Here is a 57,671-nt window from a genome sequence, read left to right as displayed (position 1 = left end):
GCCGATACGATATTGGTATCCAGAAGATACAAGATCAGAAGCCATTTTCACGCAATGAACGCGCGGGCTTTCGCGATCGCTCTGGAATATCGGCGGCCTCGCCGGGAAAGGCGAGAAGCAGATCGGGGAAATCAGGTACTTTGGAGACCCTTTGCCATTCCTCGAAGGAAACCAGCACCGCTTCCTTCCGGCCATGGCGGGTAATAACGGTCGGCTCACCGGCCACCGCTTGATCGACCACGGCCGAAAGCCTCGCCTTCGCATCCTTGAGCTGGATTTCCTTCATGCCGCCTCTCCATATGACCACCGATAGACATATGTGATTTCACTGAATTGAGCCAAGTGGAGATCAATCTGTCGCGTTCGATTCACGAGGCTGCGGCCACTGGCTCGTCCTCGAGCAGCTTGCCGATGAGCCGCTGACAGCGCTCCGCCATGAAATCGATCATCAGGCGGACCTTCGGATCCTGGAAACGCTTGTGCGGATAGATGGCGGCGAGCTGAACCGGAGCTGGCGGACTTTCCTTCAGGATCTCCACCAATCGCCCTTCCCTCAGATAGGCTTTAACCTCGAACAGCGGTTTGTTGATGATGCCGCGGTCTTCCAGCGCCCATTGGGTCAGCACATCGCCATCATCGCTGTCATAAGGGCCTGCGACCTCGAACTTGCGGGTACCTTCCGCCGTCATCAGCGTCCAGTAATACTCCTTCGATCCCGGATAGCGCAGCAAGAGACAGTCATGCTTGTCGGCGATCAACGCATCCGCGCTCGCCGGCACGCCACGACTTGCAAGGTAGGCAGGTGATGCGCAAAGCACCCGCTCGCAATTGAGGATACCGCGCATGCGCAGGTTCGAATCCTCCAGCACGCCAAGCTTGAAGGCGACGTCGACGCCTTCGGCGAGGATGTCGACATTGTGGTCCGACAGGCGCAAGCGTACTTCGATATCCGGATATTTGTCATGAAACTCCGGAATGCCCGAGGCGATCAGCCTTCGGCCGATGCCGAGCGGCGCGGTGATCCTCAGCGATCCCTTCGGATTTCGCGAAAGATCGGCGATCGCCGCTTCCGCCTCATTGACCGCCTCGATGATCTTCACCGCTTTTTCGTAGAAAACGCGGCCATGTTCGGTCGGCGAGAGCTTACGCGTGGTGCGGTTGAAGAGGCGCACGCCAAGATGACGCTCGAGCTCCTTGATGCGGTTGCTCGCCACCGCAGGCGTGACGCGCTGGTCGCGGCCTGCTGCCGAGAGAGTACCGAGTTCGACCACACGAACGAAGACGCGGACATTATCAAGATAGGACATGGCTCCTTCTACCACATTGGCGCGCGGAACAAACCAGGGTTCATCTTATAGATTTTTTTGAAAGTGTTGGTGGATTCACCGGGATTTTCGAGAAAATCACCCGATGGCAAACAGTCCCGTGAAGATCAGGCCCATGAAGGCCGGGAGGAGTTCCCATGTATGAATATGCCATCGCCTGGGACTGGCTGACATTCGCCGTCCGCTGGCTGCACGTCATCACCGCCATCGCCTGGATTGGCTCGTCATTCTATTTCGTGGCACTCGACCTCGGCCTCAAGAAACATCCGGCCCTGCCGCCTGGCGCCTATGGCGAGGAGTGGCAGGTGCATGGCGGCGGCTTTTACCATATCCAGAAGTATCTGGTGGCGCCGGCCAACATGCCGGACCACCTCGTCTGGTTCAAATGGGAAAGCTACGTCACCTGGCTGTCGGGCTTCGGCATGCTCTGTCTCGTCTATTATGCCGGTGCCGATCTCTACATGATCGACCCGGCCGTGCTTGACGTCTCCAAGCCGGTGGCGATCGCCATTTCGCTCTGCTCGATCGCCGGTGGATGGCTCCTGTACGACCTGATCTGCAAGTCGCCCTTCGGCAACGATAATACCCGGCTGATGGTGGCGCTCTATTTCATCCTGGTGGCGGTGGCTTGGGGCTATACCCATCTCTTTACCGGCCGCGCCGCCTTCCTGCATCTCGGCGCCTTCACGGCGACGATCATGTCGGCCAATGTCTTCTTCATCATCATCCCGAACCAGAAGATCGTGGTTGCCGACCTGCTTGCCGGGCGTACGCCAGATGCGAAATACGGCAGGATCGCCAAGCAGCGGTCGACGCACAACAACTACCTGACGCTGCCGGTGCTGTTCCTGATGCTGTCGAACCACTATCCGCTGGCTTTCGGCACGCAGTTCAACTGGATCATCGCCTCACTCGTCTTCCTGATGGGCGTCACCATCCGCCACTGGTTCAATACCCGGCACGCCAATGCCGGCAACCCGACTTGGACCTGGCTGATCACCGTCATCCTGTTCATCATTATCATGTGGCTCTCCACGGTACCGAAAATGCTGACCGGCGAACCCACAACGAAGATCTCCGCCATCCAGCAGCCCTTCATCACGGCGCAGGATTTCCCAAAGGTCCGCGATACCGTGATGGGTCGCTGCTCCATGTGCCATGCGAAGGAGCCGAGCTGGGAGGGCATAGTGGCTCCGCCGAAGGGGGTGATGTTCGAGACCGATCGCGATATCGCCGCCCATGCGCGCGAGATCTACCTGCAGGCTGGCCGCAGCCACGCCATGCCGCCCGCCAATGCCTCTCACATAACCGACGAGGAGCGCCGCCTGCTCGTCTCCTGGTATGAAAGTGCCATCAATGGGGAGAAGACCCAATGAACGAAGTCCTAATCCGTGGTCGCGTGCTGACCTTCCTTGCCGAGCCGCAAGGCATAGATGACACCGCCTCCTATCGCTATATCGAGGACGGCGCCGTCTTCGTCCGCGACGGCAAGATCGTGGAAATCGGCACCTATGGCGACGTGAGAAAGCTGGCTGACGCCGGCATCAGGATCGCGGACCATCGCCCGAACCTCATCCTGCCGGGCTTCATCGACACGCACCTGCATTTCCCGCAGACGCAGGCGATCGCCTCCTATGGCGCGCAGCTGCTCGAATGGCTGAATACCTATATTTTCGTCGAGGAACAGAAGTTTGCACGCGCCGCCCATGCGGCCGAAGTGGCCGACCGCTTCATGGACGAACTCCTGTCGAACGGCACGACGACGGCGGTTGCCTATTGTTCGGTGCATCCGGAAAGCGTCGATGCCTATTTCGCGGCGGCGCAAGCGCGCGGCATGTGCATGATCGGCGGTAAGGTGATGATGGATCGCAACGCGCCGGAGGCGCTGCGCGATACGCCGCAGCGCGGCTATGACGAAACAAAGCGGCTGATTGCGAAGTGGCACGGCCGCGGACGCGTCCATTATGCCATCAGCCCTCGCTTTGCGATTACCTCGACGCCCGAGCAGATGGAAATGAGCAAGGCGCTCGTCGCCGAGCATCCGGACTGCTATGTCCAGACGCATCTCTCGGAAAATCGGGATGAGATCGCCTTTGCCACCTCTCTCTACCCCGAGGCCAAGGATTATACGGATATCTATGCTCGCTACGGTCTGCTCAACGACCGCATGCTGCTCGGCCATTGTATCCATATGAGCGAACGGGAAGTCGCGGTGCTTGCGGAGACCGGCGCGGTGGGTGTCTTCTGCCCCACTTCGAACCTCTTCCTCGGCTCGGGATTTTTCAACGCCGCACAGTTCGACAGGCTTGGCGCGCGCTGGTCGGTCGCAACAGATGTCGGCGCCGGGACCAGCTTCTCCATGCTGGAAACGATGGATGAAGCCTACAAGGTGTTGCATCTGCAGGGGCAGCGGCTGACGCCGTTCAACTCCTTCTATCGCATGACGCGCGGCAACGCCCTGGCGCTCGGTCTCGAAAAGCGGATCGGCTCGCTGCAGGCGGGCGCGGACGCCGATATCGTCGTGCTGGATTCCAGCGCCAAGTCGGCCATGGAATTCCGCATGCGCACGACAACCTCATTGGCGGAGGAGCTCTTTATCCTTCAGACCATGGGTGATGACCGTTGCGTTGCCGAAGTCTATGTCGCCGGCAAGGCGATGAAGACCAAGGGTAAGAAGACAGATACGACGCTACGCGAACAACTGCAGCTCGCCTGACCAAGTAAATGTGGCGGACCGGCAACGCCGTCGTCTCGGCAGAGACGGCGGCGAAGATGTTCAGGTCCACTTCGAGCGTCCACCCATTGCCTTCGTCAATTCTTCCGCTGCGGCCCGCACGACAGGGCCGAGCGCAGCAACCCTTTCATCCGGCAACCGCACAGCCGGGCCTGAAATCGAAATTCCGGCGATAGCCTCGCCATATTCATCGAAGATCGGCGCCGCCACGCATCGCATGCCGAGCGTATGTTCCTCATCGTCGATCGACCAGCCGCGCGAGCGGATCTCGTCCATATCCGCGAGCAGCATAGGCAGAGTGTCGCGGGTTTTGTCGGTGAAATGCTGCAACGGACGCTCCTGGAGCAAAGTTTTTATCTCGCTGTCCGCCCAGGTGGAGAGGATTGCCTTGCCTATGCCCGATGCATGGATCGGCCCGCGGCGGCCAGGGCGGAAGAAGGCGCGCATCGGCGCGTGGCTTTCCGCTTGCGAGATGAAGACGACGTCACCGTCCTCCTCGATGGCGATATTGGCGGTCTCGCCGGATGCCTCCATCAACTGCTTGAGGAAGGGCCGGCTGATCGTGCCGAGCTTGCGGAAGCGCAAGTAGGCGGTTCCGATCTCGAAGGCTTTCACCCCGATCGTCCAGGCGCCGGTCTCATCGTCATGCGCCACCATGCCGTGCTGAGCAAGAGACGTCAGTAGCCGGTGGACGGTGGACGGCGCCATAGCCGACCGGTCAGCGAGATCGGTCAAAACCGCGCCGTCGGCTTGCGCCACCAACTCCAAGAGTTTCAGACTGCGATCGAGCACTTGGACGGATGAAGCCGCCGCGTTCCCTGCCGGTTTCCGGCCCGGCCTGCCCCTCGTCTTTTCCCGATTTTCCGCCATGACGCTCACTCTAGACCAAACGCATGCCGCACAATTTGGCGCGACCCGCTTGGGCTTCATGACATATCCGCTTCGCCGCGATTGTTCCAGATTCGTTGAAAATGTTTATTTCCATATGATGGGATTAATTTCCATTTTTTGATTGCGCTTGTTCACCCATGCGGTACCTTCGATCCAGAAACGGAGGAAATCTCATGGCGAAGATGCGCGCAGTCGATGCCGCAGTGCTGGTTCTGGAAAAGGAAGGCGTCAATTGCGCCTTCGGCGTTCCCGGCGCTGCGATCAACCCCTTCTATTCCGCAATGAAGGCACGTGGTTCTATCCGCCATGTACTTGCCCGCCATGTCGAGGGCGCAAGCCATATGGCCGAGGGCTACACCCGCGCTCGCGCCGGCAATATCGGTGTCTGCATCGGAACGTCCGGACCTGCCGGCACCGACATGATCACCGGCCTTTATTCGGCTTCCGCCGATTCCATCCCGATCCTCTGCATTACCGGCCAGGCGCCGCGCGCCCGTCTGGACAAGGAGGATTTCCAGGCCGTCGATATCGCCAAGATCGCAGCCCCCGTAACCAAGTGGGCCGTGACCGTCATGGAACCGGCGCTGGTTCCTTACGTCTTCCAGAAGGCATTCCACACGATGCGCTCGGGTCGCCCTGGCCCTGTGCTCATCGATCTGCCCGTTGACGTCCAGCTCGCCGAGATCGAGTTCGATATCGACACCTATGCGCCGCTTGCCCCCTACAAGCCCTCGGCGACGCGGGCACAGGCGGAAAAGGCGCTTGCCATGCTGAACGCGGCCGAGCGGCCGCTGATCGTCGCAGGCGGCGGCATCATCAATGCCGATGCTTCCGACCTGCTCGTCGAATTCGCCGAAATCACAGGCGTCCCGGTCATCCCGACGCTGATGGGCTGGGGGACGATCCCGGACGATCATCCCCTGATGGCCGGCATGTGCGGGCTGCAGACCTCGCATCGCTACGGCAATGCGACGCTGCTTGCCTCCGATTTCGTCTTCGGCATCGGCAATCGCTGGGCGAACCGCCATACAGGAAATGTTTCGACCTATACGGAAGGGCGAACCTTCGTTCATGTCGATATCGAGCCGACTCAGATCGGCCGTGTCTTTCCTCCTGATTTCGGCATCGTCTCGGACGCGGGTGCCGCCCTGAAGCTCCTCCTCGACGTCGCGACCGAATGGAAGACCGAAGGCAAGCTGCGCGACTGGTCGGCCTGGGCCGAGGAGTGCCGCGAGCGCAAGCGGACCATGCTACGCAAGACGCATTTCGACCAGACGCCGCTGAAGCCACAGCGTGTCTACGAGGAGATGAACAAGGCTTTCGATCGCGATACATGCTATGTCTCGACCATCGGGCTTAGCCAGATCGCCGGCGCGCAGTTCCTACACGTGTACAAGCCGCGCAACTGGATCAATTGCGGCCAGGCCGGCCCGCTCGGCTGGACGCTGCCGGCAGCACTTGGCGTGCGGGCGGCAGATCCCGACCGCCCGATCGTCGCACTGTCGGGCGACTACGACTTCCAGTTCCTCATCGAGGAGCTGGCCGTCGGCGCGCAGCACAAGCTCCCTTACCTGCATGTGGTCGTGAACAATTCCTATCTTGGCCTCATCCGCCAGGCCCAGCGCGGCTTCAACATGGATTTCGAGGTCAGCCTCGCCTTCGAGAACATCAATGCCGCTGATAATGCCGAACCCGGCTATGGCGTCGACCATGTCGCCGTTGCCGAAGGCCTCGGCTGCAAGGCGATCCGCGTGCGCAGCCCGAACGAGTTCCAGGAAGCGTTCACGACAGCAAAGCAGCTGATGGCGGAGCATCAGGTTCCTGTCGTTATCGAGTTCATTCTGGAGCGCGTCACCAACATCGCCATGGGCGCCGACATCAATGCCGTAGTCGAATTCGAGGAGCTTGCCGAGCGCGGCGAGGACGCACCGACGGCGATCCTCGCATTGCTAGACTAAAGGAGGAACACAATGCCGAAATTCGCGGCCAATCTCACCATGCTCTTCACCGAGGCACCGTTTCTGGATCGTTTCGCGCTGGCCGCCAAGGCGGGCTTCGAGGGCGTCGAATATCTCTTTCCTTACGATTTTGCCAAGGAAGCGCTGCGCGCCGAACTCGATCGTCATGGCTTGGCGCAGGTGCTGCACAATCTGCCCGCCGGCAACTGGGCCGGCGGCGAGCGGGGGATCGCGATCCTGCCCGATCGTATCGACGAGTTCCGCCGCGGCGTTGCTTCCGCTATCGACTACGCGACGACGCTCGGCTGCAGCCAGATCAATTGCCTCTCTGGCATTACACCAGCCGGTGTGCCCGATGAGGTGCTGCGGACTACCTTCATCGTCAACCTCAAATATGCGGCGGAAGAGCTCGGCAAGCACGGGATCCGGCTACTGGTTGAGCCGATCAACCGGTTCGACATTCCCGGCTTCTATCTCAACGCGCCGGACCAGGCAGCCTCGATCATCGCCGAGGTCGGCAGCGACAACCTGTTCATTCAGTACGACCTCTATCATCAGCAGCGCACCGAGGGCGAATTGATCGGCACCTTTAGGAAGCATCAGGCACGGATTGCCCATGTGCAGCTCGCCGACAATCCGGGTCGCAATGAGCCGGGCACCGGCGAGATCGCCTACCCCTTTGTCTTCGAAGCGCTTGATGCGCTCGGCTATGACGGCTGGATCGGCTGCGAATACAAGCCGCGCAGCACGACCGCGGCGGGGCTCGGCTGGTTTGCCGCAGCAGGCCGCCACGCCGAAAGCGCAGCCATTCTCAATATCAGGAGCTAAACAGCATGGCACATATCGGATTTATCGGCCTCGGCATCATGGGTACTCCCATGGCGCGTCATCTGCAAAATGCCGGCCACATCGTCGTCACATCAAAGTTTGCCATTCCGCCGCGCCAGGAGCTGCTCGACAACGGTCTGCAATTCGTCGAAACGCCGAAGGAGCTTGCCGAAACCGTCGACACAATCATCCTGATGCTGCCGGATACACCTGAAGTGAAGGACGTGCTCTTCGGCGAGAACGGCGTTGCCTACGGACTGTCCAAGGGAAAGCTCGTCATCGACATGAGCTCGATCTCGCCGATCGAGACCAAGGAATTCGCCAGAAAGATTCGCGAGACCGGCGCCGAATATATCGACGCGCCCGTCTCCGGCGGCGAAGTCGGCGCCAAGAACGCCTCGCTTTCCATCATGGCCGGCGGTTCCGAAGCCAGTTTCGAGCGGGCGCTGCCCCTCTTCCAACTGATGGGCAAGAACATCACCCTCGTTGGCGATTGCGGCGATGGCCAGGTTACCAAGGTCGCCAACCAGATCATCGTCGCATTGACGATCGAGGCCGTGTCCGAGGCGCTTGTCTTCGCCTCCAAGGCCGGCGCCGATCCGGCTCGCGTGCGCTCGGCCCTGATGGGCGGTTTTGCCTCCTCGCGCATCCTCGAAGTGCATGGCGAGCGCATGATCAAGCGCACTTTCGAACCCGGATTCCGCATCTCGCTGCATCAGAAGGATTTGAACCTCGCCCTGCAGGGTGCCAAGGCGCTCGGCGTCTCACTGCCGAACACCGCGGCGACGCAGGAGCTTTTCAACCAATGCGTCGCCAATGGCGATAGCGGGCTCGACCATTCCGGTCTCGTCAAGGCGCTGGAGCGCATGGCGGACCATCCCGTCGCGTAACGTGTGAGAAATCCGATGCCTGATATCGCCGATCCCCGCGCCTTTCTGGAAAAGCTGTTCTATGCGGCGGTCGCAGCCGCCGATCCGGATAAGGCACTGGTTCCCCATCTGCCTGAAAAGCCGAAGGGCCGGACGGTGGTGGTCGGTGCCGGCAAGGGGGCGGCGCAGATGGCGCGTGCCTTCGAGCGTCTTTGGGACGCACCGCTCTCCGGTGTCGTCGTCACGCGTTATGGCTATGCCGTGCCGTGTGAGCGCATCGAGGTTCTCGAGGCCGCGCATCCCGTGCCGGACGAAAGCGGTCTGCATGCATCAGATCGGTTGATGGCAGCGGTAAATGGTCTTACGGAAGACGATCTGGTCGTCGCCCTGATCTGCGGAGGCGGCTCGGCACTGTTGCCCGCGCCGGCAGGCGATCTCACGCTTGCCGACGAGATCGCCGTCAATCGGGCCCTGCTTGCCTCCGGCGCACCGATCGGCGCCATGAATGCCGTTCGCAAGCAGGTCTCGCGCATCAAGGGAGGGAGGCTGGCGGCCCTTGCCCATCCGGCAAGGGTCATCTCCCTCGTCGTTTCCGATATCCCAGGCGACAACCCAGCCCTGGTCGCCTCCGGCCCGACCATCGCCGACGAGACGATCCGCGCAGATGCACTTGCGATCATAGAACATTACGGTTTCGACTTGCCCGACGCGGTGATGCGTCATCTCGCAGATAATAGCGATGAACCGCCCCTACCCTCCGACCCTCGTTTCGCTCGCAACGAGGTGAAGCTCGTTGCTTCGGCGGCCATCGCGCTGGATGCGGCCGCCGATGTCGCCCGCAAGGCCGGCGTCGAGACCATCGTGTTGTCCGATGCTATCGAGGGCGAGGCATCGGAGGTCGGTCGCCAACATGCGGCGATCGTCGCCAAGATCCTGCAGCGAGGTATGGCGTCGCAAGACCCCATGCTTCTTCTGTCTGGCGGGGAAACCACAGTAACGATCAAGGGCAAGGGCAAAGGTGGCCGCAACAGCGAGTTCCTCCTGTCCTTCGCCTGCGCCATTTCCGGCCAGAAGGGCATCTCAGCGCTCGCCGCCGACACGGACGGCATCGACGGCTCGGAGGACAATGCCGGCGCCTTCGCCGATGGCACCACCGTTGCCCGGCTTGACGATCGAAAGAGGGATGCGGCCGACTTCCTTCAGCGCAACGACAGCTGGTCGGCCTTCGCCGCTATCGACGACCTCTTTGTGAGCGGCCCGACTGGCACGAACGTCAACGACTTCCGCGCGATCCTGCTGCAATAGATCATCGCCGCCCGCCAATCGAGCGACTCGGAGTTATGCAGCCGGTGGCGTGACGCATTCTGTATTGAGCGGCGCAGTTGGAAAGCGTATGAGTTCAACAAAAAGCTGAACTATTTTTCTTGCTGGCAACGCCAACCGTTGCGGGCAAGCCGGGGACCGTATCTATCATGAATTTGTTGCACTTGCTCACTATCGAGGAGTAGCAAGGAGAAGTGCTGTCGCGCCAGTCACTTTTTGGTGTGGTCACCGCACGTCTTGGGGATGATTGATGGGGAGATGAAATCGCAACGTCCTTAAAGCCGCCGAAGCTGCCGAGAAAATCCATATCGGCATCCGTCGACTTCATAGCAAAAGTGCAGATCAGTAGCACGTAACCCGGATCTTACCGAGCTGAAAATAGATCAGCGAGTTCGGACAAATGCTACGCTAAATCTTGAGCTGTTAAGTTTGTTTCCATCGCCCTGTGGAACTTAACCGATCTTTAACAGCCAGTTGTGCAGGCTGGAGATAGAACGGGCAAGGCCCATACCCCGAAAGCATCGGACCCTCAATGCGTCTTCTCGCCTCAGTTATTTTTGCAGTCCTTGCTTTGTTCGTCGCGCCCGCCCTGGCGCAGGACGTGCCGTCGGTGACGATTACCGGTTCCTCGGGCTCGGTGACCTTCGATCGCAATCAGCTTGAGGCGATGGGCCTCGTGTCGATCAAGACTTCGACGCCCTGGAACGAAGGTGTCGTCAACTTCGAAGGCGTGCCAATGGCGCTGTTGCTTGAAAAGGCCAAGGCCCAAGGTGCGACGGCCACCGTCATCGCCCTCAATGATTATAGCGTCGATATCCCGACCAGCGATTTTACCAAGTTCGGCACGATCCTTGCCGTCAAGCGCAATGGCGCATATATGCCTATCGACGATCAGGGCCCGTTCTTTGTTATGTATCCATTCGACAGCAACCCCATCCTGCAGGGACAGCCCTATCACGGTCGTGCCGTCTGGCAGGTCAAGGCAATCTCCGTGAAATAGCCCCGGGGCCGCATGCGCTATCTCCGCACAGCGCTGATCATTGTGATCCTGGGTTTCATCACCTCGGCGATCTATATTTCCGCCTTGGTTTTCCAGCGCCAGACCGCCCTGCAAGATGTCGGCCTGGGCAACATCACCTGGACGATAGCCCAAGCTCCGAGTGAGTTCACCAGGCTCGAACAGCGCGTCAGTGCCATGGGCATGAACGATGGCCAGGTCGATGCACACGAAGTCAGGCTGCGCTTCGATATCGTCGTCAATCGCCTTAAGACCCTGCGATCCAACGGGGTCGAGAAGTTCGTACAATCCAACCCTCATATCGGCGAGACCCTCGACGACCTCGAAGAGGCGCTCAACCAGACCCGCCCACTGCTTAGCCAGCTTTCTGTGCCTGGCACACCGGCGCGGATCCTTGCGATCCTGGAGCCGATCTATCCGAAGCTGGCGCGGCTCTCCAGCGACAGCAACATGTGGTATTCGGCGCGCATTGCCGAAGACCGGCGTGGCCTCCTCGCGCTGCAACTGGCCCTGACATGGGTGACCGTCGGCATGCTCATCGGCGGTTGTCTGCTGATTCTGCTGCTGCTCATTCACAATGGTCTTCTGGGCCGGGCGCAGAAGATCCTGCAGGCCAAGGAGCAGACCCTGGCAATCCAGAATGCACGGTTCGATGCGGCAATGGAAGCCATGTCGCTCGGTCTCTGTCTGCTTGACGACCAATATCGCGTCATCGTGCACAATCCCCGGTTCCTGGCCCTGTTCGGTCTGGACGAAGTCCGGGCGAAGATCGGCACCCCCTTGGCTGACCTCATCGCGCCCGAATTACTGCCTCCTGGACTATCCACCAGCGGGCCGCCCGGCGTTGCTGGCGATAAGGCGCGTGTCCGGAATGACATCGCGGTGCTCAGCGACCATATCCATCATCTCGCGAATGGCATGGTGCTGGCCGTATCGCACGAGCCGACGGCTGAAGGCGGTTGGGTCTGCACTTTCGAGGATGTCAGCGAGCGTCATCGCGCGCAGGATCGTGTGGTGCACATGGCCCATCACGACGCACTCACTGATATGCCCAATCGGCTGCTGTTCTGGGAAAGCGTCAGCCACGCACTGCGTGCATTGGCGGCCGGCGGCCAGTTATTCACCATACTCTATCTCGATCTCGACCGCTTCAAGGAAGTCAACGACACGCTGGGCCACCCGGTGGGCGACGTGTTGCTGCGCAAGGTCGCCAGGCGGCTGCGCAACACCGCGTCACAACATGACATCGTGGCGAGATTGGGCGGTGACGAATTCGCCGTGCTGCATCGGTGCCTGGACTCCACCCTCGACAGCGCCCGCGATCTGTCGGAACGCCTCATTGCCAGCATCAGCCGGCCTTATCGTGTCGATGGCAACGAGATCGTTGTCAGCACCTGCATCGGCATCGCGGTCGCACCGCGCGCTGGCGGTGATACCGGTCAACTGATGAAGAACGCCGACCTGGCGCTATACCAGGCCAAGGCCGATGGTAAGGGAGTCTACCGTATCTTCTCCCCGCAGATGGAGGAGGATCTCCAGAACCGGCGCAATCTGGAGGCGGATATGCGTCATGGCATCAAGCTTGGGCAATTCGAGATTCATTATCAGCCGCAGATTTCGCATAAGACCCGCAAGATCGTCGCCAGCGAAGCACTGGTGCGCTGGCGCCATCCCGAGCGCGGGCTGATCCCGCCGGCCGAATTCATCCCGCTGGCGGAGGAAACCGGCTTCATCGATACGCTCGGCAAATGGGTGCTGCAACGAGCATGCGAGGATGCCCTGAACTGGCCCGAGGACGTGCGTGTTTCGGTCAACCTCTCTCCGGTTCAGTTCCGTCAGACGGATTTGGTCGATATGGTCAAGAGTGTGCTGGAATTCACGGAATTCGATGCACGGCGGCTGGAGCTGGAAATCACCGAGTCGGTGCTCTTGCGGGACAATGCGGCGAACATCGAGGTACTGAACCGGCTGCGTTCGCTCGGCTTGACCATCGCGCTTGATGATTTCGGCACCGGCTATTCTTCGCTGAACTATCTGCAGCGCTTCCCCTTCGATAAATTGAAAATCGATCGCAGTTTCGTGCGCGATCTGGAAAACCGGCCCGACAGCTTTGCCATCGTCCAGTCCATCGCTACGCTCGGTCGTAATCTCAAGATGCTGACCACCGCGGAGGGCGTCGAGACGCAGACCCAACTCGACATGGTCATCAAGGCCGGTTGCTCGGAGAGTCAGGGTTATTACTTCAGCCCGCCTGTCCCGGAAGCCGAATTCCGCGCCATGGTCGACCGGAAGAACAGCAATACCGGCGGAACCTCAAATGGTCGAAGCCCCAAATCTGGCAGAGACAAAAGTCCTGAGAAGACCGCAGACGCTGATTCCACGGACGGGCAGTATTAGCCCATACCCGACTGCACGGCACTGACCTAATGAGTGGATGACAAGTTCTCGGGGAAAGCGACCTGCCGTTCAAAGCTGATGCCAATATTGAGGGGTGCGTCCGACGACAAAGGATGGGGGCAGTCGTCGGACGCTGCACTGTCCGGCCCGAGGGTGGCATTCAGGCCGGCAATTAGAATATTAGCATCTACCGCAGATTTAGGTGAGCTACCCAATTGGATTGGAAGGCGGATAGGATGACCCCGATCGAATTGTCACGTTGCTCGAGTGAAAACCGTTCTTCGCAGCTTTGCCGTCCGAGACTTCATTCATGCGATTGCTGAATTCCGCCTTTATTGGCGAGAATATTATTCCAAAATCGTTTCGGAAATTAGCAAATCACTATAGGCTCGATTTCGACTCGGCTGCGCCTACGCTTTGAGCGAGCTCACTGCGCCGCCGGGCAAGATAATCCTGCGAAGAAAAGCCGACATGCCCAATAGACCCTCTCCGCTCGTCGCGTTCCAGTCGAAGACTTTCCGCTCTCTCTGGTCAGCAACGCTCATCTCCAATCTCGGCGGATTGGTCGAAGGCGTCGGTGCCGCGTGGCTGATGACCAGCCTCGCGACATCACATGGCATGGTGGCGCTCGTTCAGTCCTCCACCACCCTGCCCGTCATGATCTTCTCGCTTGCGGCCGGAGCGCTGGCTGACAATTACGACCGCAGGCGGATCATGCTGATTGCGCAGACGCTGATGCTCTCGGTCTCGGCGACGCTGGCGATCCTGTCCTACAGCAATGCATTGACCCCATGGCTTTTGCTCTGCTTCACCTTCCTGATCGGCTGCGGCGGCGCGCTCCACAATCCGTCATGGCAGGCCTCGATGGGCGATGTCGTGCCACGCGAGCACCTGCCGGGTGCGGTCGCGCTGAACAGCATGAGCTACAACCTCATGCGCAGTATCGGGCCGGCGATCGGCGGCGTCATCGTCGCGGCCGCCGGTGCGGCCTTCGCGTTCCTCTTCAATGTCTTCTGTTACTTCGCGCTCATCATCACCCTGTGGCGGTGGAAGACCGCGCCCGCTCGCAATACGCTGCCACGCGAGCCGTTCGGCAGTGCGATGTCGGCGGGCTTTCGCTATGTGCTGATGTCGCCGAACCTTCTCAAGGTCATGTGCCGCAGTTTCGTCTTCGGCTTGGCGGCGATCGTCATCCTGGCGCTCCTGCCCCTCGTGGCGCGCGACCATGTCCACGGCACGGCGATCACCTACGGCATCATGCTCGGCTTCTTCGGCTTTGGCGCCATCTGCGGCGCGATGCTGATCGGCCGCATCCGCGATATCCTGAGCAATGAATGGGTGATCCGCAGCGCCTTCTTCACATTGGCGGTGAGCTGTTTCCTGCTTGCGCTAAGCAATCAGGTATGGCTGAGCTGCCTTATTCTCATGCCGGCCGGCGTCGCCTGGGTGCAGGCCTTCTCGCTCTTCAATGTCACGGTTCAGCTTTCCACGCCACGCTGGGTGGTCGGCCGCGCTCTGTCGCTCTATCAGACCGCGACCTTTGGCGGTATGGCGGTCGGAAGCTGGCTGTGGGGTGCACTGGCCGACGCCCACGGCGTCACGGGCGCGCTTTTCATCGCAAGCGTCGGCCTGGCAATAGGCGGGCTGCTTGGCCTGCTGCTGCGCCAGCCGGATTTCGAATCGCTTAATCTCGATCCGACGAACACCTTCAGCGAACCACAATTGCAGCTCGACCTGCGTTCCAGAAGCGGCCCCATCCTGGTCATGGTGGACTACGACATCGATCAGGAGGATGTGGCGGAATTTCTAGCCGTCATGGCCCAGCGTCGCCGGATGAGAATCCGCGACGGGGCAAAGCAATGGTCGCTGTTGCGCGATCTGGAAAAGCCGAACACCTGGACGGAAAGCTACCATCTGCCGACCTGGATCGATTATGTTCGCCACAGCCAGCGCCAGACGCATGCCGATGTCGAGGTCGCCGAACGCCTGGACAGATTGCATCGCGGCGACCGCCCGCCCGTCATCCACCACATGATTGAACGGCAGACGGTGCCCAGGCACGACGACATGCCATTGAAGCCCTATCTCGACGCGACATGATGGTCATGGCTGGGGACTCGCAACGGCGGAGCCGCTTCCAGCGTGCTGGCGCGCCATTTCGCGTGGCGAACAACCGAAGGCGCGCTTGAACATGGTCGTAAAGGCGGCCGGGTTCTTATAGCCAAGGTCAATCGCGATCGTCGTCACCGGCACGCCGGCGACAAGCCGCGGAAGCGCGGCATGCAGACAGGCCTGCTCGCGCCATTTGACGAAGCTCAGCCCCGTCTCCAGGCGAAACATGCGGGTAAACGCGCGGCGGCTCATGCGCATGTGGCTGGCCCATAGATCGATCGTATCATGCGTTGCCGGCCGCCTGAGGAAATCCTGGCATTTCTGAGCCAGCGTCCTGTTGCGCGGGATCGGCAGGGATAAGGGCAACGGCCTCAACCTTGCCAGTTCGTGCAGAAGCAATGCCATCAGGGCGCCGGCCCGATCATTGACGTCGTAATCGACCGGAATATCGACGGCTTCGGCGATGAGCGTGCGCAGCAGGGGCGAGATTTCGACCACCTGACAGTGATCCGGCATCGTCTTGATCGCTTCCGGCTCAATGTAGAGACTGCGCATGCTGACCTTTCCGAGCATGCGAACGCTATGGATCACGCCCGGAGGGATCCACATCCCGCGCTCCGGCGGCATGACGAGCGTGCCGTCAGGCGTGGTCACCACCACGACGCCGGAAAAACCGTAGAGCAGTTGGGCGCGGCGATGCTGGTGCGGTTCGACGCGGTGGCCGTCGCCATACTCATTGCCGAGGGCGATGAGTGGCCGGTCGACATCGATGAATGGGTCTATGCGGCTGTTCCTGACCATTCTGGCCCAGTCTCGTAAGAATTACGCCCTGTCGCGGTAGCGGGCAATTTTGTTTTCTAATATCAGCGCGACGACACATTGAAAAGTGACGATCATGAGCCAGGTGATGAATCCGCCCCGCGCGGCTACGACGATATATCCGGTTATTATGGTGGCGAGCCTTGGCCACTTCATCAACGACGTCACCCAGGCATTGCTGCCGGCAAGCTATCCGGTGCTCAAGACTGGCTTTGACCTGAGCTTCGCCCAGCTCGGCGTGCTGACATTCGTCTACCAGATCACGGCCTCGATCCTGCAACCCTTCGTCGGCTGGTACACGGATGGACGGCCCCAGCCCTATTCATTGCCATTCGGCATGATCTGCAGCTGTGCCGGCATGATCACGCTCGGCATGGCGCCCAATTACCCAGCGCTACTCATGGGCGCGATACTGCTCGGTTTCGGCTCCTCGATCTTCCATCCGGAAGCCTCCCGCATCGCCCGCCTGGCATCAGGGGGAAAGCATGGCTTCGCCCAGTCCCTGTTCCAGGTCGGCGGCAATTTCGGCACCTCACTCGGGCCGCTGCTCGCAGCCTTCTTCATCCTTCCGCGTGGCCAGCATGGAATGGCGGCGCTTGCGAGCCTGGCTTTTGCCGGCATTCTTATTCTCGCTGGCCTCGGCCGCTGGTATCAGCTGAATGGCAGCCATCTGCGCGCGCCGGCGAAATCTGGCAAGCCCCATAAGGCGCTGAGCCTGTCGCGCACCCGCGTCGGTCTTGCCATTGCCGTCCTGATCGCGCTGATCTTCTCGAAGTATTTCTATCTGGCGAGTTTCACCAGCTACTACAATTTCTATCTCATGGCACGGTTCGGCGTGACGGAACGGACGGCTCAGCTCTGCCAGTTCGTGTTCTTCGCCGCGGTCGCCGTCGGCACGATGGTCGGCGGCCCCGTGGGCGACCGCATCGGCCGCAAGAAGGTCATATGGGGTTCGATCCTCGGCATCCTGCCCTTCACCGTCGTTCTGCCCCATGCCAATCTCGAAACGACGATCATTCTCAGCGCGATCATCGGCACGGTCATTGCGTCGGCCTTTTCCGCGATCGTCGTCTACGCGCAGGAATTGCTACCGGGTCGTGTCGGCATGGTGTCCGGCCTGTTCTTCGGCTTCGCCTTCGGCATGGGCGGCATCGGCGCTGCCGCGCTTGGCGTGCTTGCCGACCACACCAGCATCGAGTTCGTATTCGAGCTTTGCGCCTTCCTGCCGCTGATCGGACTTTTGACGATCCTGCTGCCGAACGTCGAAGACTAAGGGCCCTCTGGAGCGAGGGCCCATGGAGGAAACATCGGCGCCTTGTCCTCTGGCTTTCACGAGGCGGAGATTCTCTTCACCCAGGCTTCGACGTCATCGCCGCTGCTCATGTCGGTCTGCACCAGTCCGTCGATCATGAAGGTCGGGGAAACGTGAATGCCGTTCTGCCGGGCATATTTGCAGTGCCACTTGATCTCCCGATCAAGATCCGGGATGGCGAAAGCCTCCTTCAACTTGATACCGCTGTAGCGCTCCAGCCGCTCGATCAGTTCATTCGGCGTCACATCCATATTCGGCCCGCCCGCGTGATGGGCGAATTCAAACTCCTCGCGGTGCGCCCCGATCGCGGCCATCACCTTCCTTGCGGTTTCCCTGCCGCCGCCAAGTGTCGACGCGGCGAGGATGCAGCGCACCAGAACACCCGAATACATATGCCAGGGCTGCGATTGCAGGCGGATCCTGATGGTGATCCTGTCCTCGCCCGCCTGCTCCAGCAAGGCATCGAGCTTGTTGAAGGCCCTGACCGAGAATGGGCAGGTCGGTTCCAGGAAAACCTCGAATATACGAGGTCCGTGACCCCAACTTAGCGGCTCTGCATGCCAGGCGGCATTGGTCATATTGATATCCTTCTTCGGTCTGGAAAATCCATATGGATGCGGAAGCTAAATCATGACGCGCAAAAATGCGCAGCGTTTTTGTGACACCGACACGCGCGAGATCAGAAGTCTTAAGGGCGAGAAACGAATCTGAGAGATCGCGATGCGCTCCCGACGGACTCGTCCGTACCGGTCAAGGTTGCGGTACAAAAAGGTCACACACAGACGGGTTTACTCTAGCATCACCATGAATTCGTCGAATGGCCTACAACCGGGTATTGAGTCATTGGGTAGAGTGTCTATTTCTTCGCGCCGCAGCTGTGGGCGCAAAGTGGGACTTCCGGAATTTTGCGAGGCCTCTGCTTCGCTTCCTGCTTTGCGGATGCCCACACAATCAATCGGAGTTTCAGGCAGACAATGACATTCCCGACAATCAAACTTCCAGAGAGAGCCCTGAGGCTTGGCCAGAACCTTATTTCAATGCCGAAAGCCGTCTATTTCTCCCTGCCGATCCTGATCGGTCTGACGGTTTTCATGGCTGTTTCCGAAGTGCCGGGCATATTGAGGGATTGGACGATCAGCCAAAATCCCGTCAAGCTCGCCAACGGCGATATCCGCGATGGGAAATGCTCGACCCGGAAGGGCTTCTTCACAACCTGCGAGGCGCATCTCAACTACGTCTACGATGGCCAGGCCTATGACAAGGATGTGGAGATCATGTTCGTCGATATCCATGTCGGTGACTATGACACGGACCTGGTCATCTCCGGTGACCATCCGGACCTGGCGACCCTCAGCCTCGGGCTGGATATGCTGTGGAACCGGATCATAACGCTAGCCGTGTTCGTCGCCCTTCTTGGGGGCGCCTGCATCGCCATGATCTTCCAGATCCTGCGTGTCTGGCGTGTTCGTGGGCAATTGCGCCGGGCTGCTCAGCTCGAGCCGGTCCCGGTGGAAATCACAGCCTTCCAGCGGCGAGGCAAGCGGCTGACGGTGACCTATACCGACAAGATCGCCGGCAGAAAAACCGGGCGCGTGGCCCATACGAACCTCGAGCCAGGACAGGAACCCCTGGTCGTCGGTGCAAAGGACGGCAAGGCGGTGGCGCTCGCCGTCTGGCATGGAAATACGGCTCTCCCAGTACTTTTGGACAGCCGACTGGAGCGGATCGACATGCCGGCGGAGGAACGTACCGGCATTCTCGCGCCCCTGACATCGGAACTTGGCGGTCATCCGCCGCAGCTCGTGGCTCAAGGGAAGAATGGGCCGTCCGTCATGGCGCGGCTTGCCAGGGTTTTCCTGGTCATACTTCTCTTGGTCGCCGGCATTTTCGGTTACTGGGTCTGGTATGTGACCAGTGCCAGTTCGCAGTTCACCTCGCCCGCCATGGATCTCAACAATATGATGCCGGCGCCACTCAACCGCTGGGGCTGCGATCAGCTAAAGAAGCGCTTCGGTGATCAACGCGCGCCCTTTGGCTGTACAGCCTCGGACTATACGAGCTGGAAGTGACGTTCGACCGACACAGGTGGACGCGGCCTCCAACGAGTCCGCGTCCACCTGCCATGCCTTAGACCGTTACTCGACGATCTCGGCGGCAATTGGAGATGAGCCACGCAACGGCCGGCGGAAAAGCCCGACGCAGGCGACACCCACCAGAGCGGCGCCGCCGCCGATGACGTGGTAGGCGTGCACCGGCTCGCCGAGCATCACGATGGCGCCGAGCGCGGTGAAGACCGGCAAGAGGTTCATGAAAGCCGCGCAACGATTGGGTCCGAGAATGTGGACGCCGCGCACCCACAGGAACGGAAGAACGACGGAGGCAAGGCCTCCGGCATAGGCAATCAGCGGCAAGGTCTCGGCATTCAGCGAACGTAAGGGCGCAGGCGTTGCCAGGAACGCCGGAAACATGATGACCAGAGCGCAGATCGCCTGCATATAGGTCGATTGCCAGCCAGCGACTGGGAGGCTCCAGCGCTTGAGCAGAACCCCATATACGGCATAGCTCAGCGCCGCTATGAACATCAGCGGATCACCGAGATGCACGCCATCGCGAGCAAGCGCCGTCGGATCGCCGGCACTCACCAGATAGATAAGCCCGGCAAGCGACAGAACTCCGCCGCCGACCATGCCGACGGTCGGCGTATCCTTCAGCACAAAGGCGCTCAAAGCCACCGTAAGCAGTGGCGTCAAGGCCGTGAACACCGCCATGTTTGTCGCCGTGGTCGTTTCCGCCGCCAGATAGGACAGGCTCTGGAAGAAGCACATGGCAAGGAAGCCGAGAATGGCGAATTGCCCGAGATGCGGCCAGATGACGAAGCGGTTTCGCCAGGCGGGGATGGCGACGAAGGTGCTCATCAAGCAGACGGCGAGAAGCAGCCGATAGAAGGTGATTGCCTCCGGTCCGATCGTGTGCGCTGACAGCCGGGAGACAATGACGTTTCCGGACCAGAGGACGATGGCGACGAGGGGATAGAGGAATGCGAGGTTGTTTTTCATGTGCGATAACCATGGACCAATTCGAAGGCCCTGGCTTATCGTCTTGAAGCCGGTCCGTATCACTCTATGATGACCATGATTGTAGAGATTGGGACATGCAAAGCGATCCGACGCGCAAACATCTTGAGTTTCATAATACCCATCGCGCCATGGCGGCCATGGACGTCAACTATCCTGACGGCGCCTCCACCGGCTGGCATTCGCATCCGCGCGGCCAGTTGCTCCATGCGATCGAGGGGGTGATGATCGTGCGGTCGGCGGAAGGATCATGGGTGGTGCCGCCGAACCGGGCGCTGTGGCTCGCCGCCGGGCTGGAGCATGACGTGAAGATGTCCGGCGAGGTCAAGATCCGAACCGTTTTCATCGATGCGACGGCAATCCGCCATATGCCGGCGGAAAGCTGTGTCATCGAGGTTTCGCCGCTGTTGCGCGAGCTGATCGTTGCCGCCGTCCAAGTTCCGCTCGACTATGGGGAAGGCAGTCGAGACGACCGTCTCATGCAATTGCTCCTAGATGAAGTGCGTGTCTCCGATGTCTTGCCCCTTCACCTTCCCATGCCGGAGGATGAACGTATCAAACGGATATGCGAGGCGATGACCGCACATCCTGCCGACACGTCGACCGCGGGGCAATGGGCCGAACGTTTGAATGTAACGGCCAAGACGGTGCACCGCCTCTTCGCCAGGGAAACGGGCATGAGCTTCGCGCGATGGCGCGAACAGGCACGCCTCCTGTCCGCGTTGAGCAAACTGGCGAATGGCGAACGCATCATCGACGTCGCCTTCGATTGCGGCTACGCCAGCCAGAGCGCTTTTACCGCCATGTTCCGCCGGCACTTCGGCAAGCCGCCGTCGGAGTTTTATCGTTAGGCGCGCTTTGCCGGCGACTTCAACGAGAACCCGAGAATCGGCGAGCGGCTCTTCGAGTTCGGGCCACGCGAAGTCAGACTGCTACTCGTAGGCCATTTTGAAACGCGCTACGAAATTCAGCAATCGACGATCTACATTCCGCGACTGTGGCACACGAGGCAAGATCGGTGACAGGCTCGAACATCGACATCGGCTCTTCCTGAGCCGAACATTGGATCATTGGCGTAGCCGTGATCCGAAGATGGCTCGACCGAAAGCATCGGCCTAACTATATTCCCTGGATCGTCCTCCATTCCGGACGTGGGATTTGGCGGAAGCACACAATCATGGACCAGTTCAGCAGCACCGCCGCGACCCTCCTCTCCAGCAAGGATCGCGGCTGGAAGGGCCTGGAGGCGAATTTCCTTCATATCAAGGCCGGCCGTACCCATGTGCCGGGGTCGCAGACGCATCGGCTCGGCATTCATTTCGGACGGGCCGTGAATGCTTTTTGCGAATGCGACGGCCGCCAATACCACCGTCGTCAATCGCACGGAGATATCGATATCGTCCCTGCCGGGCTGGATGGCTGGTGGGAGGACGACGGGGACTGCACCATTCTGCGCCTGAATATCCAGCAGGAACTCCTTCAATCGGCTGCGGAAGCACTCGGCGGAAATCCGGAAACCATCTCCCTGTCGCCAAAATTCCAGCTTCGGGATTCTCGGATCGAATCGATCGCCTGGGCGATCAAGGCTGAAATTGAGGCGCCGGTTCCGTCGGACAGGACATACGCGGAAGCGCTGGGATTGGCGCTGGCGATCCGCCTGATGGAAGGCGGCGAACAGTCTTCGGTCAGTACAGTCGCGACAGGCGCAACTTTGACAATCCGCCATCAAAGACACCTGAGGGATTTCATCGAAGCGCATATAGATCAGTCGCTGTCCCTTGGCGATCTCGCCGCGACGGTCGGTCTCAGCGTATCGCATTTGAAGCCACTCTTTCGCGCCACTTTCGGCATGCCGGCTCATCACTATGTACTGACGCGCCGGATCGAGCGCGCCAAACTGCTCATCCTGTCTACCGACATGCCGCTCGCAGAAATCGCTTTGGCGACGGGGTTTGCCCATCAGAGCCACATGACGTACTGGATGCGCCGGATCCTCGGCCTCACCCCCGGCATGCTGAGCCGAATGCATTCATGACTTCGATTGTCGTCCAAACCTGCCATTGACCGTCCGAACCTGCGCGATCCCATGCGCATACAGGGCTAGGCTGCAGCAGGATCGACAGGAGAAGATGCAATGCACGCAATTCTGGGCGCCACCGGCAAGGTTGGCCGCACGACCATCACCACACTGCGCAAGGCCGACGTTGCTGTCCGCGCAATTCTGCGTGATGGCTCGAAAGCACAGGCTTTTTCCGATCTCGGCTGCGAGATCGCCATTGCCGATATACATGACCGCGAGGCGCTGGCGACCGCATTCAAAGGGGTAAGCGCCGTCCAGATCATCTGCCCGGTCGATATTCGTGCCGTCGAGGCCTATTCCAGCATGAAGCGAGTGGTGGACTGCCTTGGCGAGGCCCTAATGGCCGCCAGGCCGCGAACCATTCTCGCCATTTCCGACTATGGCGCACAGCATAGCTCTGGCACCGGCGTCACCTTGATCTTCCACGCCCTCGAAGCACGGCTGCGTCAGCTGGAGGCCCGAAGACTTATCCTGTTGAGGTCGGCCGAGCACATGGAAAACTGGGCACGTCTGGCGAAGCTGGCGGCAGAAAGCGGCCGATTACCGAGCTTCTATGATCCGCTGACCAAGCCTCTTCCGACCATTTCCGCCCACGATGTGGGCTTGCTCGCCGCCGAGCTGCTTTTGGAGAAGCAGGACGCCGCTCTCAGGATCGTCCATGCAGAAGGCCCCCGGCGCTATACGCCCAACGACGTTGCGACGGCCATCGGTTCACTGACCGGTCGCGATGTCGTTGCCCAGCTGCTTCCCGAGAGCCAGTGGCAGGCCGCGCTCATCGGCGCGGGCCTATCCGAGGACTACGCGCGACTTCTCGTCGAGCTTTATGCCGCTCATAATGCGGGCCGAATAGACGCTGAACAAGATGTCGGTGAAATTCGTCGAGGCCGGAGCGAAATAGCGGAGGTATTGGGGCGGATTCTCACCGCCTGAGGCAGTCCCTGCATGCCCGCAACGGATCGTTTGCCGCCCACCACACCATTTCAGCAGCCCGGGATCGTCAGCACGACGGTCGTGCCGCCGCCCTTGCGGCTGTCGATCGTCGCGTGGCCGCCATGTGCCTCGGCTATGGCCTTGACAACGGCGAGGCCGAGGCCTGACCCACCGCCTCTTCGTGTTCTGGCATCGTCAGCTCTCCAGAACCGTTCGAAGGCCCGTTCGCTCTCCGCAGCCGTCATGCCCGGACCGTCATCCGAGATCATGATGACGCACAGATTGTCGACTGCTTGCGAGGTCACCGCTAGCGTCGAGCCTGGAGCGTAGCGCGCGACATTGTCGATGAGGGCAAGGACGGCCTGCCGGATACGCGCCCGGTCGGCAATGACAGGCATCTCCTGCAAGTCGGATTCGATCCTGATGTTGAGGTTGGAAAGCGTCGGCATTACGGATTCGAGGATGTCGCCGATTTCCTCTCCGAGGTCGAAGCGCGATTGCTGCAGCTCCATGCGCCCGGCATTCATCAGCGAAAGCGTCCTTAGGTCGTCGACGATGCGCGTCAGGGCATCTATATGCCCTATCAAACCGCGAAACACCTCCTGGCTCGGTTCGAACACCCCATCCGCCAGCCCCTGCATGCGGCCGCGCAGGATCGTCAGAGGCGTGCGCAGTTCGTGCGCGATCGCCGAATTTGAATATTGGAGTTCCTTTTCCGCTCTTTGCAGCTCCTCCGCCATGCGGTTGAAGTCGTTGATCAGACGGTCGGCTTCGCCAAAACTGCCTTCGCCGGTCGCCCGGCCGGCAAAGTCTCCCTCCGCGATGAGACGCGCAGCCTCCGTCACGGCCGTCAGGGGCTTCACAAGGCGCCTGGCGAGCCGCCATCCAACATAGGCGCCGACGGCCTGGCCGATCGCCACGTTGATGCCGAGCACGACGAAATCGCTGACTGCCCAATCATCCGGCGGAGCGGAGTCCTTGAATAGCCATTCGTAGGCATAGCCGTAGATCAGGAATCCGAAAAACATCACCGACAGGGCGACGAAAGCCACGATCGTCGTCGACCAGATGATTTGCCTGTTAAGGCTGTTGCTAACCGAAGTCGCCAAGGCGGTAACCCACTCCCCTGACGCCATTAAGGAGGTCGCCGACACCGGCGGCATCCAGCTTGCGGCGAAGTTTGCTCATGTGGCTGTCCACGGTGCGGTCGAGTGCATCTCCCTCGGGAAGGCAGGCATCGACGATTTCGCCGCGTTCGAAGGCCCTGTTCGGGAAGCCGGCCATGTATTCGAGGATGCGGAATTCGGTGCGCGTCAGGTTCAACGGGATGCGGCTTTCGCCGTCCTCCACCACCGCCATATGGGCTACCGGATCTATGGCGAGCCTGCCGACCCGCAGAACCTTATTCGCAGCGCTTCCCGTCGCCCTCCTTAGAACCGCCCGCGCCCGGGCGACCACCTCGACAGGGTTGAACGGCTTGACCACATAGTCGTCGGCGCCCGAGCGCAGCCCATGCAGCTTGTCGAGGTCGTCGGCGAGCGCGGTGACCATGATGACGGGCGTATCGCTTCTTTGGCGAATGGTGGCAAGCACGGTGTGACCGTCAAGCTTCGGCAGCTTGATATCGAGCACCACGAGATCCGGCCTCAGCCGCTGGTGATGGGAAAGCCCGATCTCGCCATCCGAGGCCGTCAGCACCCGAAATCCCTCGCGCTCGAAATAGCGTTCAAGGATATCGGAAATCTCCGGCTCATCTTCCACGATCAATATCAGCGCGTTTTCCATCCAGGGCTCCTTTGCCGGGAAGAAACGTCAGACGGGCCTGCACGTCAATATTCCTCCACCCTCCTCCATGAAACCTCCACAAAACGTCGACCAAAGAACAACAATCCCGATGTTTGCTTAGGCTCGGACGAAAGTGCCACTCGCGCCCGGCGTTGAAGCGGCTCCTTTCGGATAGTTCATGCCGGCAAGACGCGGAGCGACGATCTCGGCGCGTCACGGCCAATTGGGAATACATTCATGCGATCTGCATTCGAACTGCCTTGCTGGAAGGCAATATGGGCGGCGGCGGCGATGCTCGCGCTGGTTTCCGGCCACGCGTACGCACAGGGGAGCGGCGAAACGCCCCCGCCCGCCGTCGGTGTCCTGGAAATCAAGGCGCATCCGGTCCCTGTCATGAGCGAGCTTCCCGGACGCATAGCCGCGACCAGGATCTCCGAAGTGCGTGCTCGGGTCTCGGGCATCCTCCAGGAGCGCGTCTTTCAACAAGGCAGCCTCGTCCATCAGGGCGACGTCCTTTACCGGATCGACCCGAAACTGTTTCAGGTGCGGGTGGCGAGCGCCAAGGCGGCCTTGCAGAAGGCAAAGGCCGTGCAGGCCAATGCCAAGCAGCAACTGGAACGCCAACGCTCGCTCCGTGAGCGCAATGTCTCGACGGCCGTCGACTACGATACCGCCGCCGTCAATCTTGCCCAGGCCGACGCCGATGTCGCGTCCCAGGAAGCGGCGCTCGACGAGGCGGAGATCAATCTCGGCTATACGCAGGTGCGGGCACCCATCACCGGCATCATCGGCGGAGCCCTCGTAACCGAAGGAACACTCGTGACTGCCGAGGGCGCGTCCAACCTCGCGCTCATCCAGCAGATCAATCCGGTCTATACCGACTTCACGCAATCGGCGCAGGATCTCCTGGCGTTGAAGCGCGCCGTCAGCGAAGGCAAGCTGCAGAGCCCGGCGCCCGGAGAGGCGTTGGTCGAACTCGTCCTCGATGGCGGGAAAAGCTATTCCAAGTCCGGCAAGCTTTTGTTTTCGAATGCGAATGTAGACCCCAATACGGGACAGGTCATGCTGCGCGCGGAATTTCCCAATCCCGATGGCGATCTTCTGCCGGGCATGTATGTGCGTGTGCGCATCGAGCAGGCCGTCCAGAAGAGCGGCATTACCATTCCGCAGAGAGCCGTGACGAGGGACGCCGAAGGCAATCCTCAGGTCCTCGTGCTCTCTTCCGATCAAACGGCCCAGATACGCAATATCGCCCTCGGCGCATCCCTCGGCGCCGAATGGATCGTCCTTTCGGGCCTGAAGGACGGCGAAACCATCATCGCCGAAGGGGTCCAGAAGGTCACGCCCGGCGGCAAGGTCGCCCCCGAACCATGGACGCCACAAAACGCGGAGCCGAACACCGCAGACCAGGCCGCAAAGTAATTAAATCATGGCACAGTTCTTTATCGGGAGACCCGTCCTCGCATGGGTCTTTGCTTTCTTCATCATGATCGCGGGGATCATTACGATTCCTGTATTACCGGTGGCGCAATATCCCGCCGTCGCTCCGCCGCAGCTCTCCATTTCCGCCTCCTACCCCGGCGCTTCCCCGCAGGAAATCTATCAGGGGGTTACCCGCCTGATCGAGGAGGAGCTGAACGGCGTCCATGGCATCGCCTATTTCGAATCGACCTCCGACAATTCCGGCTCGGTGAGCATCAATGCGACCTTCGTCTCCGGAACCGATATCGGCAAGGCGACCGTCGACGTCCAAAACGCCGTTCGACGCGTCGAGGCGCGGCTGCCGCAGGCGGTCCGCACGCAGGGCATTCAGGTTGAGGAAGCGAGCGCCGGCTTCCTGTTGATCGCCGCCCTGACCTCGACCGACGGCAAGATGGACGAGATCGCGCTTGGCGATTACATCAACCGCAATATCCTGGGAGAGCTGCGCCGTTTGCCGGGCGTAGGCCGGGCTCAGGTCTTCGCCTCACAGCGGGCGCTGCGCGTCTGGATCGACCCGGATAAGATGGTGGGTCTTCACTTGACGGCGGCAGACATCGGTGCGGCAATCGCAGCCCAGAATGCGCAGGTCGCGGCCGGCCAGATCGGCGCCACGCCCAATCCGGTCGGCCAGGATTTGACCGTGACCGTAATCGTCGAAGGCCAGCTCGACAGTGCGAAGCAATTCGGCGACGTCATCCTCCGCGCCAATCCCGATGGCTCGACCGTGCGCCTGCGCGACGTCGCGCGCGTCGAGGACGGCGCGGAAACCTATTCGACCGCAAGTCGGCTCAACGGCAATCCGAGCGCCGGCCTTGCCATCCAGCTTTCCTCGACCGGCAACGCCGTCGCCGTGTCAGGCGCCGTCAGGGCGAAAATGGACGAACTGTCGAAATTCTTCCCGAAGGGCGTCGAGTACTCGATACCCTACGATACCAGCCCCTTCGTCAATGCCTCGATCGAGAAGGTCGTTCACACGCTCATCGAGGCGATCGTGCTCGTCTTTATCGTGATGTTCGTCTTCTTGCAGAACTTCCGCTACACGGTCATCCCGACACTCGTCGTGCCGGTCGCGCTGCTGGGCACCTGCGCCATCATGTATGCGACAGGCTTCTCCATCAACGTGTTGACCATGTTTGCCATGGTTCTGGCGATCGGCATCCTTGTCGACGACGCGATCGTCGTGGTCGAGAATGTCGAGCGCATCATGGCCGAAGAAGGTTTGCCCCCGAAAGCCGCGACGCAGAAGGCGATGAAGCAGATCACCGGCGCCATCCTCGGCATTACATTGGTGCTGTCCTGCGTCTTCATTCCAATGGCATTCTTCCCAGGAGCCTCCGGCATCATCTACCGCCAGTTCTCGCTGACCATGGTCGCCTCGATCATGTTCTCGGCCTTTCTGGCGCTGTCGCTGACGCCGGCGCTCTGCGCCACCTTCCTGAAGCCGATCGACGGAAATCACCATGAGAGGAAGGGTCTCGGCGGCTGGTTCAATCGCAAGTTCGATGGAATGACGGCGAGCTACACCGAGATCGCGGCTGGGCTGGCGCGGCGGCCGGGACGCGTGATGGGCGTCTATCTCGCGCTCGTCGTCGGCCTCGGCTATCTTTTCGTCAACCTGCCTGGTTCCTTCGTGCCGGAGGAAGATCAGGGCATCCTGATCGTCGATATCCAGGGACCGCCGGAAGCGAGCGCCAACCGCACGATCGCGTCATTAAAGCAGATCGAAGCGATTTTCAGCGCAGAACCGGCTGTCGAGAACGTCTTCGCCGTCCAGGGCTTCAGCTTCTCCGGAAACGGCCCGAACTCGGCCATCGCCTTCGTGACGCTCAAGGACTGGGCCGTTCGGCCGGCCGGCAGTTCGGTGCCTGAAATCGCCGAGCGCGTCAACGCACAGCTCGCCGGATTGAAGGACGCCACCTCCTATGCGCTGTCGCCGCCGCCGATCGACGGCTTCGGCACAGCAAGCGGTTTCTCCTTCAGGCTCCAGGATCGCTCCGGGCGCGGGCAAAAGGCGCTGAAGCTGGCCGGAGACGAGTTGATGGCAAAGGCGGCCGAGAGCAGCGTGGTGACGAATGTCCGCATCGAGGGAATGCAGGAGGCTGCGCAGATCGTGCTGGCGATCGACCGCGAAAAGGCAAACACCTTCGGCGTCGGCTTCTCCGACATCAACGATGCGATCACCACAAGCCTCGGCTCTTCCTATATCAACGACTATCCGAATGCCGGCCGCATGCAGCAGGTCATCGTGCAGGCGGACGGCCGCAGCCGCATGCAGGTGGAAGACATGATGAAACTGAACGTTCGCAACGCAAGCGGCGGGATGGTGCCGCTCTCGTCGTTCGCGACCGCCGACTGGCGCAAGGGCGATCCGCAGATCGTAGGCTACAATGGTTATCCGACGATCCGCATCACCGGCGAGGCAGCGGTAGGCAAGTCTTCGGGTGCTGCGATTGCCGAGATGGAACGCCTCGCATCCGAACTTTCCGACGGCTTCGGCTACGAGTGGTCCGGCCAGTCGCGCGAGGAAATCACCTCCGGCAGCCAGGCGCCGATCCTCTTCGCCTTCAGTATCCTCTTCGTCTTTCTGCTGCTTGCAGGCCTTTATGAGAGCTGGTCGATCCCGCTATCGGTCATGCTTGTCGTCCCACTCGGCATCATCGGCTGCGTGCTGGCGGCAATCCTGCGCGAGATGCCGAACGACCTTTATTTCAAGGTTGGGCTCATCGCGATCATCGGCCTGTCGGCGAAGAACGCCATCCTGATCGTCGAGTTCGCAAGGGATTACTATGCTCAAGGCAAGTCCCTGCTCGACTCGGCGATCGAGGCGGCCTGTGTCCGCTTCCGCCCGATCGTGATGACGTCACTTGCCTTCACGCTCGGCGTCGTACCGCTCGCCATCGCCACGGGTCCCAGTGCCGCCAGCCAGAACGCGATCGGCACCGGCGTCCTCGGCGGCATGATCTCCGCGACAATCCTCGCCGTCTTCTTCGTCCCGGTCTTCTTCGTCTTTGTGCTGTCCCTCCTCCGGACCAAAAGACCGGCCGAAGAGAAGGGTGCGGGCACCGACGTCCCGCCCGCACCCACTGCTCACTCCGGTTCCGGATAAGGTGTGAAGGGGATAAGAGTGGAAGCGGCCTGAAATGTTCGAGGCCTCTTCCGTTCATGACCAATCAGGTCTGTTAGAAACCGGGCTGGGAGCGCTGGATGCCGGCCCACTGATCCTGTGTTAGAGAATCGAGGCCGCGAGAGACGGATTGTAGGTTGGAGATCGAACATGATGATCGTCATTCTTGCGATCCGGCCTTTGGCGATTTCAATCGCTTCACGTCGCGCGCAATTCCTGACATATATGCGGAGAGGCGACTTGCCGTCGTGGATATGGCGTCATGAACGGGTCAACACCGGAGAAAAGCAAGTTGCGGGCACCCGCGGGCTCCGTCACGGGGCTTTGCTCAGCGTCCGCGACGATGTTTGCAGTGGGAATGGCCTTTCTGGGCTATTGGGGAGTGTATGATCAGGGGCCCTGGCGTATATCCGATTATTTCGTCGTGGCCTTAGCCATTATCGGATTCGCAGCTCTCGGCTCCGTGCCCTGGATCGTAACGACGCCGGTAGCGGAAGAAGAGGCGGAGAAAGTTGTCGGTGCCAGGCGCGCGTTGGCACTTGGGGTCGCCTTGATCTGGCTGTCCGTTTGCATCGCGGTATGCACCTGATCCATTCTGCCAACTTGTCGCATAGCTGATTTCAAAACTCCCCCGGCTGCAAGGGATACCGGCCTGCTGGGCTATGCGAACACCCGTGAAAGGATGGAGCTTTTATCCTCCCGCTTCCTCGATATACATGACATAATCAACGGCCATATGGAGCAGGAGCATTTTTCGATGCAGCGCGAAGCGGTGTGGACGCTGGCTTTGTTTATTCTCCTCGTGTTTAGCGCCGCGCTCGGTTCGATATTGCGCGCGAGATTACCCGCCCCGCATCGCGGCAACGAGACGATGGACTTTCTCCGGGTCGTTACAGCCCTTCTTGTCACCTTTGCCGCACTCGTCATGAGCTTGCTCCTGGCATCGGAGCTGAACGCATTCACAACGGCGTCTCACGATCGCAACCGCTACGCCGCCAGCCTGGCAGAGATGGACCGCTGTCTGAGGAATTACGGCCCGGCATTGGATCATGAGCGACAACTTCTGCGCGGCTACACAACCGCCGTCATTGCCAGCACATGGCCAGGTGAGCCAGTTCCAGCGGGGGTGACATATCCCGACATATCAAAATTGCCTTTGACTGGCGAAGCGCCCGTTCTTGGAGCAATTCTCAATGATATGGGTCTCGGCATTGCCCGCGAGCGGCCCACCGATCCCTTGCATCAGTTGCTCGTGACCCGTTGTAATCAGCTCTTCAGTGATCTCCTGGCGGCGCGATGGACCGTGATCGAGGACGCGCACGGCTCGCTTTCGGCACCGTTTCTTGGTGTCCTGATCTTCTGGCTTATGCTGGTATTCCTAAGCTTTGGTCTTCAGGCCCCCAGAAACCCGCTCACCGGCTCCATTGTCACCGTCGCCATCATTTCGGTGGCGAGCGTCATGTTTGTCATCTTGGATCTCGACCTTCCCTATGGCGGTCTCTTCGGCATTTCGAGCGAATCCATGCGGCATGCGCTCGCCGATATGCTGGCGCCATAGCAGTCGACAAAGCCGTGTACATCGCTCGATCGACGCGTGGGCGCGAAATCATCGGATCGAAACTCGATAGCTGGCGAACGTGCGCGTCTTGCAGCTATGATATGGCGCGCAGGATCCTGGAGAAGGCAGGCGTGAGGGTCGCACCGGGCTCGGTTTTCGGGCCTGGGGGGAAGATTGCGACACATGTGTTTTGCCGTTGATCCTGGCGCTCATCGAGGAAGGTGCGAAGCGACTGAAAGCGCTTCCGTGCAAGCAGCAATAGGATGAAGGATAATGAAGAAACTTATCAATCGACCCGCTGACGTGGTGCGGGAAATGCTGGAGGGCATTGTCGCCCTCGCGCCCGGCCTTGCGCTGCTCGACACGGAGAATGTCATCCTGCGCGCCGACCTACCCGCGATCGCGGACCGGGCGGTCGCCCTGATCTCGGGCGGCGGCGCCGGCCATGAACCGGCCCATGCCGGGTATGTCGGGCCTGGCATGTTGACCGCGGCTGTTACCGGCGAGGTCTTCACCTCGCCGAGCGTCGATGCCGTGCTTGCCGCCATTCGCGCCAGCGCCGGCCCCGCCGGCGCGCTGCTGATCGTGAAGAATTATACCGGCGACCGCTTGAATTTCGGCCTTGCCGGAGAACTCGCCGCTATCGAGGGAATCCCGACCGAGCTCGTCGTCGTGGCGGACGATGTGGCGCTTTCCGGTCTCGTGCCGCGTGAGCGCCGCCGCGGCATCGCCGGAACGGTACTTGTCCATAAGATCGCGGGCGCGGCCGCGGCGAGCGGCAAGAGCCTGAAGGAGGTTGCCGCCATCGCTCGGTCGGCCGCGTCGCGACTCGGCACAATGGGCGTAGCGCTCGGTGCCTGCATCGTGCCGGCCGCCGGCAAGGCCGGTTTCACGCTCGCTGATGACGAAATCGAACTTGGCCTCGGCATCCATGGCGAAAAGGGCGTCGAGCGCACGAAACATCTGCCTGCGGACGCCATCACCGACAGGATCATCGGGCAGATCGTCACGGACATGCAGCTTGCGTTAGGTTCCAGGGTCGCATTGCTCATCAATGGGCTCGGGGCAACGCCGCCCATGGAGCTGGCGGTCGTCACCCGTCGCGCGATCGCATCGCTGCGTTCTCGTGGTCTCAGGATCGAACGGGCCTGGAGCGGCAATTTCCTGACGGCGCTCGAAATGCCGGGTTGCTCGATTTCACTCCTGAACCTGGACGAGGGCGATATCGAACTGCTGGATGCCGATACATCCGCGACCGCGTGGCCGCGGGGCGGCGCGATCTCGGAAGCACCCCATATCGTGCGGGTGCCGAACATGCCGGAGAGCGAAGCTCCGCTCGGCGATGCGGGCCGGTTCGACCCTCACGATTTGCGCCGCATCGGTCTCGCCGTCTGTGATGCGCTGGAGGCGGCCGAAGCCCATCTGACCGAGCTCGACAGCAAGGCAGGCGACGGCGATCTCGGCGCGAGCATGCTTCGTGGCGCCGAAGCCATTCGCGCCCTGCCCGAAAGCGCCTGGATCAACCCCGCCAACGCGCTGGTCGCAATCGGCAATGCGCTACGGCGGGCGATCGCCGGAAGCTCCGGGCCCTTCTATGCAATCGCGTTGACGCGGGCTGGGCGCCATCTCGGCGAGCACAATCGTTTCTCGCCTGAAGATTTTCGCGCCGCCCTCGCGATCGGTATTGCTGCCATCAGCGAGATCGGGGGAGCAAAGCCGGGTGACCGCACCATGCTCGATGCGCTTGATCCGGCCTTGCGAGCGCTCAAGGCAGCCGGCGTCAAGGTGCCCGCCGCCGAGGCCTGGAAGCAGGCAGCCTCCGCCGCGGCCGAAGGCGCACGCCGCACGGCGGATATGGTACCGAAACTCGGCCGCGCGAGCTATCTTGGCGAAAGAGCTCTCGGCACCCAAGACGGTGGCGCAGCAGCCGTCGCGATCTGGATGGAGGCACTGGCGACAAGTCTCTGATTTCGCTGGCGTAGCGCCAAACCCGACATTCGAACCGCTCCGACCGCCATCCATGTCGCACTTATGGCCATCTTCTTGGCTGTATGAGCATTCGCATTACGCGCTGCAGGATCGGACAGTTAGAGGAACGCCATATAATCGATTTCGCTGTATCGCCAGCTACGGCAGCCAATCCTTCTTTGGGAGAGGCTGCCGATACGGATCGACCAATCGGTCCACCCTGCCCCCCTACGCCGGCAGCATGAGTCAGCCGTGGAAACGAAATACATTCTCGTCCCACTCACTTTCCGGAGGAATCCAAGGTCGCCCGCAGCGATCGACGAGCTTCGGACAGCACGGGAACGTAGAGCGAGCTCAAGGTCGCCGCGAACGTCGCTGTGAGATGATCGGCATCCTTATAAAGCGGCAGACCGTTTCGCACGGCATCGCAACGATCGCTGCCGCAGATGGCTGGAAGCGGATCGATGATCGTTGCACCATATTTCGCAGCCACACGGCTTAGGATCACATGCGAGAGCGCCTGTCTCTTCTCGATATACTCCAAGGGGGGAGCAACCTCCGTTGACGTGCCTTGCATCATCGCCTTGGCGACGGCCTCCGGCATATAGCGCCCCATTTCGGGGACATCCGAGACCAGCACGACCTTGATGCCCTGACTAGTCAGATCGGCAATCAGGCGGTCCATCGATTGGGCGACCGACGCCGATCGATCCTCCACTGGAGGCTGCACGGAAGCATCGAAATACGGCCCCTCATTGGGCATTTCGGCATCGTGGACATATTTGGGCCAATAGGCCACCAGGAAAACCAGTGGAATATGCTGGGCCTTAATCAGATCGAGCACCGCGCCGTTGAAATCGCCGCAAAGCTCGGTATCACCGCGCGGTGTGAGCTGAACATCTGGCAAAGGCGGGCACGACGAATGGCCTGCGAATAGGCCGCTGATCCCAACCTGCCTCGCCGCCGCATCGATGGCGGGCGCCATGGCGCCGGAATGGGAATCGCCCCAAACGAGAAAAGTGGGTTTCGCCGCCTCCTCCGGCCCAAGCGGACAAAGCTTGCCCGCACGAATATCCGCAGCAGGACGCCCTGCCGTGTCGGATTCAGCAAAGCACGGCGGTAGGCTGAAGCGGCTCTGATCGTAAGTGGAAGCATAGACCCGCTGCACATCCGCCGGCAGTCGACCGGGTACACCGCCGTGATGGGCGACATAGTCTCCCAATCCGGCAGCGGCGATCACGACGGTCAGTGCCCCAGCAAATAACGGCGAGCGCTTTACCAGGCTGCCGCGTCCACGGAACGGCCGCTCGATGAAGCGCCATGAGATGATGGACATGGCGAGCGACGCCAGCACGATCAGGCCGCCCTGCATCAGCGAAAGCTCCCGTCCCGTCACCTCGCGGCTGAAGACGATGAGCGGCCAATGCCAGAGATAAAGCGAGTAGGAGATCAACCCAACGAAGACCATTGGCCGCGATCGTAGAACTCTGCTCGCTGGCCCGAGCTCGTCTCGCGCATGGATCACCAGTGCCGCGCCAAGACAGGGTACCAGAGCTGCCGGCCCGGGGAAGAGTGTCCGCTCGCTAAAGCCGAAGACGGCGATCGCGATCAAAAGCACACCGGCGCAGGCCAATCCGGCTCGCACCTGGGGTCGCTTTGGCATCGGTAGGACACCGAAGGCCAGCATCGCTCCTAGGAGCAGCTCCCAGGCGCGAAATTGCAGCAGATAAAATGCGTCGGGCTGCGACCGGAACAGCGTCCATGTGACCGCTGCGAAAGACACGGCCAGCAATCCAGCCAGGATCGATGCGATATACCGTCGCGCAAACCGGTTTAGGACCAATAACAGCAAGGGAAACAGAATGTAGAACTGCTCCTCGACCGCCAAGGACCAAGTGTGCAGCAGCGGCTTCATTTGCGCGCCGATATCGAAGTATCCGCTCTCCTTGTCGAATTGGATATTCGATGTGAACAGGGCGGCCGCCTTCAAGCTACGCGCGAAATAGGCAAATTCGGCTGGCATCAGCAGGAACCATGCCGCGACCGAAGACGTGGCCAGGACAGCGAACAATGCCGGAAAAATCCGCCGGATACGGCGCTCATAGAATCGGACGAGACTGAATTCGCCCGTCGCGATTTCCTTGGAAATCAGTGATGCCATCAGGAAGCCGGAAATGACGAAGAATATATCAACGCCGACGAAGCCGCCGCCAAACCCCGGGATGCTGGTGTGATAGAGAACGACCGGAAGGATCGCCAGGGCGCGCAGGCCGTCGATATCGCGGCGATAGGTGAAGCCGCCAGGCTCGTATCCGGGGACGGACGCCACGGACGACGAGCGCCTAAGAACAAGATTCAAATTCAACGCTCCGACGCCGCCGACACGTGCATACAGCCGCGGCGTGTTGTTTTTCTGGGAAATAATCTCTTTGACTGACGTAAAGCTGAAGAACCCTGGTTTCGAGTGCTTTCTCGAGGCGTCGGTCAGGGCGCCACCAGAATGGGGCCGACGGAGGCGATCAAGCATCAAGGCCTTCCGATGCGTCGGCGGCGGCGCATCTGACCGGCCGACACGGAATTCCAGCGTGTCACGTCAGCCTGGTCGTCCCCAGTGCAAGAGCGACATAGCTCCCAAACCTTCACGATCTTACAAGGAATAGGAAGGTCAAGGTCAACAATCGGTCCCGCGGCAACCCGCAACAACGATGATCGGATCGCCGAATGGATCGAACCGACAGCACCATTGTCGCTGGCGCGACTTTTTCGCCCATGGCCGATCTCATTCCGCTGTCTTTCAGAGAGTGTCTCAAAAGGGCTTGAACCGCCTGCTTATAGCTCCCATGGTGGCTTCGGGCAGATATCATTGAGCTGGCGCGTCCCATCGCGACGCGATGGGAGACCAAATGCGCGAACTCGATATTACCATTGCCAGATCGATCAACAGCTTCGCCGGCTGCTGATGACCTATCGGGCCGATTTGTCAAACCAGGTCGGACCGGCCCGATATCAGTACTGCATGCGATAACCGATCGGATAAAGCGGGCGGGATGTGTCGTGCGGCACATCGGATTTCTGCGCGCGCACCTCTTCCATCGATGAAGGAAGCTCGAAAGGCAGCCTGCCTTCAGCTTTCCGCTTGCCCTCGATCACATCGAACAAGGCTGTGTCGCTTGCGCCGAAATTGGCGAGGATTGCAGCGGCATGCTCGCGTATGCCGGTGAGGATTGCCGGACGGGCCAGATAGATGGAGACAACCGTCGGAACCTGTTTCGCCGTTTCCTTGAACGTCTCGAAATCGGCATTGCCGTCCTTGAAATCCAAATCGCCTTCCTGCTGACGGGAACCGAAGAAATAGTTCATATGAGGCTGCTGATAGGGCGCGCTGAGACGCATCACCGCAAAATCGGCATCCTTGGCGTCCGTCACCACGGTAAAGCCGCGTGCCGACACGATTTTTGCATCAACGCCGTACAGGAACACCTTTTTGCCTGGCGTCACAGGCAGCAGGCCAGCCTTATTGTCGAGCAAGACCATGGCGCGGCTTTGAGCGGCGGTTGCCTCCGCAGCAAATGCCCCATTGCCAACAATCACGTGCGCCTTTTGCGGTTCGACATAGGGATTTTCAAAAAGGCCCTGCTCGAATTTCTGGACAAGGATACGAGTTGCGGATTGATCGATGCGCTGTTGCTTGATCTTTCCTTCCTTCACCGCCTGAACGAGAAGATCGGAAGAAGTGACACCGCCGAACTGATCGACGCCGGCATTGACGGCCTTGGCAAAGCGGTCGACACGGCTCAAATCCTCCACGCCCCAAGGCATGCCGAAGGTTTCCTCGTTCAAAGTCGGCTTTACGCCCGGCTTCTCGCCATCCAGGCAAGTTCCCTTGCAGTCGTTGGTGATCAGCCAATCGCTGAGAACGACACCCTGGAAGCCGTATTGGCCACGCAGCAGATCGGTCAGAAGCTGCTTGCTGTATCCCGCTCCCACCGGCTCCAGCAGCTTGCCGCCGAGCGTCACACCGTCAAGGATCGAATATGTCGGCATGACGCCGGCGACCTTCGCCTTGAAAGCTCCCTCAAACGGAATGAGATGTTCGGCAAAATTATTGCCTGGAAAGGTCGCGTGGCGTCCATAGGCGTTGTGGCTGTCATAACCGTCTTTTGCCGCACCGTAGCCGACCCAGTGTTTGGCCACGGCGACGACACTGTCCTTGTTAATGCCGTTCTCGCCGTTTTGAAACCCCGCCACATAAGCTTCCGCCATGGATTTGGAAAGTTGCGCATCCTCGCCGAACGTACCGTTGGTGCGTGGCCAGCGCGGCTCGCTGGCAAGATCCACTTGCGGAGACAATGCTTCCTGTATGCCGACGGCGCGGTATTCCTGACGGACAATGTCGCCGAAACGGCGAACGAGCGATGGATCGCCTATGGCCGCCAACCCTAAGGTCTCGGGCCATTTCGAGAATCCGCCGGCCGAAACACTCGCGCCGAGTACGAATTGGAAATGATTGCGCGGATCGGTGCTGATCGTCGCTGGAATCCCAAGCCGGCCAGCTTCCGCGATCTCCTGAAGCTTGTTGTTCTGCTCGGCCAATAGGGCGGCATCGCCCGCCAATCGCGTTATGAAGGTCACGACCTTGCGCCCGTCGATCATCTCCTTGGCGCGTGCAAGATCATATTCGGTCCCGACCCCCATCCCGGAACCGGGACCGGCGGATGGAGCCGTGCCATGCATCATGAGGCCGGCCTTCTCCTCTAGCGTCATCTGACTGATGAGATTGGCCGCCCGCTCGGCAGCCGGGAGGCGCCAGTCCTCATAAGGATCAAGTTTGCCATTGCGATTGAGATCCTTGAAGGAAAGCCCGTCAATGGTCAGCGTCTTGGCGACGCGGGCCGAAAGCGCCGGCTGCTCCTGCGACAAAGCCGTTGAAGCGAGCAACGATACGGCCGCACATAAGGCAATGAACTGTTTCACGGCATCCCTCCCCAAAGAATTTCAATCGATCCCGACAAATTAAAGGGGGCAAACCGTGCCGCCTCATGTACTTTGGCGGCACCTGTCGGCCCGTCGATGCCCATCAGTTCGCAACCGCAAACTGTAAGCATATACTAACCTAGTTCATCAACGACCGGGTTGCTGAGAATGCCGAGCCTGTCGATCTCCACCTCCACGACGTCTCCCGGCTTCATCCACAGCGGCGGCTGCCGCTTGGCGCCAACCCCGCCCGGTGTGCCACTGACGATGACGTCGCCCGGTTCCAGCCGTGTGAAGCTGGAGCAATATTCGATCTGCCGGGCGATATCGAAAATCATTTGGCCGAAGGTCGCATCCTGCACGACGGTCCCATTGAGGCGCGTCTGAATGCGAAGATCGGGCAGCGGACCAAGTTCGTCCGGCGTCATCATCCAAGGCCCGAAAGCGCCGGTGTCGGGAAAGTTCTTGCCCGGTGTGAACTGATGCGTATGACGCTGGAAATCACGCACGCTGCCGTCATTGTAGCAGGCATAGCCAGCAACGTATCCCATGGCCTCATCGCGGGTGATGTAACGGCCCGATTTGCCGATGATGACCGCCAGCTCGCCTTCGAAATCAAGTTCCGTCGAGACCCTCGGGCGCACGATCGGGGCGAGATGGCCCGTCTGGCTATTGGCATAGCGGGCAAAGATCGTCGGGTTTTCCACCTCCGCACGCCCCGTCTCCTTGCGATGCATTTCATAGTTCAGCCCAACGCAGAGGATCTTGTCGGGATTGGGAATGACCGGCAGCCATTCGACGTCACCTAGCGGCGTGGCGGCGGCGGAACCAGCGGCCTCGGCAACGCCGGCAAGGTCGCCGGCCACAGCCGATTTGAGATCGGCATAGCGTGACGCGAGAACCGCGCCGGCATCGAGGAAGCGATCGTCCTCGATGACGCCCCAGGTCGTGCAGCCGGCGATCTTGACGGTGGACAGTCTCATGGTTCTTGCTCCTTTAGGGGGTCGGACTGGGCGACGGGCGCGTTCACACCCGCTGCATTTGATCGGTGAAGCGCGTTAACTTGCCGAAGCGCTCGATGGTGCGATCCGGGAAGATCAGCGCGAAGGCGGAAATTGCGCCAATGATGAGGATCGCGGCCGTGAACAGCATGGCATTTGCATAGCCGGCCGCGACATGATCGGGTCCGGCTGCCTGCACGATCATGCCGGTGACGGCGTTGGATGCGAGTGCGGACACCGCATTCGCCGAATAGATCACGACGATCAGCCGGCCGCGCTGGACAGCCGGCGCGACGCTACCGAGCGTGATCGGGCCGTATATCGTGGTCAGACTTGGAGCAGCGAAAGCGATCGCGATCAGCGCCAGTTGCAATGGACCACTGACATGAACCGAGGCGATCAGCGCCAATCCACTGACGAGAAGCGCATAGCCAGAAGCGCTGCCGAGGGAAGCACGTTTGCTGGCGCCCTTCTGAAGCATGCGCTGCGCGATCCATGAACCAACCAGCAACAGCGGCGACTGGAAGATATAGACGGCCGAAATGATCGAGCCGGTTTCGGTCTGCGAATAGCCAAGGCCCTGCTGCAGGAAGGGCGGCAGCCACGTGGCCGACATGCCGACGATCCAGTAAGACATGGTCGACATGATGATGACACCGATCACGGTCGGGTCGAGCCAGAGTTTGCGGGCTGGGATCGGGGTCTCGCCCACTACGGCGCGCGCCTTTTCATTTTCCGCGACGGCATGCGGCCCTTCGCCGCCGATGAGCAGCCAGGCGATGATCCAGGCAACACCGATCAGCCCGCAGAACAGGAAGCCCGAACGCCAGCCGTAATTGACGATGACATAGGTCAGGATCGGCCCACCGGCGAGCAAGCCGACACTGATGCCCTGCAACACGACGGCGCTTGGCACGCTGCGCTTTTGCGGGCTGAACCAGTTATGGCAGGCATGCAATGCCGTCGGCAGCCCAGGTCCCTCGCCGAGGCCGAGCAAAATGCGGCAGGCGACCAGAACCGTCACCGAGCTGGTAAAATAGATCGGGATCTGCGCGAGCGACCAGATTGCCGCCAGAATGACAAGGATCCATTTGACGGGGACACGACCGATCATGAAGAGACCGACAAGAACGCCCGAAATCGAGAACAGCAGAAAGAAGCTGCTGCCGATCAGGCCGAACTGCTGTGGCGAAATACCGAGGTCCTTCATGATCGACACGGCGGAAAGGCCGAAGACGAGCTTGTCGAAGAAGTTCAGCGTCTGGAACAGGAAAAGCAGGATAAGGACGGCAAAAGGTCGCCATTTGCTGACGGTATCGATGGTTGGTTCAGACATATGTTCCTCCCAGAACTTCAAAGAAAACTGCGATTGCCGATGCGGGACTCAGGCAAGGCGAGCGCGCAGGTCCGCGATCTGCTGGCGAAGCGCCTCGAGGTTGCCTGCGGCGCCAAAGACATAGTGGTCAGGACGTACGAGCGCAGCGATCGCTTCATGCCGTTCGAACCAGGCCGAAAGCACGCCATCCCTTTCTCGGAGCGCGGCCGGATCGGCTGTATTATCGCCTTGAGGCACAACAGCCTTCACCACGATGCCGTCGATCGCGTCGGCGAGCGCCTGTCCTTCCGCCATCCCGATCCGGCGGCCGTCGAGCACAAGCCGCCATTGCGCTCCGGTAAAGGCATCCATCAAGCGCGGAGCGGGGTCTTCGACGATTGCCGGCTGCGGGAACAACAATCCTCGCGCCGGCGTGCCTTCTTCGGCGATCAGCCCATCCTCGATGGGCGGGACGATTTCCTGCCGGGTAATGGTAAGAGGCCGACCGCCGCCCTCGGCAAGTATGCGGGCATCACGCGCCGCGGCGGCTTCCGGATCGCGTTCGCAGATCGTCTGGCCAATCGCCTTGATCTTGCCGGTCAGCGTCTGCACATGCCGCTTGCGTTCCACCGTGTAGGTATCCAGCAGCGCTTCGGAAGACTGCCCCTTCAGGATGCGGTCGAGCCGCCAGACGAGATTGGAAACGTCGCGCAGGCCCTGGCACATGCCCTGGCCGATAAAGGGCGGCTGCTGATGCGCGGCATCGCCGGCGATCATGACTTTCCCCCGCCGCCATTCGTCGGCCACCAGCGCATGAAAGCGATAGGCGGCGGCCCGCCAAAGCTCGCCGTCTTCCGGCGCCAGCCAGGGCGACAGCAGCCGCCAGACATTGTCGGGCTTTTCCATCTCGCGTGGATCCTCGCCCGGCAGAAGCATGATTTCCCAGCGACGGTGATTTTTGGGCCCCATGATGTAGCTGGTCGGACGCGCTGGATTGCAGAACTGGGCCGAAGTCTGTGGTAGCTTGCCCAGCGCGGTTTCATGTACCTGCAAATCGACTACGAGCCACGGCTCGTCGAAGACGAGATCCTTAAGCTTCATTCCCGACAGTTCACGCACACGGCTCCACGCCCCGTCGCAGCCGATCACATATCTCGCTGTGATCCTCTGGCTCTCGCCGGACGAATCCCGAAGCGTCGCGACCACTTCATTCCCCTGAGGATCGAGATCGACCATTTCCGTGCCAAGTTCTATCGTCACGCAGTCGAAACTTTCGGCATGCCGTCTCAGCACGGCTTCGACCGGAGGCTGGGTAAACACCATGCTCGGGGTGTAGCCGAGCGGATACGGTTCCGGCACCATGTCGATACGACGGATGAGCTGCCCCTCTGCGCCGAAGTGCTGGGAGGCCGTGAACGGCGCGGTATGGGGAAGCACCTCGTCGGCGATGCCCATATTGTCGAAGTGGCGCAGGATTTCGTGGTCGAGCGCGATAGCGCGCGGCTTGTCATAGATACCGGTCAACCGATCGACGACGAGCGTGGAATGGCCTTGCGCGCCGAGCATGCCGGCGGCCACGGCTCCAGCCGGGCCGAAGCCGACCACCAGCACGTCATAAGAGTTCGAAATATCGTTATCGTTCGTCACGGGCATGCCTCTGCAAATGTCTATTGGGCGCATCAGGCGCCGGAAAAGCCGATGCAAATCTGTGCCTTCTTGCAGGCGTCGCTTTTGGGAGGCGCAATGCCCCAGTGATCGGTTCGGCCGGGCGGCCAGACCCATTCCTCGGGTCCTCGGGCGCGATAGGAGTCGTCCACCCCCAGGACTTCGGCGGTGTACTCGATCACTACGCCTTGCGGGTCGACGAAATAGGCAAAGACGTTGTCGCCCGGCCCATGCCGGCCCACGCCCCAGCCGATCGGATAGCCGTGATCGACGACGCGACCAGAACCTCGCATGACGGATTCGAGGTCGGGCATCAGGAAGGCGACATGGTTCAGCCCATTGACCGGTGCCTCGGCCAGCACGACCGCATGATGGTCGTCGTTGCAGCGCAGGAAAGCCATAAGTCTCGACCGGTCCGTCAGGCGGAAGCCGAGGACATTGCGATAGAAGTCCGAAAGCGCCTCGATATCAGCGCTGTTAATGTTGACATGCGCCAGACGTTCCGGCCGGTTGGGAACCACGCGGCCATGCTTGCGGCGGTCGCCGTGCACGAATTCCAGAACGGCGCCTTGCGGCTCGCGGATGACGAAACGCTCGCCACCGGCGGGACCATCAGCGGGTCCGATGTCGCGCAGGACAGCACAGCCTGCGGTAACCGTCTTTGCGAACAGCGACGCCAGCGCTTCAGCCGAACCGACGCGAAAACTGATCTTGCGCAATTCCGAACGGCTGCTTTGCTTTAGCTCCAACACATGAAAATCAGCACCCGTTGCCGCCAGGAAAACCTTGCCCTCCACTTCGGCGACGACATCCAGGCCCCAGACGCGGGTATAAAAGTCGACAGACGACGCGAGATCGGGCGTACCCAGTTCCACGCTGCGCAAAGCGATGACAGGAAATTCAGTCATGGGATCAAACCTCATCCAAACCCAGGAAAGCGCGCGCATTCGCAAATGTCAGGCGCTCGCGCAAACTCGCATCCGCAAACGCCTCCTCGACGCCAGCGATGGGCTCTTTCTCGCGGAAATTGAAGGGATAGTCGGTGCCGATCATGATGCGATCCTCGCCGAAGACGGCGACAAGGCGGCGTAGCATGTCCGGATCGAAAACCAACGAATCCACATAGAGACGCCGCGCCTGCGCGGCAGGGCTCTCATGCGTGATTTCGCTGAGCGCCGGGAAGGCCAAATAGCCCTGCTGCAGCCGCGGCAGCAGCGAGGCAAACGTGCCGCCGCCGTGGCTGAAGGCGATCCGCAGTTTCGGGAATTTCTGAAGCAACCCGCCGGTGATCACGGATCCTGCCGCCAATCCGACATCGGTCGGATAGGCGAGCACCTGCTGAAGCGGCGCTGGCCCAACGAGACGATCCATGCCGGTCGGCCGCACGGCGTGCACGAAGACAGCGGCATTCAGCTTCTCCGCCTCCGCAAAAAAGGGATGGAAACGAGGATCACCGATAGGCACGTCATTGATATTGCTGCCGATCTCGACGCCACGAAAACCGAGTTCGCCGACGAGGCGATGCAACTCGGAAATCGCAAGATCAATATCCTGAAGAGGAAGGCCGCCGAGCCCAACGAAACGACCCTGGCCCTGCCCGATCATCACAGCGATCGCATCGTTGACGTATCGGACAAGGTCGTGGGCCGCGGTCTTTTCGATCCAATAGCCGAAGAGCTCAGGCATGGGAGACAGAGCCTGGATGCGGATACCGGTCCTGTCCATCTCCTCCAGCCGCCGTTCGGCCACCCAGCAGGCATCGCTGACCGTGCGATAAGGCTTGTCATCGATAACGACCGTTGCGTGACAAGCATCCGCGGCAACCATCGAGGGCCAGCCACGGATGGGAGCATTCCCTGCCGCAAGCGGAAAACGTGCGGGCACCACGTGACAGTGGATATCAATGCCGCAACAAGCGCAGCCGTTCGCAAAGGCGCCCGACGCTCGCTCTTTCGTTCCGCTCATGGAGCCCTCCCTCGTTAAGAGCCGTCATAATGTACAAACTTTACCACGTAAAGATAAAATTTATAAATTTTGCGCCGCTGCTTCCTCGTGTATATAAAAAGTGATTTGCAAGCCAGAGAGCACCATGAACGTCAACCTGCTGAAGAAAGAGGCCGGAAGCCCCGCGACATTGGCGACCAGCATCTATGAGCGGCTGAAGGCCGACATTCTCTCGACGCGCCTGGAGCCCGGCCGAAAGCTTCAGCTCCGCTTCCTGATCGAGCACTATGATGCCGGCCAGACCCCGTTGCGCGAGGCATTGAACAGATTGACGACGGAGGACCTCGTCATCGGAAAGGAACAGCGCGGCTTCTTCGTCAAACCCATCAGCCTGGACGAATTGCATGAGCTGACGAAAACGCGCTGCTGGGTGGAGACGCTGGCCCTGCGGGAATCCATGGCGAATGCAACGCCTGACTGGGAAGAGGCGCTTCTGGTCGCCCATCATCGGTTGGAGCGCACCCCGCGCTCACTCAACCCGGAGCAGTTCGAGGACAATCCGGAATGGGAAAGGCTTCACCGCGCCTTTCATGCGCTGCTGATCGGGGGATGCGGATCTAAGCCATTGATAGGCTTTTGCGAGCAGCTGGCCGATAGGCTCTACCGGTATCGAGCGCTTTCGATCCGCAAAGCCTTTCGCGTGCGCAAGGTCAATGATGAGCATGCGCGTATCCTCGGAGCCGTGCTCGACCGGGATACCGTGGAGGCCGAGCGGTTGCTGCAACTCCATTATGAGAAAACGGCCGACATCATCCGGACTGATCTTGATACGGCGACGTAAGGCGCCGCCGCGACCGGCTCGAATACCCAACATAGGGCCAGGGCATTATCTTTGGCAGGGATCTTTGGCAGGCGATAGCCGTTCATGATGCCTTGCGGTCCGAGACGCTGGCCATCGAGACCTGTGTCGCAGTCTCCGCGGGACGCGAAGCGCGCCGTCCAGGATATGAACCGGATCGCATGCCTTGAGCCCCACGAATCGGGAATGTGGAGCGCGCGCCGGCTCAAGCATCGTCGAATGTTTTGAACTGATTCAAACTGGCGGCGCACGCCAAAAAGCCAGCTTCACACAAGTCATTAACGCTACCATCCCCGCATCAGCAACGTGCGAGGAACCAATGAGCATCTTTGGTAGCATGAAAACGGCAGTTTCCGGCATGAACGCGCAGGCAAATAAGCTTAGCACCGTGTCGGACAACATCGCGAACGTCAATACAACGGGCTACAAGTCGGCGAGCACCAGCTTTTCGTCGTTGATTCTCCCTTCGGGCGGCGGCAACTATAACTCCGGCAGCGTCGAAACCAACGTCAGCTATTCGGTCTCGCAGCAGGGCGACACGGTCTCCACCTCGTCGAGCAGCGACTTGTCGATCCAGGGCGCCGGCTTCTTCGTCGTGCAGGGCGCCGACGGCAAGACCGTCCTGACCCGCGCGGGCGACTTTACGCCGGATGCAAACGGGAACCTCGTGAACTCCGCTGGCTATACGCTGATGGGCTACTCCTATGCTTCTGGGGCGCCGGCTGTCGTCGTCAACGGCTTCGACGGCCTGGTGCCGATCAACGTCAATCAGAGCGGTCTTGCCAGCTCGCCCTCGACAACGGGCACCTTCACCGGTAACCTCAATTCGAACGCGACCGTCGTTACCGATACAGCGACATTGCCAAGCGCCAACCCGACCTCGGTTACCTCAAATACCCAGAAGAGCTCGGTGGTTGCCTACGACAAGCTTGGCAACTCCGTCATGTATGACGTTTATTACACCAAGATACAGTCCGCCGATTCCACTACGGGCGCGACCGATCAGTGGGAGGTCAGCGTCTATCGCAATGCCGACAAGAGCACGTCAGGGAGCTCCTCGTTCCCTTATTCGTCGGACCCAGTCAATGTTCCAAATCCATCCACATTGACATTCGACGCAAACGGCAACATGACGAGCGGTGGGACATTCACCATCACCGACCCAACAACCGGCGGATCCATCGCGATGGATTTGAGCGGGATGACGCAGAAGGCCAGCGACTTCAGCTCGACGGGCTCGACCAATGGTCAGGCGGCAAGCCCCGTGACCGGCGTCACCATCGACAAGAACGGCATTGTCTATGCAAACTACAAGACCGGCGATCCGAAGGCGATCTACCAGATCCCGCTCGCGACCGTTGCAAGCCCCGACAAGCTGACGCTCTTGAGCGGCAACGTCTATCAAGCCAATGCCGATTCAGGCGTGACGGTCACCAGCTTTGCCAACAGCAACGGTCTCGGTTATATCCAGTCGAACTCTCTGGAAGCATCGAACGTCGATTTGGCCGGCCAGCTCACTGACATGATCCAGGCACAAAAGAGCTACACTGCGAACTCCAAGGTCTTCCAGACGGGATCAGACTTGCTGGACGTACTGGTCAACCTCCAACGCTGATCTTCCGCCTGCTCAATCAGAAGGGCCCTCCGGGGCCCTTTTGTCGTACGGCCCGATGACGAAGCCCGCTGCTCGATCAGCACGATCGGATTTCGATCAGTGGGAGAATTCGATACCCACAGCGACAATCACAAGTTCAACCACAGCTTCAGGCAAGCCAGTCGAACTACGCTGCGAGCGTGGGGCGTGAATTTTAGAGAGTGTTAATCCGCCAACGCTTCGGCAAGGCAAGCTTGGTCGGCTTTGAACATGCTGACAGTGCAACGTGGCTACGGAAAGAGTCCTGTTAATGACTTCGATCGTTTCATCCTTGAGCCTCACTCAGATCAGATCTCTTTCAACATCAGCTGTGGCGGCCTGGACCACGGAAGATGTGGCATCACTATCCACCAAGCAGATCAGCGTTCTCACCTCAGCGCAGATCGCGGCGCTGGATACAGAGGACGTGGAGGTTCTCACCTCCCAGCAGTTAAGCGCAATTTCGCAAAGCGCCATTCCGGGGCTCACGCTCGATCAGCTGGCCGCCCTGTCAACATCCGCGATCGAGAGCTTCAGTTCCGTGCAGATCACCGCGATCACGACACAGCAACTCCAGGCCCTGACAATCGAACAGGCGGAAGCCCTGACGACGTCGCAGGTCCGGGTCTTGAGTTCGTCGCAAATCGCCGCGCTCAGCGCCGCAGATCTGGCTACCTTTTCGACAGACGATATGGCCGCGATCAGCAGCAAGGCGATATCGGGCCTCTCGACCGCTGCAATGGCCACGCTTTCGACCGAGCAGATCGCGGCGTTGAGCACCAGCAGCATTTCCAATTTGACGACAAGCCAAATCGCGGCGCTTGGCACGACGCAAATTGCTGCCCTGACGACGGCGCAAATCGCCGCTCTCAGGACGACGCAAGTCGCAGCGATGGCCACGAGCGATATAGCGGCCTTTTCAACTGCTCAGATCGCGGCCCTGGCGGCCAGCGCGATTGCCAGCCTGAAGACGGCGCAAGTCGCAGCCCTGAGCACCGCACAAGCCGAGGCTCTCACCTCCAGCCAGGTCAAGGCCCTGAGCTCGGCGCAGCTTTCCGTGCTGTCCACGGGCGGTATCGCCGCGTTTTCGACGGATGACATGGCGGCGATCACGGCTGCCGCGGTCGCGGGCCTCTCGACAGCGACCATTTCCTCTCTTGCGACGAACCAAGTCGCCGCCTTGAACACGGCCGCGATTTCCGGCCTGACAACGGCTCAGATAGCTGCCTTGAGCACGGCGCAGATCGCCGCGATGACAACGGCACAAGTCGCGGCGCTCACCGCAACCCAGTTCGCGGTCATGAGCACGGGCGATGTTGCCGCCCTCTCGGTCTCACAGGTCGCAGCCCTCAGCAAGTCGGCCGTTTCCGGCCTGAGCACCGTCCAGATCACCGCGTTGAGCACGGCGCAGATCAGCGCGTTGACAACGAGCCAAATCAATTCGCTCAAGACGACGCAGACCGGAGCCTTGAGCACGAGTGATATCGCAGCACTTTCGACCGCGCAAATTGCCGCCTTCAGCGTGAGCGGCATCGCCGGGCTGACAACGAGCCAGATCAGCGTGATGACCACAACGCAGATCGCCGCTCTGACAACGGCTCAGGTCGCGGCGCTGACGTCGACCCAGATATCCGCGTTGAGCATGGACGATATCGCGGCGCTCTCGACCGCCAGCATCGCCGCAATCACCAGCAAGGCCGTATCGGGTCTTGACACGACAGCCATTGCTGCCCTGTCAACGGCGCAAGTCGCGGCGCTAAGCACCGCTGGGATTGCCGGGTTGAGCACCGCCCAGATCGCGATTCTGGGCGCGGCTAAAACGAGCGTCCTGACCACGGCACAGGTCGCGGCGCTCGGCTCAAGCCAAATTGCCGTGTTGGGTACGGATGTCATTGCGGCGCTTTCGACAGGACAGATCGCGGCTCTGAAAGCAGCCACCGTTGCCGGTTTGACGACAGATCAGATCGCCGCGCTAAGCACGCAGCAAGTGGAGGCGCTCACCAGTGCTCAAATCGCGGCGCTGAGCTCGAGCCAATTCTCGGCCCTCGGCACGGATGAGATCGCCACGTTCTCGACGACGGAAATCGCGGCCATTACCAGCAAGGCTGTGGCGGGGCTAGGTACGGAGGTCATCGCCGCCCTTTCAACCGATCAGATCGCCGCCCTTAGCTCGAGCGCGGTCACCGGCCTGACGACGGCCCAGGTCGCCGCGCTTTCGGGCGCTCAGGTCGCGGGCCTGGCGACGCGCGCCATCGCGAGCCTGACGACGAACCAGATCGCGAGCCTGAGCTCGCAACAGGTCGCGGCCTTGACGGCTACCCAGATCAGCGTGCTGAAAACAGCCCAGATCGCGGCTCTCAGCACGAATGATATCGCAGCCTTTTCAACCGCTCAGATTGGTGCACTGACCACGACCGCGATCACAGGGTTGACGACGGGCCAGATTACCGCGCTCACGACAGCACAGGTCGAGGCGCTGTCGTCGAGCCAGCTCAAGGTACTGAGTTCCACTCAACTTGCCGCCCTGGGTTCGGATGACGTGGCAACGTTCACGACAGACGAAATCGCCGCGCTTTCCAGCAAGGCGATCGGCGGCCTCACAACCAGCGTCATCGCGTCCCTTTCGAGCGCGCAGCTCGAGGCCTTGACCACGAGCGCCATCACCGGCCTGACGACCGCCCAAATATCGACGCTGGGTACCGCTCAGCTCGCAAGCCTCACGACCAGCCAGATCGCAGCGTTGAGTTCGACGCAAATGGCGGCGCTGACGGCGAACGACATGGCTGCCCTCTCGACGGTCGACATGGCGGCTATCGCCACCAAGGCAATCGCGGGCTTGAGCACTGGCGCCGTCGCTGCTCTCTCGACAATACAGATTGCCGCCCTGGGCACGAGCACGCTCGCGAACCTGACGACCAATCAGATCGCGGCCTTGAGCACCGCGCAGCTCGCGGCACTCAGCACGACACAGGTCGCGACCCTGACGTCGAGCCAGATCGCAGCCCTCGGCACGGGCACCATTACATCCCTCACCGCCAGCCAGATCGCGGCCCTCAGCACATCCGGCATCCCGGGTCTGACGACGGATCAAATCGCGGCCTTGAGCACGCAGCAAACGCAGGCATTGACGACGGCCCAGATCGCCAAACTGAGTTCGACCCAGGTCTCCGCTCTTGGAACGGATGATATCGCGACCTTTGCGACCGATGAAATCGCCGCGCTTTCCAGCAAGGCGGTAACGGGGTTGAGCACCGGCGTCATCTCGACCCTCTCGACGCAACAAATCGCCTCCTTGAGCGCCGCCGGAATTGCCGGTTTGACGACGAGCCAGATCGCCGCGCTCAATACCGCGCAGATCGCCGCCCTGCCGGCATCGTGGATGACGGCTCTCAGCGCCACCCAGATCGCGGCCCTCGATACCAACGTCATCGCCGCTCTGTCCACGGCACAGGTCGCCGCGATAAGCACGTCGGGGATTAGCGGTTTGACGACCGATCAGGTCAATGCGCTGAGCACCACCCAAGTCGCGACCCTGACAACAAATCAGGTCGCCGCTCTAAAGACCGCTCAGCTCTCCGCGCTGGGGACCGATGATGTCGCCGCCCTTTCAGTCGCCGATATCGCCGTGATCAGTTCGACTGCGATGTCGGGACTGTCGACCGACGCTATCGCCGCGCTGACGACTGCTCAGATCGCGGCCTTGAGCACGGCAGGAATCGCGGGTCTCAGCACCGCGCAGATCGACGCCCTGAGTTCCGGCCAAGTCGATGCGCTGCTCACCAATCAGATCGCGGCTCTCAGCCAATCGCAAATCGCGACCATGGATGCGGATATCGTCGCCTCACTCTCCACCGCCCAAATCGCGGCATTCAGCACGTCCGGGATAATAGGTCTGACAACAGGGCAGATGACCGCGCTTAGTACGGCACAGGCAGAGGCGCTGACCACCGCGCAGGTCAAGGTACTCAGCTCCGTCCAGCTCGGCGCCTTGAGCGCCGATGATATAGCAACGTTCTCGACCGCCGACATCGCCGCAATTTCGAACAAGGCAGTGTCGGGTCTCGGCTCGTCCATCATCGGTTCATTGTCCACGGATCAGATCGCAGCGCTCAGCACGACCACCGTCGCGGGCCTGACGACCGATCAGGTCGCTGCTTTGAGCACGACACAAGTGGCGGCCTTGGCCACAACGCGAATCGCGGCGCTGAGTTCGGCGCAAGTGGGAGCTCTCGGCACAGGAAGCATAGCTTCACTCACGACTGGCCAGATCGCTGCACTCAGCACCGCCGGAATTTCCGGACTGAGCACTGATCAGGTCAACGTCCTGAGCAGCGCGCAGCTTGCCGCCTTGACCACGACACAGATCGCCGCGCTCAGTTCGGCCCAGCTTGGCGTCCTCGGTTCGAGCGACGTCGCGGCCCTCTCGACCGCGGATATTGCCGCCATCGGTTCGAGTGCCATTTCGGGCTTGTCCACGGCAGCCTTGGCGGCGTTCTCGACGGCGCAGATCGCCGCGCTCAGCCCGACCGGCATCCTTGGCATGACCACGGATCAGATCAGTGCCCTCAACAGCAGCCAGATAGATGTGCTATCCACCAAGCAGATCGCAACCTTGAGCTCGGCGCAGGTCGGGGTTTTGGACCCGAGCATCGTCGCGACACTTTCGACCGCGCAGATCGCGGCCCTCGGCGGCTCGGCCGTCGCAGGCCTTACCACCACACAGATCTCTGCATTCAACACCAGCCAGACAGAGGCGCTGACATCGGCCCAAGTCGCGGCTCTGAGTTCCAAACAGATCAGCAGCCTGAGTGCTGCCGATATCGCCACTTTCTCGACCAAAGATATTTCGGCCATCGGCTCCGCCGCCATCTCCGGCTTGTCGACAGATGCCATCGCCGCCATGTCGACAGCCCAGATAGCGGCTCTCAGCACATCGGGCATAGCGGGGCTGACCACCCAGCAGATCGCCGTTTTGAGCACCGGGCAGCTCCAAGCCCTGACGACGGTACAAAGCGCAGCGCTCAATTCCGCGCAGCTTTCCGTATTGACGACAAATGACATAGCTGCTCTGTCGACCAAGAACATCGCAGCCATCACTTCCGCCGCCATATCGGGTCTTTCCACGACAGCAGTCGCCGCTTTGTCGACGAGCCAGGTGGCGGCCCTGAGCACCTCGAGCATTACCGGCCTCACCACGAAACAGATCGCAGCGCTCGGCACCATCCAGGCCGAGGCGTTGACGACAGCGCAGGTCGCGGCCCTGAACTCGACCCAGCTTTCAGCGCTAACGACAGACGACCTAGCCGTGTTTTCGACGCAGGACATCGCGGCCATCGGCTCGAACGCCATATCGGGCCTGTCCACGGGCGCGATAGCGGCACTGACGACAAACCAGCTCGCGGCCCTCAGCACGCTGGGGATCGGCGGTTTGTCGACCAAACAGATCGCCGCCTTGAATACCGCTCAGATCCATGCCCTGAGCAGCAAGCAGATGGCTGCGCTGAGTTCGGCGCAGGTTTCCGCCTTGAGTACGGCGGACATAGCCTCGCTTTCGAACGTCCAGATCGCGGCCCTTAGTTCATCCGGCACGGCCGGATTGACGAGCCTGCAGATAGCCGCCTTGGGCACGGGTCAGGTGCAAGCCCTGACGACGACACAGATCAATGTTCTTGGCTCTAAGCAGGTATCCGCGCTGACGACAGCCGATATAGCGGCGATGTCGACGGCGCAGATTGCCGCTTTGAGCAGTCTCGGCATTGCGGGCCTGACAAGTGCTCAGATCGCGGTCTTGAACACCGCCCAGGCCGAGGCCCTCACCTCGGCCCAGGTCGCCGCTCTCAGTTCGAGCCAGATTGCGACACTGGATGCTGCCAATCTGCAGACATTCTCGACGTCCGATATCGCGGCTATCAGTTCAAACGCCATTTCCGGCCTGTCAACGGCCACCGTCGCCGCCTTCTCGACAGATCAGATCACGGCGATCAGCACCGCCGGCATCGCGGGCCTCACCACCCTGCAGATTTCCGCTCTCGGCACCAACCAGGTCGGGGCGCTCACGACAGCCCAGATCAGCACTCTTGGCTCGAGGCAGATTTCGGCGCTGACAACAGCTGATATCGCAGCCATGTCGACCGCACAAATCGCCGCGCTTAGCACAGCCGGGATACCCGGCCTGACAACGGCACAGCTGGCGGCGCTCAGCGTCGACCAGGCGGAGGCCCTCACAACGGGGCAGATCGGCGCGTTGAGCTCGACCCAGGTCGCAGCTTTGAGCGCGGATGACCTAGACGCTTTTTCCACGGCCGATATCGCGGCCATCAGTTCGAGCGCGATACAAGGCCTATCGACGGCGACGATCGCCGGATTCTCGACGGATCAGGTCGCAGCGCTCAGCGCATCGGGCATTGCCGGCCTGACAACATCGCAGATAGCGGCTCTGAGCACCGGGCAGTTGGAGGCCTTAACCACGGCTCAGGTCGCGGCGCTCAATTCCAAACAGATCGCGGTGCTCGGCACGAACGGCATCGAAGCCCTCTCCACCAATCAGATCGCGGCGCTGAGCACCAGCGGGATTGCCGGACTTACGACCGATCAGATCGCGGTGCTCAGCACGGATCAGGCTGAAGCCTTGACGCCGACCCAGGTTGGGGCGTTCACCTCGAAGCAGATCGCCACCTTCGGGACAGAAGATCTCGCGACCTTCTCGACCGCGGACATGGCAGCCATCGGTTCGCTCGCTATGTCCGCCCTGTCAACCGCCGCGATCGCAGCCTTTTCGACAGAACAGATCGCCGCCTTGAGCACGGCCGGCATCGCGGGCCTCACCACCAGCCAGATGGCCGCTCTCAGCACGGCCCAGGCCGAAGCCCTCACACCCACCCAGGTCGGAGCACTCAGCTCCGCGCAGATCGCCGCTCTCGGAACCGATGATCTCCAGACCTTCTCGAGTGCGGACATCGCGGCCATCAGTTCAAGCGGTATTTCCGGCCTGACGACGGCCATTGTCGCGGCGCTATCAACGGCCCAGATTACGTCCTTGGGTACAGGCGGCATCGCCGGATTGACGACGGCGCAGATCGCCGTGCTCAGCACCGATCAAATCGAGGCTTTGACAGCGGCGCAAGTCGCGGTACTCGGCTCAAAGCAGGTCGCGGTCCTGAGCACCGCCGATATCGCCGCTTTATCGACAAGCCAGGTCGCCGCCTTGAGCACGGCGGGCGTGGCCGGCCTGAGCAGTACCCAGGTCTCCGCCATGAGCGTCGATCAGATCGCGGCATTTTCGACGGCCCAGATCGCCGCCCTGAGTTCAGCCGGAATTGCGGGCCTCAGCTCGGCCGACCTGGCAACCTTCTCCACTTCCGATATCGCGGCGATCAGTTCCAACTCGGTCCAGGGACTGTCGACCGACTTTATCGCCTCCCTCTCCACCGCTCAGATCGCGGCACTCGGGACAGGCAGCATCGCCGGCCTGAGCAGTACCCAGGTCGGGGTGCTTAGCATCGAACAATTCGAAGCGCTTTCAACCACCCAGATCGCGGCGTTGAGTTCAGCCGGTCTGGCGGGACTGACCACGGCGGATCTGACAACCATTTCCACCGCCGAGCTGTCCGTGATCAACTCGGATGCGATCCAGGGACTGTCTACCGCCGTCGTCGCGGCCCTCAGCAGCGATCAGATCGCGGTCCTGACGACCTCTCAGATCGCTTCATTGAGCTATGGTCAGATCGCGGCAATGAGTACGGCTCAGATCGCCGCTCTTTCAACGTCGCAGATCGGCGCCTTGAACGCCCTTCAGGTCGCGGCCCTGGATACGGATGATATTTCGGTCTTCACGACCGATGACATCGCCGCATTGAACTCGGGGGCGGTCGCCGGATTGACCACGCGGGTCATCGCGGCGCTGACGACGGCGCAGGCCGAGGCTCTCGCACCATCCCAGGTCAGCGGGCTGACCTCGGCGCAGGTCGCCGCCCTGACGACCCAGGAGCTCTCGACCTTCTCGACCAAGGATATCGCGGCTTTTAGCTCGAATGGCATAACGGGCCTATCCACTCAGGATATCGCGAGCCTTTCCAGTACGCAGTTGCTCGCGTTGATGCGTTCGCAAATGGCATATCTGAGCTCGGATCAAATCGCCGCGGTCATCTCGAGCTATGTGACGTGAAACGGCACAAAGGCCTTGCGACGGCGATAGGCGAGATCGAGACCCAGGACGCGAAAGGCGAATCCTGAAGATCGCGATATGCCCCGGCATTGCTGGATCGAATCACGCGACAGAGCGCCTGGCGGCGGGCGATTTCAGAAGCTGCCCGAGCCATCGCGAGCAGCGCCCGCGGCATATGACTTGGTCTCGTGGTCTCGAACACCCGCGCGGTCGTTGCAATTCGCCTTGGCGCGTTCGAAAGCTGTTGATTGCCGGCGCGCAACGGCCGATTCCCGCGGCAGGCTGATGACATGCCGACGGCAACCAAGCACAGTCGAGACATCGGCAGCCATTATGAAAATGGTTGCCTTGCCTGCCGCCAGTTTATGGAATGCCCATGGTCACCAATGATGCTTCAGTCACCAGTCCGGTCATGCCCCTTGCCGGCATCTTGGACCTGGCGCGTTCGCAGCGCCTCTCCTTCAACGACCTGTTCCAATTTGCCGAAACACGAAGTGCCGCCGGGCGGAAGCTGGAGGCGGCGGAGGCTTACAAGGTCTGGATTGCGTTCAACGATGGCCACCCCTACCTGCATCTCGTTTACTTCAACTATTCGGTCACGCTGCGGCAGCTCGGCGACATAGCCGGCTCCATTCAGGCGCTGCGCGCCTGCCTGAAGCTCGATCCGCAATTCGGCCCGGCACACATCAATCTCGGACGGGCATTGGAAGATAGCGGCGTCGCGGCGCAAGCCATCGTGCAATGGCGAAGCTTCGTCGACATGACGGCTGAAAGCACTCCGGACAAGCTCGCGCACCGCCTCATGGCGCTTCAACATATTGGCCGCGTCATGGAAAATGCGGGTCTTTTGGATGATGCCGAAGCGGCTCTTTGGCAGGCTATCGAACTACGACCCGACAAGGGCGAGGCCGGGCAGCATTGGAGCGCCTTGCGACAGCGCCAATGCAAATGGCCTGTTCTGACGTCATCCGACCACGTCTCCACGCGTCAGCTCCTCGATTCCATGTCGCCGCTGACGCTTGCCTGCTATTCCGACGATCCCCTGTTTCAGCTCGCAAGAGCCTATCAATACAACAAATCCTTTGTCGGTCGGCCCGACATAAGCGGATTTCCTCGCAAGATGCCGCGCAAAAAATCCGGAACCGCTCAGCGGCTTCGCATCGGCTACGTATCGTCGGATCTGCGCGATCACGCGGTTGGCTTCGCACTCAGGGAAGTGCTGGAGCTGCACGACAAGCAAAGCGTCGAGATCTACGCCTATTACTGCGGGGAGCCCGTGGAGCAAGACGCCACGCAAACGCGCATGAAAGCCGTCGTCGACTGCTGGCGCGAGATCGCCGCGCTCAACGATCAGGATGCGGCACGGCAGATCGCGGACGATGACATCGATATCCTCATCGACGTCAATGGCTATACCAAGCATGCGCGAACGAAGATCTTCGCATATCGACCGGCCCCCGTCATCGTCAATTTCTGCGGCTATCCGGGCACGATGGGCAGTCCTTTTCATCACTATATCATCGCGGACGAGCACGTCATTCCTCCGGAAAATGAGATCTTCTATTCAGAGAAGGTCCGGAGGATCCCTTGCACCCAGCCAATTGATCGCAAGAGAGCGGTCGCCGAAAAGCCGACACGCCTCGAAGCGGGCCTGCCGGACGGCGCCTTCGTCTTCGCCTGCTTCAACGGCATGCAGAAGATCACGCAGGAGACGTTTGCGCGGTGGATGGAAATTCTCGCGGCAACATCCGACAGCGTATTATGGCTGTTGAGCGGCGGTGGCGATGTCGACGCCCGTCTGCGCCAGGTCGCGGCAAATGCCGGTGTCGCACCTGAGCGTCTCATCTTCGCGCCCAAGGCACCAAACGCTCAACACCTCGCCAGGATTGGCCTTGCCGATCTTTTCCTCGACACGTTCCCCTATGGAGCACATTCGACCGCGGCCGATGCCCTGACCATGGGCTTGCCTGTCCTCACCATTCCAGGCAAGAGCTTCGCAGCACGCTTCTGCCATAGCATAGTCGCGGCTGCCGGCGCGACGCAGCTCATCTGCTCGGACCCGCAAGACTACATAGAAAAGGCGATCGGATTCGCAAAGGATTCAACTAGCCTGAAGAGAATAAGGGCGTCCATGCGGGAACAACGAGACACAAGTGTCTTGCGCGATATTCCAGCCCTCGTTCAGCGCCTGGAGACGCTGTTCTGGCAGATGCAAAGAGAAGCCGAGCAAGGAAACATTCCTCAGCCGGATTTGCGCAACCTCGATGTCTACTATGAGATTGGCGTCGGATTGGTGCAAGACCACATTGCCTTTCGCGACGACAGCACTTACAGGCGCGAATATAGAAAGCGGCTGGCCGAATGGCACGACTATTCCCCATTGCAGCGAGACGGTCGCCTCTGGCCTAATGGCACGGTAATCTAGGCATTCCCGTTGGATTTCTCCTGCGCCAATGCCCAAACGCCAAGGTTGCCGAATCTGACGGGCCAGAAGAATCTGACGGATACAGCGGCCGGATTTCCATCACT

General features: G+C 60.7%; 40 protein-coding genes and 1 pseudogene (1 of these 41 running past the window's edge). 24 read left to right on the top strand and 17 right to left on the bottom strand.

Features of this window, described 5'->3' with window-relative positions; translation table 11 throughout:
• From JJQ51_RS25080 to JJQ51_RS25070, 3 genes are all read right to left on the bottom strand, one after another.
• Positions 1 to 32, bottom strand: partial view of a PIN domain-containing protein gene (locus tag JJQ51_RS25080; RefSeq protein WP_113353388.1) — the start only. Its footprint begins 409 nt before the window's first position; the window shows 32 of its 441 coding nt (coding positions 1-32); the start codon lies at positions 30 to 32; its stop codon lies beyond the left edge, outside the window.
• 2 nt (positions 33 to 34) lie between these two features.
• Positions 35 to 286: a type II toxin-antitoxin system Phd/YefM family antitoxin gene (locus tag JJQ51_RS25075; RefSeq protein ID WP_269245457.1), complete on the bottom strand. Its 252-nt coding sequence runs from the start codon at positions 284 to 286 to the stop codon at positions 35 to 37.
• An 82-nt stretch (positions 287 to 368) separates the two neighbouring features.
• The gene (locus JJQ51_RS25070; protein WP_113353390.1) at positions 369 to 1,307 is read right to left on the bottom strand and encodes a LysR family transcriptional regulator; all 939 of its coding nucleotides are present in this window, start codon (positions 1,305 to 1,307) and stop codon (positions 369 to 371) included.
• Positions 1,308 to 1,462: 155 nt separating this feature from the next.
• Here JJQ51_RS25070 and JJQ51_RS25065 point away from each other — a divergent pair, with 155 nt between their 5' ends.
• Positions 1,463 to 2,701, top strand: a complete 1,239-nt coding sequence (locus JJQ51_RS25065) for a urate hydroxylase PuuD (RefSeq protein WP_113353391.1) — start codon at positions 1,463 to 1,465, stop codon at positions 2,699 to 2,701.
• Positions 2,698 to 4,041, top strand: a complete 1,344-nt coding sequence (guaD, locus tag JJQ51_RS25060) for a guanine deaminase (protein ID WP_152095100.1) — start codon at positions 2,698 to 2,700, stop codon at positions 4,039 to 4,041. Before JJQ51_RS25065 ends, guaD begins: the two co-directional genes overlap by 4 nt.
• A 60-nt stretch (positions 4,042 to 4,101) precedes the next feature.
• Here the strand turns inward: guaD and bhcR are convergent, their stop codons facing one another.
• Positions 4,102 to 4,929 (bottom strand): HTH-type transcriptional regulator BhcR, encoded by an 828-nt coding sequence (gene bhcR, locus JJQ51_RS25055; RefSeq protein ID WP_145321267.1) that lies wholly within the window; start codon positions 4,927 to 4,929, stop codon positions 4,102 to 4,104.
• Positions 4,930 to 5,123: 194 nt separating this feature from the next.
• Here bhcR and gcl point away from each other — a divergent pair, with 194 nt between their 5' ends.
• From gcl to JJQ51_RS25035, 4 genes are read left to right on the top strand one after another with little or no spacing between them, the layout of a single operon-like run.
• On the top strand, positions 5,124 to 6,908 hold the full coding sequence (gene gcl / locus JJQ51_RS25050; protein WP_269245456.1) for a glyoxylate carboligase: 1,785 nt from the start codon (positions 5,124 to 5,126) through the stop codon (positions 6,906 to 6,908).
• 12 nt (positions 6,909 to 6,920) lie between these two features.
• On the top strand, positions 6,921 to 7,736 hold the full coding sequence (gene hyi, locus JJQ51_RS25045; RefSeq protein WP_145634231.1) for a hydroxypyruvate isomerase: 816 nt from the start codon (positions 6,921 to 6,923) through the stop codon (positions 7,734 to 7,736).
• 5 nt (positions 7,737 to 7,741) lie between these two features.
• Positions 7,742 to 8,626 (top strand): 2-hydroxy-3-oxopropionate reductase, encoded by an 885-nt coding sequence (glxR, locus tag JJQ51_RS25040; RefSeq protein ID WP_269245455.1) that lies wholly within the window; start codon positions 7,742 to 7,744, stop codon positions 8,624 to 8,626.
• 15 nt (positions 8,627 to 8,641) lie between these two features.
• Positions 8,642 to 9,910 carry a glycerate kinase type-2 family protein gene (locus tag JJQ51_RS25035; RefSeq protein WP_269245454.1) on the top strand — a complete coding sequence of 423 codons (1,269 nt, stop codon included), beginning with the start codon at positions 8,642 to 8,644 and terminating at the stop codon, positions 9,908 to 9,910.
• A 94-nt stretch (positions 9,911 to 10,004) separates the two neighbouring features.
• Here the strand turns inward: JJQ51_RS25035 and JJQ51_RS25030 are convergent, their stop codons facing one another.
• Complete coding sequence (locus JJQ51_RS25030; RefSeq protein WP_145321261.1) at positions 10,005 to 10,235, bottom strand: hypothetical protein; 231 nt, start codon at positions 10,233 to 10,235, stop codon at positions 10,005 to 10,007.
• Between the two features lie 225 nt (positions 10,236 to 10,460).
• Here JJQ51_RS25030 and JJQ51_RS25025 point away from each other — a divergent pair, with 225 nt between their 5' ends.
• From JJQ51_RS25025 to JJQ51_RS25015, 3 genes are all read left to right on the top strand, one after another.
• Positions 10,461 to 10,928 (top strand): molybdopterin-dependent oxidoreductase, encoded by a 468-nt coding sequence (locus tag JJQ51_RS25025; protein ID WP_113353397.1) that lies wholly within the window; start codon positions 10,461 to 10,463, stop codon positions 10,926 to 10,928.
• 12 nt (positions 10,929 to 10,940) lie between these two features.
• Positions 10,941 to 13,343 (top strand): putative bifunctional diguanylate cyclase/phosphodiesterase, encoded by a 2,403-nt coding sequence (locus JJQ51_RS25020; RefSeq protein ID WP_145634228.1) that lies wholly within the window; start codon positions 10,941 to 10,943, stop codon positions 13,341 to 13,343.
• Between the two features lie 471 nt (positions 13,344 to 13,814).
• Positions 13,815 to 15,443: an MFS transporter gene (locus tag JJQ51_RS25015; protein ID WP_113395146.1), complete on the top strand. Its 1,629-nt coding sequence runs from the start codon at positions 13,815 to 13,817 to the stop codon at positions 15,441 to 15,443.
• A 3-nt stretch (positions 15,444 to 15,446) separates the two neighbouring features.
• Here the strand turns inward: JJQ51_RS25015 and JJQ51_RS25010 are convergent, their stop codons facing one another.
• A complete protein-coding gene (locus JJQ51_RS25010; protein ID WP_112721621.1) occupies positions 15,447 to 16,256 on the bottom strand; it encodes an AraC family transcriptional regulator in 810 nt (269 codons plus the stop codon).
• Positions 16,257 to 16,350: 94 nt separating this feature from the next.
• Between JJQ51_RS25010 and JJQ51_RS25005 the strand changes: the two genes are divergently transcribed.
• Positions 16,351 to 17,547: an MFS transporter gene (locus tag JJQ51_RS25005; RefSeq protein WP_113353400.1), complete on the top strand. Its 1,197-nt coding sequence runs from the start codon at positions 16,351 to 16,353 to the stop codon at positions 17,545 to 17,547.
• 56 nt (positions 17,548 to 17,603) lie between these two features.
• On the opposite strand, the gene JJQ51_RS25000 is transcribed toward JJQ51_RS25005, so the two are convergent.
• Complete coding sequence (locus JJQ51_RS25000) at positions 17,604 to 18,164, bottom strand: DsbA family protein (RefSeq protein ID WP_113353401.1); 561 nt, start codon at positions 18,162 to 18,164, stop codon at positions 17,604 to 17,606.
• A gap of 396 nt (positions 18,165 to 18,560) precedes the next feature.
• On the opposite strand from JJQ51_RS25000, the gene JJQ51_RS24995 reads away from it, so the two are divergent.
• On the top strand, positions 18,561 to 19,655 hold the full coding sequence (locus JJQ51_RS24995) for a hypothetical protein (RefSeq protein WP_152093941.1): 1,095 nt from the start codon (positions 18,561 to 18,563) through the stop codon (positions 19,653 to 19,655).
• 66 nt (positions 19,656 to 19,721) lie between these two features.
• Here JJQ51_RS24995 and JJQ51_RS24990 read toward each other — a convergent pair whose 3' ends face one another.
• Positions 19,722 to 20,642, bottom strand: coding sequence for a DMT family transporter (locus JJQ51_RS24990; protein ID WP_152093940.1), 921 nt, complete (start codon positions 20,640 to 20,642; stop codon positions 19,722 to 19,724).
• A 95-nt stretch (positions 20,643 to 20,737) separates the two neighbouring features.
• Here JJQ51_RS24990 and JJQ51_RS24985 point away from each other — a divergent pair, with 95 nt between their 5' ends.
• The 4 genes and pseudogenes from JJQ51_RS24985 to JJQ51_RS24970 all read left to right on the top strand — a co-directional run bounded on the left by JJQ51_RS24985 (position 20,738) and on the right by JJQ51_RS24970 (position 23,670).
• Complete coding sequence (locus JJQ51_RS24985; protein WP_113388779.1) at positions 20,738 to 21,511, top strand: AraC family transcriptional regulator; 774 nt, start codon at positions 20,738 to 20,740, stop codon at positions 21,509 to 21,511.
• Positions 21,430 to 21,682, top strand: a pseudogene (locus JJQ51_RS24980) (type II toxin-antitoxin system RelE/ParE family toxin). Before JJQ51_RS24985 ends, JJQ51_RS24980 begins: the two are co-directional and overlap by 82 nt.
• A gap of 155 nt (positions 21,683 to 21,837) precedes the next feature.
• Positions 21,838 to 22,695, top strand: coding sequence for an AraC family transcriptional regulator (locus JJQ51_RS24975; RefSeq protein ID WP_113353405.1), 858 nt, complete (start codon positions 21,838 to 21,840; stop codon positions 22,693 to 22,695).
• A gap of 99 nt (positions 22,696 to 22,794) precedes the next feature.
• Positions 22,795 to 23,670, top strand: coding sequence for an NmrA family NAD(P)-binding protein (locus JJQ51_RS24970; RefSeq protein WP_113353406.1), 876 nt, complete (start codon positions 22,795 to 22,797; stop codon positions 23,668 to 23,670).
• A gap of 50 nt (positions 23,671 to 23,720) precedes the next feature.
• Here the strand turns inward: JJQ51_RS24970 and JJQ51_RS24965 are convergent, their stop codons facing one another.
• Both JJQ51_RS24965 and JJQ51_RS24960 read right to left on the bottom strand, forming a co-directional pair.
• A complete protein-coding gene (locus JJQ51_RS24965) occupies positions 23,721 to 24,779 on the bottom strand; it encodes a sensor histidine kinase (protein ID WP_113331727.1) in 1,059 nt (352 codons plus the stop codon).
• Positions 24,763 to 25,455 carry a response regulator gene (locus tag JJQ51_RS24960; protein ID WP_113331726.1) on the bottom strand — a complete coding sequence of 231 codons (693 nt, stop codon included), beginning with the start codon at positions 25,453 to 25,455 and terminating at the stop codon, positions 24,763 to 24,765. Before JJQ51_RS24960 ends, JJQ51_RS24965 begins: the two co-directional genes overlap by 17 nt.
• A gap of 237 nt (positions 25,456 to 25,692) precedes the next feature.
• On the opposite strand from JJQ51_RS24960, the gene JJQ51_RS24955 reads away from it, so the two are divergent.
• From JJQ51_RS24955 to JJQ51_RS24935, 5 genes are all read left to right on the top strand, one after another.
• Entirely contained in the window at positions 25,693 to 26,877 is a 1,185-nt protein-coding gene (locus tag JJQ51_RS24955; protein WP_269245453.1) for an efflux RND transporter periplasmic adaptor subunit, read from the top strand.
• Positions 26,878 to 26,884: 7 nt separating this feature from the next.
• Positions 26,885 to 30,043, top strand: coding sequence for an efflux RND transporter permease subunit (locus JJQ51_RS24950; RefSeq protein ID WP_113395150.1), 3,159 nt, complete (start codon positions 26,885 to 26,887; stop codon positions 30,041 to 30,043).
• Positions 30,044 to 30,323: 280 nt separating this feature from the next.
• Positions 30,324 to 30,650, top strand: a complete 327-nt coding sequence (locus JJQ51_RS24945) for a hypothetical protein (RefSeq protein WP_095438722.1) — start codon at positions 30,324 to 30,326, stop codon at positions 30,648 to 30,650.
• Positions 30,651 to 30,818: 168 nt separating this feature from the next.
• Positions 30,819 to 31,619, top strand: a complete 801-nt coding sequence (locus JJQ51_RS24940) for a bestrophin-like domain (protein ID WP_113353584.1) — start codon at positions 30,819 to 30,821, stop codon at positions 31,617 to 31,619.
• Between the two features lie 273 nt (positions 31,620 to 31,892).
• Positions 31,893 to 33,587 carry a dihydroxyacetone kinase family protein gene (locus JJQ51_RS24935; protein WP_113395151.1) on the top strand — a complete coding sequence of 565 codons (1,695 nt, stop codon included), beginning with the start codon at positions 31,893 to 31,895 and terminating at the stop codon, positions 33,585 to 33,587.
• 280 nt (positions 33,588 to 33,867) lie between these two features.
• On the opposite strand, the gene JJQ51_RS24930 is transcribed toward JJQ51_RS24935, so the two are convergent.
• From JJQ51_RS24930 to JJQ51_RS24900, 7 genes are all read right to left on the bottom strand, one after another.
• Positions 33,868 to 35,946: an acyltransferase family protein gene (locus JJQ51_RS24930; RefSeq protein WP_113420877.1), complete on the bottom strand. Its 2,079-nt coding sequence runs from the start codon at positions 35,944 to 35,946 to the stop codon at positions 33,868 to 33,870.
• A 647-nt stretch (positions 35,947 to 36,593) separates the two neighbouring features.
• Positions 36,594 to 38,561 carry a glycoside hydrolase family 3 protein gene (locus JJQ51_RS24925; protein WP_113395152.1) on the bottom strand — a complete coding sequence of 656 codons (1,968 nt, stop codon included), beginning with the start codon at positions 38,559 to 38,561 and terminating at the stop codon, positions 36,594 to 36,596.
• Positions 38,562 to 38,695: 134 nt separating this feature from the next.
• Positions 38,696 to 39,544, bottom strand: coding sequence for a fumarylacetoacetate hydrolase family protein (locus tag JJQ51_RS24920; protein ID WP_113353412.1), 849 nt, complete (start codon positions 39,542 to 39,544; stop codon positions 38,696 to 38,698).
• Positions 39,545 to 39,587: 43 nt separating this feature from the next.
• Complete coding sequence (locus JJQ51_RS24915; protein WP_113420673.1) at positions 39,588 to 40,898, bottom strand: MFS transporter; 1,311 nt, start codon at positions 40,896 to 40,898, stop codon at positions 39,588 to 39,590.
• 48 nt (positions 40,899 to 40,946) lie between these two features.
• Positions 40,947 to 42,530 carry a bifunctional 3-(3-hydroxy-phenyl)propionate/3-hydroxycinnamic acid hydroxylase gene (locus tag JJQ51_RS24910; protein ID WP_113395154.1) on the bottom strand — a complete coding sequence of 528 codons (1,584 nt, stop codon included), beginning with the start codon at positions 42,528 to 42,530 and terminating at the stop codon, positions 40,947 to 40,949.
• Between the two features lie 26 nt (positions 42,531 to 42,556).
• Entirely contained in the window at positions 42,557 to 43,450 is an 894-nt protein-coding gene (locus JJQ51_RS24905; RefSeq protein ID WP_269245452.1) for a VOC family protein, read from the bottom strand.
• A gap of 4 nt (positions 43,451 to 43,454) precedes the next feature.
• Entirely contained in the window at positions 43,455 to 44,507 is a 1,053-nt protein-coding gene (locus tag JJQ51_RS24900) for an amidohydrolase family protein (protein ID WP_269245451.1), read from the bottom strand.
• Positions 44,508 to 44,631: 124 nt separating this feature from the next.
• On the opposite strand from JJQ51_RS24900, the gene JJQ51_RS24895 reads away from it, so the two are divergent.
• From JJQ51_RS24895 to JJQ51_RS24880, 4 genes are all read left to right on the top strand, one after another.
• A complete protein-coding gene (locus tag JJQ51_RS24895; RefSeq protein WP_113353416.1) occupies positions 44,632 to 45,327 on the top strand; it encodes a GntR family transcriptional regulator in 696 nt (231 codons plus the stop codon).
• Positions 45,328 to 45,664: 337 nt separating this feature from the next.
• Positions 45,665 to 46,960 carry a flagellar hook protein FlgE gene (locus tag JJQ51_RS24890; RefSeq protein ID WP_113353417.1) on the top strand — a complete coding sequence of 432 codons (1,296 nt, stop codon included), beginning with the start codon at positions 45,665 to 45,667 and terminating at the stop codon, positions 46,958 to 46,960.
• 289 nt (positions 46,961 to 47,249) lie between these two features.
• A complete protein-coding gene (locus JJQ51_RS24885; protein WP_442967346.1) occupies positions 47,250 to 55,142 on the top strand; it encodes a beta strand repeat-containing protein in 7,893 nt (2,630 codons plus the stop codon).
• A gap of 376 nt (positions 55,143 to 55,518) precedes the next feature.
• Complete coding sequence (locus JJQ51_RS24880) at positions 55,519 to 57,567, top strand: O-linked N-acetylglucosamine transferase, SPINDLY family protein (protein WP_113388784.1); 2,049 nt, start codon at positions 55,519 to 55,521, stop codon at positions 57,565 to 57,567.
• Positions 57,568 to 57,671: the final 104 nt, after the last annotated feature.

This window comes from Rhizobium sp. AG207R (genome assembly GCF_027109195.1).
Classification (GTDB): domain Bacteria; phylum Pseudomonadota; class Alphaproteobacteria; order Rhizobiales; family Rhizobiaceae; genus Rhizobium; species Rhizobium dioscoreae.
This window is presented reverse-complemented; position numbering and strand designations above follow the sequence as displayed.

Excerpts from the sequence above, each read along its gene's own strand:
- JJQ51_RS25075 (WP_269245457.1), bottom strand. The coding sequence starts at position 286 with ATGAAGGAAATCCAGCTCAAGGATGCGAAGGCGAGGCTTTCGGCCGTG.
- JJQ51_RS25070 (WP_113353390.1), bottom strand. The coding sequence starts at position 1,307 with ATGTCCTATCTTGATAATGTCCGCGTCTTCGTTCGTGTGGTCGAACTC.
- JJQ51_RS25065 (WP_113353391.1), top strand. The coding sequence starts at position 1,463 with ATGTATGAATATGCCATCGCCTGGGACTGGCTGACATTCGCCGTCCGC.
- guaD (WP_152095100.1), top strand. The coding sequence starts at position 2,698 with ATGAACGAAGTCCTAATCCGTGGTCGCGTGCTGACCTTCCTTGCCGAG.
- bhcR (WP_145321267.1), bottom strand. The coding sequence starts at position 4,929 with ATGGCGGAAAATCGGGAAAAGACGAGGGGCAGGCCGGGCCGGAAACCG.
- gcl (WP_269245456.1), top strand. The coding sequence starts at position 5,124 with ATGGCGAAGATGCGCGCAGTCGATGCCGCAGTGCTGGTTCTGGAAAAG.
- hyi (WP_145634231.1), top strand. The coding sequence starts at position 6,921 with ATGCCGAAATTCGCGGCCAATCTCACCATGCTCTTCACCGAGGCACCG.
- glxR (WP_269245455.1), top strand. The coding sequence starts at position 7,742 with ATGGCACATATCGGATTTATCGGCCTCGGCATCATGGGTACTCCCATG.
- JJQ51_RS25035 (WP_269245454.1), top strand. The coding sequence starts at position 8,642 with ATGCCTGATATCGCCGATCCCCGCGCCTTTCTGGAAAAGCTGTTCTAT.
- JJQ51_RS25030 (WP_145321261.1), bottom strand. The coding sequence starts at position 10,235 with ATGGATTTTCTCGGCAGCTTCGGCGGCTTTAAGGACGTTGCGATTTCA.
- JJQ51_RS25025 (WP_113353397.1), top strand. The coding sequence starts at position 10,461 with ATGCGTCTTCTCGCCTCAGTTATTTTTGCAGTCCTTGCTTTGTTCGTC.
- JJQ51_RS25020 (WP_145634228.1), top strand. The coding sequence starts at position 10,941 with ATGCGCTATCTCCGCACAGCGCTGATCATTGTGATCCTGGGTTTCATC.
- JJQ51_RS25015 (WP_113395146.1), top strand. The coding sequence starts at position 13,815 with ATGCCCAATAGACCCTCTCCGCTCGTCGCGTTCCAGTCGAAGACTTTC.
- JJQ51_RS25010 (WP_112721621.1), bottom strand. The coding sequence starts at position 16,256 with ATGGTCAGGAACAGCCGCATAGACCCATTCATCGATGTCGACCGGCCA.
- JJQ51_RS25005 (WP_113353400.1), top strand. The coding sequence starts at position 16,351 with ATGAGCCAGGTGATGAATCCGCCCCGCGCGGCTACGACGATATATCCG.
- JJQ51_RS25000 (WP_113353401.1), bottom strand. The coding sequence starts at position 18,164 with ATGACCAATGCCGCCTGGCATGCAGAGCCGCTAAGTTGGGGTCACGGA.
- JJQ51_RS24995 (WP_152093941.1), top strand. The coding sequence starts at position 18,561 with ATGACATTCCCGACAATCAAACTTCCAGAGAGAGCCCTGAGGCTTGGC.
- JJQ51_RS24990 (WP_152093940.1), bottom strand. The coding sequence starts at position 20,642 with ATGAAAAACAACCTCGCATTCCTCTATCCCCTCGTCGCCATCGTCCTC.
- JJQ51_RS24985 (WP_113388779.1), top strand. The coding sequence starts at position 20,738 with ATGCAAAGCGATCCGACGCGCAAACATCTTGAGTTTCATAATACCCAT.
- JJQ51_RS24975 (WP_113353405.1), top strand. The coding sequence starts at position 21,838 with ATGGACCAGTTCAGCAGCACCGCCGCGACCCTCCTCTCCAGCAAGGAT.
- JJQ51_RS24970 (WP_113353406.1), top strand. The coding sequence starts at position 22,795 with ATGCACGCAATTCTGGGCGCCACCGGCAAGGTTGGCCGCACGACCATC.
- JJQ51_RS24960 (WP_113331726.1), bottom strand. The coding sequence starts at position 25,455 with ATGGAAAACGCGCTGATATTGATCGTGGAAGATGAGCCGGAGATTTCC.
- JJQ51_RS24955 (WP_269245453.1), top strand. The coding sequence starts at position 25,693 with ATGCGATCTGCATTCGAACTGCCTTGCTGGAAGGCAATATGGGCGGCG.
- JJQ51_RS24950 (WP_113395150.1), top strand. The coding sequence starts at position 26,885 with ATGGCACAGTTCTTTATCGGGAGACCCGTCCTCGCATGGGTCTTTGCT.
- JJQ51_RS24945 (WP_095438722.1), top strand. The coding sequence starts at position 30,324 with ATGAACGGGTCAACACCGGAGAAAAGCAAGTTGCGGGCACCCGCGGGC.
- JJQ51_RS24940 (WP_113353584.1), top strand. The coding sequence starts at position 30,819 with ATGCAGCGCGAAGCGGTGTGGACGCTGGCTTTGTTTATTCTCCTCGTG.
- JJQ51_RS24935 (WP_113395151.1), top strand. The coding sequence starts at position 31,893 with ATGAAGAAACTTATCAATCGACCCGCTGACGTGGTGCGGGAAATGCTG.
- JJQ51_RS24920 (WP_113353412.1), bottom strand. The coding sequence starts at position 39,544 with ATGAGACTGTCCACCGTCAAGATCGCCGGCTGCACGACCTGGGGCGTC.
- JJQ51_RS24915 (WP_113420673.1), bottom strand. The coding sequence starts at position 40,898 with ATGTCTGAACCAACCATCGATACCGTCAGCAAATGGCGACCTTTTGCC.
- JJQ51_RS24910 (WP_113395154.1), bottom strand. The coding sequence starts at position 42,530 with ATGCCCGTGACGAACGATAACGATATTTCGAACTCTTATGACGTGCTG.
- JJQ51_RS24905 (WP_269245452.1), bottom strand. The coding sequence starts at position 43,450 with ATGACTGAATTTCCTGTCATCGCTTTGCGCAGCGTGGAACTGGGTACG.
- JJQ51_RS24900 (WP_269245451.1), bottom strand. The coding sequence starts at position 44,507 with ATGAGCGGAACGAAAGAGCGAGCGTCGGGCGCCTTTGCGAACGGCTGC.
- JJQ51_RS24895 (WP_113353416.1), top strand. The coding sequence starts at position 44,632 with ATGAACGTCAACCTGCTGAAGAAAGAGGCCGGAAGCCCCGCGACATTG.
- JJQ51_RS24890 (WP_113353417.1), top strand. The coding sequence starts at position 45,665 with ATGAGCATCTTTGGTAGCATGAAAACGGCAGTTTCCGGCATGAACGCG.
- JJQ51_RS24885 (WP_442967346.1), top strand. The coding sequence starts at position 47,250 with ATGACTTCGATCGTTTCATCCTTGAGCCTCACTCAGATCAGATCTCTT.
- JJQ51_RS24880 (WP_113388784.1), top strand. The coding sequence starts at position 55,519 with ATGGTCACCAATGATGCTTCAGTCACCAGTCCGGTCATGCCCCTTGCC.